The sequence below is a fragment of the Novosphingobium sp. ZW T3_23 genome (assembly GCF_044987305.1).
Lineage (GTDB): Bacteria > Pseudomonadota > Alphaproteobacteria > Sphingomonadales > Sphingomonadaceae > Novosphingobium.
Genome location: NZ_JBJDRF010000041.1, coordinates 1 through 44,515, shown reverse-complemented (window position 1 = coordinate 44,515; position 44,515 = coordinate 1). Strand labels below are relative to the sequence as shown.

Below are 44,515 nucleotides of genomic sequence, written 5' to 3'. Positions count from 1 at the left end.
TCCCGCCCCCCCTCTTCCGCCCCAGGGCCGGATCGCCTGGCGGGCGCTCCGCCAAAGGAATGGACGGACCCCGCGACCGGTTATCGCATCGTCCGTCTCAGTCCCGACGAGGGCGGCGGCAAGCTCTATTTCTACAAGAACAGCTTCACGCCCGAGGGTGACCTGATGGTCATGTCCACGCCTTCGGGCATCGTCGCGGTGGACGTGAGGACGCAGGCGCTCCGCAAGCTCGTGAGCGATCCCAAGGCCGACCTGTTGTTTACCGCGCGGCGCTCTCGCCGGGTTTTCTACAGCGTCAGCGATCCCGGTGAGGAACAGCCGATGGACCGCCCGCGCACGATCTTCTCGGTCGATATCGACAGCGGAAGGAAGCAGCGGATCGGCAGGATTCCCAATGGACAGATCAATGCCGCCAATGCCGACGACACGCTCATGCTCGGCTTCGTTGCCCATGGCGCCAAGCCGCTCCAGCCGGGCGTAGCCGACCCGCGCAACCGGCGTTTCGATCAGGCCGAATATTCCGCCAAGGGGCCGGACGGCAAGCCGCTGAACTTCGCGCGGGCCAAGGGGGTGCGCATGCTCGAACGCTGGGCCGCGCGCTATCCGATGGAGATATTCACGCTGGATCTGCGCAGTGGCGAGCGTCGCACGATCCACAAGACCAACGAATGGATCGGACACACCCAGTTCTCGCCCACCGACCCGCAGCGCCTGATCTTCAGCCACGAGGGCCCGTGGCATCGCGTCGATCGCATGTGGACGATGCGCACCGATGGCAGCGACCTGCGCAAGCTCCATCAGCGCACGATGAACTTCGAGATTTTCGGCCATGAATGGTTCGGCGCGGACGGGCGGGAGGTTTACTACGACCTTCAGACCCCGCGCGGCCAGGTGTTCTGGGTCGCCTCGGTCAATCTCGACACGGGCGCGCGGGTATGGCGGCGGGTGGAGCGCAACGACTGGTCGGTGCATTTCAATCGCTCGCCGGACGGGACGCGGTTCGCCGGTGACGGCGGCGATGCGGAAATGGTCGCCCATGCGCGCGATGGAAAGTGGTTGGTTCTTCTCCAGCCGGAAGAGGTTCCCGATGCCGACCCGCAGAGCGATCAGGCGGAGCTGATCTCCACGCAGGTCATGCGATCGACCCGGCTGGTGAACATGGCCGCGCACGACTATCGCCTGGAACCCAACGTCACCTTCACGCCCGATGGACGATGGATCGTGTTCTGCTCCAACATGCATGGGCGGAACCATGTCTACGCCGTGGATCTCTCGATCGCAAAATGATGTCGTATGAGCGGATGACCGGTTTCGGCTATTCGTGCTGATATCGAGGTAAAATCCTGAAACAATGCTGTTGCCAGGCGGTAAATGTTATCATACATCTTTCTCATTGACACCGGTATCAATGATAATGCCGGGCAAATGGAGAGGAAGACCATGAGAGAGGGCTTCGGTGCAAAGGCTCGGCTGGCGCTGGGAACATCGGCGCTGGCCGCCATGCTGGGCCTGTCCGCTCCGGCGACGGCGCAATCCACCGTTTCCGAGCCGGGACAAGCTTCTCCGGATCAGACATCCCCAGATCAGGCATCCCCGGATCAGGGGTCCTCGGGCGATGCCATAGGCGGCGTTTCGGCACCGGAGATCATCGTCACCGGCTTTCGCACCAGCCTGGACAAGGCCTTGACGATCAAACGCGGTGAAGCGGGCGCGGTCGATACGATCCTGGCCGAAGACATGGCAGACTTTCCGGACCTCAACCTGGCGGAATCGATCCAGCGCCTTCCCGGCGTCACGATCGAACGCGACGGCGGGCAGGGGCGCACGATCAGCGTGCGCGGCCTGAACGCGGATTTCACGCGCGTTCGCATCAACGGGCTGGAGGCGCAGGCGGCCTATGGCAGCAACCGCAGCCGCGGCTTCGATTTCTCGATCTTCGCCTCCGAACTGTTCAATTCGATCACCGTGCGCAAGACCCAGTCTGCCGAGATCGAGGAAGGCTCGCTGGGCGCGACGGTCGATCTTCAGACCGGGCGGGGCCTCGATTTCGGTGCGGGTCTTCATGGCGCCCTTTCTGCCCAGGGCTCGTACAACGACCTGTCGGAGAAGCTCCTGCCCAGGATCGCGGGCCTGCTCAGCTGGGCCAACGCCGACGAGACGTTCGGCGCGCTTGTCTCGGTGGCCTATAGCGAGCGCAAGCCGACCAGCGAAAGCTTCAACACCACCCGCTGGCAGAGCGGCGACCCGTCCCTGGCCTATGGCGCCGGCAACAATTTCGCGGGCTGTGCAACCTGCGCCACCCCCGAACAGCGCAGCGAACTGCTTTCCGCCTACTATCCGCGCATTCCGCGCTACACCATCGGGCAGTTCTCGGAGGATCGGCTGGGCATCACCGCGTCGCTGCAATGGAAGCCTTCGGACGACACGGAGATCACGCTGGACGGCCTGCTTTCGCGGTTCAACCAGGAAGCGGAAAGCCCCAACATCGAGGCGATCAGCTTCAGTCGCGCCGCCGGCGGCGTGCGCGAAACGGTCGTGCGCGACTACGAGATAGACCCAAGCAAGAACACGATCTCCTATGGCGTGTTCGATAACGTGGATGTCCGGTCCGAGAACGGGTTCTCCCGTGACGAAAGCACGTTCACGCAGCTTTCGTTCAACGCCCGTCATGCGTTCACCGATCGGTTCCGGGGCCGCATCAAGCTGGGCACGTCGCATTCGAAGGCGCGGACCCCGCTTTCGGTGTCCTACATGTTCGACGCCACCAACCGGGACGGCTACACTTACGACTTTCGCGGAAACGACCGCCTGCCGCAGATTTCCTATGGTTTCGACGTAACCGATGGGCGCAATTTCACGCTCACCGAATGGCGCCGGAGCACCGGCGGCGCGGACTACCGCCTGAAGACCGCGGCAGGCGCTCTGGAATACGACCTGACCGACCAGATCACCATCAAGGCCGGCGGCGAGTATCGCACTTACGGCTTCGACACTTACGGGTTCCAGCAGGCGGTCTCGGTCCTTTCCGGCAGCGACCGGGCGACCGACGTGACCAATCTGGGCAAGGTGGAAACGATCGGCGGCGGCCTTGCCATACCCGGCGGAACCGACCTCGACTACATCACCCCGGACATCGGGAAGATCAGCGAATTCCTGAGCATCTACGACGACCCGCTGGTCCCGACCTACAACGGCGTGCGCGAAGTGAAGGAACGCGATACCGGCGCTTTCGTGCAGGCCGATTTCGACACCGACATTTCCGGCGTCACCGTGCGGGGCAACGTGGGGCTGCGCTATGCCCATACGGGCACGACCTCTTCGGGTTACCTCAACACCGACTATGTGACCGTGAAGAACGGATACAATGACTGGCTGCCGTCCTTCAACCTTGCGATCGAGCCGGGCGGCGATCTGGTGTTGCGCCTGGGTGCGGCTAAGGTGATGTCGCGTCCGGCCCTGGGCGATCTTACGCCGGGCGGCAGCCTGTCCACGCCGACACGCCGCGTTTCCTACGGAAATCCATTGCTCGATCCCTTCCGCGCGACGAACTACGATGCCTCGGTGGAATGGTACTTTGCCAAGGAATCGCTGCTGGCGGCGGCGGTGTTCTACAAGAAGATCGATTCCTTCATCACGACCGTCACCGATGTAGTGCCCTGGGCCAGCCTGGGTCTTCCCGACAGCCTGCTGATCGGCACGCCGGCCTCTCCGGACGAGGACTTCGAAGTCACCCGCAAGATCAATGGCAAGGGCGGCACCCTCAAGGGGCTGGAAGTGCAGTACCAGCAGCCGTTCTCGTTCCTGCCGGGGCCGCTTCGGAACCTGGGCTTCATCGGCAACGTGACATTCGTGGATTCCAAGGTCGATTACGGCGATTACGGCAAGAACCGCCTGACCGGGCAGTCCAAGTTCATGTACAACGCCACGCTCTACTATGAAACCAAGCGCTTCAGCGCCCGCGTTTCCGCAGCCTATCGCGACAGCTACCTGCTGTCCTTCCCGGGCGGCAACAACAATACCGAGGAAGGCGTCAACAGCACGCTGAACCTGGACGCCTCGATTTCCTATGAGTTGAACGACAATATCAAGCTGTCCGTCGAAGCCGTGAACCTGACCGACGAATACAACGACCGCTATGTCGACGCGACCGATCGTGTGTCCAACTACAGGCACTTCGGCCGCGAATTCCTGTTCGGCGTGCGTGCCACGTTCTGACCGAGCCAGTCCCGATGCCAGTCCCGATGCCAGTCCCGGTGCAAGTCCCGATGCGAATCCCCATGCGAGGAGATAGAGTGTGAAAGTGAGGCGCAGGTACTGGCATCGGGTTGCGGGCGCGCTGTTGCTCTCGGGAGCCTCGATGACGCCGTGGGGTGCGTTCGGCAAGGAGCCCCAGGCGCAAGTGGATGGCGTCGATCCGCAATGGCTGCGCGTGCCGCCGCGCCCCCATCTCGACACCGAGGGCAAGCGCCTGCCGACGCGGGCCGAGGCCCTGGCGGCAGCGGAATACGTCAGCGCCGCCCAGATCGCCGACATGGCGGCCCGGCCCATCCCGCTCTCCACCGGCGGCGCCCTGGATGCGATGGCGCCCAACTGGGTATCGGCGGTCTACTACGTGGGCGCGGCGCGGCTTGCGCGGGTTTCCGAGCGGCCTGACACCTTGCGGTTTCTCACCATGATCGCCGAGCACTATCATTACGCGGTGCGCGGGGCCCGTTCGGGCGTGACGATGCTCAATGCCGACGATATCGCGATGGGTGATCTCTACGAGGAACTCTATAGCAGGCGGCGCCAGGACGGCGTGCTGATGCCCTTGCAGCAGCGGCTCGACTGGCAGGTGCCGCACCTTGCGCGCAAGGAAGACACCAAGGCCCTGGTCTGGTGGTGGTGCGATGCCCTGTTCATGGCCCCCCCGGTGCTTGCGCGCATGTCCGCGATCACCGGCGAGCCCAAGTATCTCCTGGCGGCGGACAAGGAATGGCGGCGCACGGCGCGGCGGCTCTGGGTGCCGAAAGACCGGCTGTTCCTGCGCGACGAGCGGTTCGTGGGGCGCAGCGAGGCGAACGGCCGGCCGATCTATTGGGCAAGAGGCAACGGCTGGGTGCTGGGCGGCCTCGCGCGTTGGCTGGAGGCCATGCCGGCGGACCAGCAGGGGCGCGACTATTACCTCGACTTGTTCCAGACGCTGGCCGGACGCATTGCCGAACTCCAGCGGCCCAGCGGCCTGTGGAGCACAAGCCTGCTCGCGCCCGAAGCCTATCCCGAGCCGGAGACCTCCGGTTCGGCCTTCTTCGTCTACGGACTGGCCTGGGGCATCAACCACGGCCTGCTCGATCGGGCGACCTACCTACCTCATGTTCTCAAGGGCTGGGCGGGCCTGAACCGGCAAGTGCTTCCGGACGGCCAGCTGGGCGCTGCGCAGAAGACCGGCGACCAGCCGGTACATACGGCCGCCCGCGATACCGGGCCCTATGCCAATGGCGCCTATATTCTGGCGGCGCTGGAAATCGCCGATCTCTCTGGGCCGGTGCAGACTCTGCCTCATGCGGAGCCGACCAGGGACAGCCCGGAAGTGATCGCGGCGACCTCGCCGGCGCCCCCCGCGCCGAAGACCGTTCGCGGCCCCGAGGAAATGGCCAGGCGCGCGGCGGAGATGAAGGCCACTGCGGCACTTGCCTACGATCCCGCCATGACGGGCCGTCCCTCCACGGTGGAGCCGCTTCCGCCGCCTTCCCCGGCGGAGCGCGCGCCCCGCGCCGTTGCGCGCTTCGCGCCGGATCGGCTCGACGACCTGCTCTGGGAAAACGATCTGGTGGCGCACCGCATCTACGGCCCGGCCCTGCAGGCCAAGGAGGCGCCCTCGGGATCGGGCATCGATACCTGGGCAAAGCGCGTGCGCTGGCCGTTCATGGATCGCCAGTTGAAGTTCCCGAACTATCACATGGATCGCGGCGAGGGGCTGGACTACTACGATGTCGGCCGTTCCCGTGGCAGTGGCGGGCTTGGCATCTGGTATGACGACAAGCTCTGGACGAGCCGAAATTTCGCGACCTACAAGATCGAGGAGAGCGGCGGGAAGGTCGCGCGGTTCTCCGCCACCTACAAGCCCTGGCCGGTCGATGTCGTGCGAAAGGTCTGGGAAAGCCGGGAGTTTTCGCTGCCGCTGGGCTCGCACTTCACCCGTATGCGCTCGACCTTGCAGTCCGACAGCAAAGAGCCGCTGGTCGTGGGCATCGGCATCGGCAAGAAGAGCAACGCGAACGGCAAGGGTTTCGTCACCCGAGACGTGCGCGCCGGGCGCATGACCTATTGGGAGCCCGAAAGCGCCGAGCACGGCACGCTGGGGATCGCCATTGCGGTCGATCCCGGAATGTTGGTGGGCTTTGCCGAGGACGCGGAGAACTATCTGGTGCTCGTGAAGGTCCGGCCGGGCCAGCCTTTCACCTATTACATGGGATCTGCTTGGGATCGCGGCGGAGACGTGCCCGATCGCGCGGCCTGGGAGAAGCTGGTGTCGGGCGAAAGCTTCGCGTTCTGAAGCGGGCTGCGCCTGCCGTTTCCCCCGGCAATGGTTGTCGTATAACTATCGTTGGGCGCTACTCGCCTGTGGCATCAAGCTCGCTGTCGGAGATGGCATCGCTCAATTCGGAATGGCGCATCAGGCTTTCCTGCATGTGCTGACGGGCAGCGGCGCGCGCGCGTTCGATATCCATGCGCACGATTGCATTGAGCACGGCATCATGCTCGTCATGGACCTTTTCGACATAGTCCTGATGGGCCACGGATGGCCGGTCTCGAAGATAGAGATTGCGCGGCGGAACGAGGCGGACGCCGAGAAAGTCTATGAAGCGGACGAAATACTCGTTCTTCGTCGCGCGTGCGATGGCCATGTGGAACTGGGTATCAGCCAGGGCCGAGGCCGCCGGATCGTCCGCCACTTCGCGCATATGTTTCAGCGCCGTGCGCAGGGCCACGATATCGTCCTGATCGCGCCGTGCCGCGGCGAGGCCGGCCATCTCCGTCTCGATCGCCAGGCGCATTTCCAGCAGCTTTATGATGTCCGAGAGTTCGGACAATTCTTCGCGCGTCACCTGGAATGCGCGGTAGCGGGCGCTTTGGGATATATAGACGCCGGACCCCTGGCGTGCTTCTGCGTAGCCTTGCGCTTCGAGCCGGGCGACGGCCTCCCTCACCACGGTCCGGCTGACTTCCTCGGACTCCGCGATTTCCTTCTGCGACGGCAGTTTCGAGCCGGGTGCCAGTTCGCCGGACATGATGCCGCTCCTGAGCTTCGCATAGAGTTCGTCAGCCAGCGAAACGGCTTTGACCATCGGCTATCTTTCACTTCGATCTTGCGGCGAGAATGTCCGAAGAAAGAACCCTACGGCATCGCCCGAGGATAATACAGAGCCGATTTCGAGCTTGTATGATCAATTTCGGGACGCTGTTTAATCGGCGAAGATCATGCAAGCCGTGTCGCGGCGGCCAGGCGGCCGAGCAGTGGTGGCCAGAACCGGAGCAGGCCCAGTGCGATCGGCAGGACAGGCAGCGCCGCAAGGTGGTGGAGCAGCATCGCCTTGCGCACCTGCCCGGCGATTTCCCGGCGCAGCAGACCGGTATAGGAGGCCGAACTCCGGCCCAGGCGAAGGCAATCGACCGCCAGCGCGGCGCTGCGCAGCGCGATGGCCATGCCGTCTCCGGTGAGCGGGGCGGTCAGTCCAGCCTGATCGCCGAGGCGGAACAGTCCGGGGCGGTCTTCGGCCGGGTGGTGGAGGTAGCCATAGGGCAGGCCGGCGATGGAAGCCGGGCGGTCCAGCATTTCGCGCGCCCCGTCCAGTCTCCGCGCGACATGATCCTGGCGCATGAGTTCCGCCAGCAGATCGGTCCAGGATCCGCCGAAACGCTCGCGCCGGACCAGCACGCAGAGGTTCATGACCCGCTCGGCCACGCGCTGGAGCCCCAGATAGCCGCCGTCGAAAAGCACGAGTTCAACGGCATGGCCGAGTTCCTCGTCCTGCCGGGCGGTAACTTTCCAATGCATCTTGAAGGCGATATGCCGTGACCGTTCGCCTCCATTCGGCCGGTTCATGCCGCGCAAGTCATGCTTGCCGGTGGCCAGAAACAAGGTCTTCGCGGGGAATCGCCCCGCGCTGGTGCGGACGCCGCCGTCTTCGATGGCCGTGACCCTTGTGCCGCGCAGAATCCTGGCGCCTGCTGCGGCGGCGGCATCGAGCAAGGCTTCGTCCAGCACCTCCCGGCTTACCCCCAGCGCCGTGAAGGGAAGGCGGGATTCGGCGATCTTCCGGCCGCTCACGATCCTTACGCGATCGATCGGCACCGCGCCGAGGCGCAGCGGTTCGAAGGCCATGTCGCGCAGGTCGCGCTGGGCTTCGACGGAAAGGAATTCGCCGCAGACCTTGTGATGAGGGCCGGACTGACGCTCGAACAGGTCCACGCCGATCCCCGCGCGGGCGAGCCTGAGCGCGGCCGAAGCCCCGGCGAGGCCGCCGCCCAATACGGTTACCGGCTCTACCACCTCGTCCGCTCCACGCAGTAGCGGAACGGGAAGCGCCAGTTCACGCGCGCTGTGCCGATCAGGCCGGCCTGGCCGAGCAGTACGTTCCAGTCATCGCGGCGAAAGGCGCGGGCGATGGACAAAGGGCCGTCATGTCGCACGAAAGGGTGCCAGCGCATCGCCGCCGACAGCAGCGAAAAGCCATGGTAGGCGAGGCGATGCCGGTGCAGGTCGTTCACCAACCAGCCGAGCGCGGCCTTTCGTTCCATCCATTGCAGGAAATCCAGAATCCCGGCGTCCGGCATGTGGTGCGTGACCAGCGAACTCACCACAAGATCGACCCGCTCGTCCTCGGCCATGGCAAAGGCATTGCCGGTGCGGTAGTCGATTGCCATGGCCGGAGGCGTCAGGCGACGGGCGGCGGGTTCGCTGCGCGGGTTGATATCGAAGCCGATCAGCCGAACCTCGCGCTTTCGCTTGCGCGCGCGCCGGGCGAGCGCCCGCAGCATGTCCCCCGCGCCGAAGCCCACATCGACCACGGTCAGCCTCCGCCCCGGCGGCGTGGCGGCGAAGGCCCGATCCAGGAAGGCCAGCGTCGGCAGCCTTGCCAGCGTGATCGTGTTGACTTTCGCCAGATCACCGAGGCAGGCGGCGAACTCCTCCGGCGCTACGGCATCGCCGTCCATCCATTCGGGCTCGCCGGATCTTCGGCGCAAGTCGATCACGCGGGCAGCAACCTGAACCGGAACGTCTCCGCGGCAAGGCCGGGGCCGAACGCCATCGCGATACCGTTCCCGCCTGCAGTCGCGGCACCTTGCGTCCGGTCCGCCAACATCGCCGCCAGCACGAACATCAGCGTGGCCGAAGACATGTTTCCGAACTGGCGCAGCACCTCCCGCGAGCGATGAAGCGCATCGGCGGGCAGATCCAGCGCGCGGTCCACCGCGTCCAGGATCGTGCGGCCGCCGGCATGGACCGCCCAGAGATCGTAGTCGGCCGGAGACAGCCCGCGAAAGATGCTGCCCCGGTCATTGCGGCCGCGCTCCGCACGCAGGGCATTGGCGATGAAGCTCGGCACCTGCCCGTCCAGATGCATGTCGAAGCCCTGGTCGCCGATCCGCCAGGTGATCGCCGCGCCGGATCCGGGGATGGCGGCGGAGCGAAAGTCGGTGAGGGCGATACCGCGCGGCTCTGCGGTCACCAGCGCCGCGGCGGCGCCGTCTCCGAACAGCAGCATCGACAGCAGCTTTTCCAGATCCTGCGTGCGCTGGAAATGGAGCGTGCAGAGTTCGAGGTTGACCACCAGCACGCGCGCCTCGGGCTCGGAACGGACGATGTGGTGGGCCAGTCGCAGCGCATTCACCGCAGCGTAGCAGCCCATGAAGCCCACCACCGTGCGCTCCACGGCGGGGTCGAGTCCGGCTTGGGCCACCAGCACCTGATCCAGCCCCGGCGCGACGAAGCCGGTGCAGGAAGCCAGCACGAGATGGGTCACTCCCTCGGCGGCGATATCGGCGCTGAGGGCACGCACCGCCTGCAGGGCCAGAACCGGTGCGTCGCGCTCGTAGCGGGCCATGCGCTCGGCGGTCGAGGGCCAGTCTCCGAGGCCGTAGAAGCGGTCGCGATCGGTGATGCGGCCGTCCGGCAGGACTTCGGGTTGGATGAACGAGAAGCGCCGCTCGATCCCCGCGCGCGTCACCATGCGGTCGAACAGGCGGGCATGGGCCGGGTCCGACAAGGAGGCCCGCACGAAACCGACGAAGGCGTCATGGACCTGATGCGGCGGCACCGCCGTGCCGATGGCGTTGATGTGCGCGATTGCGGTCATGATGCCAACCTGCCCACGAGTACGGCGTTGAGCCCGCCGAAGGCAAAGCTGTTGGAAACCAGTACCCGGTGATCGATGGGCCCGGGCCGGAGAGCCAGCGGCAGGTCGCATTCGGGATCGGGGCCGAGATGATTGAGGACCGGTGGCGCCACGCCGCGCGCCAGCGCTTCCATGCCGATGACGAACTCCAGGGCGGCTGTCGCGCCGATCAGGTGGCCATGCGCGGACTTGGTGGCGATCACCGTGTGACCGCGCAGCGCGGAGCCATAGACCGCTTTCAGCGCGGCGGCCTCGACCACGTCGTTGAGGCGGGTGCCGGTGCCGTGGGTGGAGATCAGCGCCGGTTCGCTTGGTGCGATTCCGGCGTCCTCGTGAGCCATGCGGATGGCGGCTTCGATCCCGGGCAAGTCCGGGGCGGTCATTTCGGCGGCATCGCTGCTACTGCCGTAGCCGGCCAGCTCGCCCAGAATTTTCGCGCCGCGCGCAAGGGCGTGTTCCTCGCTTTCCAGCACCACCATGGCCGCGCCTTCGCCCAGGACCATGCCCTTGCGATCTCGCGAGAAGGGGCGGCAGGTATCGTCGGCCATGACGCCGACGGAGTTCCAGGCGACCCAGGATCCCAGGGTGAGGCAGGCCTCGCTGCCGCCGGCAAGGGCCACCTCCACCCGGCCCGAGCGGATCATGTGCATGGCCTCTCCCAGGGCATGGGCGGAGGAGGCGCAGGCGCTGGAGATCACGAATGTCGGGCCGTGGCAGCCGAGCAGCATCGCCAGATGGCTGGCGGGGGCGGAAATCATCGAGGCCGGGATGGTCTGGGGATGGACCCTGGCCAGGTCGCGGGCGTAGAGCCGCTCGAAAGCCTGGTCCACCGTCGCATTGCCGCCGCTGCCGCAGCCGACGAGGATGGCGGTGCGACGCGCCAGCGAAGCGTGACCGCGCAGTCCGGCCGTTTCTACCGCTTCCAGTCCCGCCGCCAGGGCATGGAGAGATAGCGGATCGAGTTGCCCCATCGACCGCAGGTCCGCAGCGCCCAGCGCGGCCCGGCAGGCATCGGCGTCTACCCGGGCGGCGGGCCCGTCGATGCGCCGGTTGGGATGCTCCGGAGGCGGCTCGCGCCGGAGGGGGCGGATAGCGCCCTTGCCTTGCGCCACGCTCCGCCATGTTTCCGCCATTCCGATACCCAGGCCGCTGACGCAGCCGAAGCCGGTCAGGACGACCTTTCGGATCATGAAGGCGCCAGTTGCCGCACGAGGTTCACGAAATCCGCAATCGTGGAGGCCGGGTTCAACTGGTCGGGATCGATCGCCACGCCGAACTTGTCCTCGATGGCGAACAGCGTGCTGGCCACGTCGAGCGAGCCGATGTCGAGCTGTTCGAAAGTGGCATCGGGGCGCAGGGCGGCCGGATCGAGGCCGGATTCTTCCGCTATCACGCCCAGTATCGCATCGGTGGAAACTGTCATGCCGCTCCTTTCCCCGTCAATCTATGGTGTGCCGGGCCGTGGTGCGCCGGGTGCTGCTGCTCCATCGCGCGTGCCGCATGGCAGGCGGGCAGCGGGAAGGCCGAGGCTGGGGCGGGCAATGCCGTCATGACGATCCTCCACCACGGCCGAAGGGATCGACCTGAAGCGAGGATATCATGCCGGATCAGTCCCGTACATGGATTTGCATCGTCCGACCGCAGACCATCGGAAACACCCCCTAGAGCGAGTCGATCGCCGGTTGCCTCAGGGTGGCCAGAAGTTCGCGGGCTTTCACCGCGTCGGGTGTCGCTTCCAGGTCGGCTGCCGTGGCCATGGCGCCCTCAAGCCGGCTCAGCGCCTCCTGCGGCCTGGCCGCGGCGGCAAGTTGCAAGGCGAGCGCGATCGCCGTTCGCAGCGTCCAGGCACCGGCGCCCTGTTGTTGGCTCAGGGCCAGCGCCTGCTCCAGAAAGGCCACCGAAGCCTGCGCGTCCCGGTTGGCGGCCTCGGCGATGCGGGCCTTCATGCCCAGCAATTCCGGCATGGCGAAACCCTCTCCGATGTCGCGGCAGCGCGCGATGGCGGCATCGACGAGATCCGTGGCCTCATGATAACGGCGATCGAGCAGCAGGCCGCGTACCTGGGCGATCGACAAAGTGGTGGTCAGCAGCTCGTAGCGCGCCGCGCGCAGCTGGATGACGCTGCGCGCCACGGCATCGACGGCGCTGCCGCCGTGCCCCCGGCGAATGGCCAAATCGCCGGCGAAACCTTCAGCCGCGATCATGTAGGGCCCCAATGCGTTCACCCTGGCACATTCGGTAAAGGCAGTGAGCGTCTCTTCCGCGCCGTCGAGATCGTCCTGCCAGACTTGCAGCGCGAACTGCCAGATCAGCGCGATGCACAAGGTCACCGGCTGATCCAGCCGGGCGGCAAGGTCCAGCGCCTGACGGGTCATGATCACCGAACGGCGGTACTGGCCGGAAAGCCAGAGACTGCGCGCCAGGGCAATGGTGGAGCGGTTCCGGTGATCGAAGCCGTAGTAAAGCATGCGACTGCGGCCTGCGACCGGACAACAGGCCAGCGATCGTTCCAGATCCTCCACCGCCTGACGCTGGTTCCCGGCCAGATAATGCGAGATTCCCGAAAGCGAGCACGCCACGCCGATCGCCTCGGGATCGTCCAGTATCGCGGCAATGGCGACCGCGCGGCGGGCATGTTCGGCCGCGATGGCGCAATCGCCGATCCGTTCGTGATAGATATGCAGGCGGCCCAGCATGCGCAATTGACACCAGGGATCGTCCAGTGCCGTTGCCACTTCCAGGGCGCGCGAGAGCGCCTCGCCCGCCGCCCTGGTGCTGCCCCGGCTGAACATCGATGCCAGCCCCAGGGCGCCCTGCAACTCCATTTCGAGTGCCGTGCCGCGCTGCGCGTCTTCAAGCATGTCCAGAGCACGGGCGCACCGGCTCTGGCATTCGGCATAATGCGAAAGGCCCACGAAGATCGTGGTGCTGGCAGCGGTGAGGCGCACGCCGATGCGCAGATCGCCGTGCTCGCCGAAACACCAGTCCAGCGCGCTGCGGATATTGCCCAATTGCCGGCGAAGCGGGCGCGAATCCTGTAGTACGTCATCGTCGGAAGCAACGATGGCCTCCAGCTCGGCCAGGAAATAGGCGGCATGGCGGCGGGCGGCGGCGCCTGAAGCCTCGTCGCCGCGTTCATGCAGCTTTTGGCGGGCATAGGCGCGGGTCATCTCCAGCAGGCGATAGCTTCCCGCAGCCTGTGCGCGATCCGGCGCGACGAGCGACTTGGCGACAAGTCCGTCGAACGCCGCGATCACGGCGTCGCTGCCCAGAGCGGCATCGGCCACCACCTCCAGCGCGGCATCGACCGAAAAAGGCCCCACGAACACGCAGAGCCGTTCCAGAACCGATCGCTCCGTGTCGGTCAGCAGATCGTAACTCCAGTCGAGCATGGCATGAAGCGTCTGCTGGCGCGGCTGGGCCGTGCGTCGTCCCGCCCAGGCCAGGCTGAAGCGTGCTTCCAGTTGCCGGGTCGCCGCAGGCAAGCCATGGGAGGCGACCCGCACGGCGGCCAGTTCAAGGGCCAGCGCCATGCCGTCCAGCCGACGGCAGATGACCGCCATCATCCGGGCGGCCTCCTGGTCGATCTCCAGCGTGCTGTCGGCCGCGCAGGCGCGGTCGCGGAGCAGTTGCACCGCAGGGTAGCTCAGGATTTCCGCCGTGGTCAGATCGCGTTCGTGCTCGGGAAAGGCCAGGGCGTCGAGGCGGTGAACATGCTCGCCGCGCACGCGCAGCGGCTCGCGCGAGGTTGCCAGAATGCGCAGGTGCGGCGCCGCATCCGTCAGCTGTTCGACCAGCAGCGCGATCGGTTCGATCAGGTGTTCGCAATTGTCGAGCAGCAGCAGGAAGGGCCGGTCCTGCACGAAGCCCAGAACGGCGGCGAGCGGGTCAGCGCCCTGCACGGCGATGCCCATGCCGCCGGCCAGCATCCCGGGCACCAGCTCCGGATTCTCCAGCATGCTGAAGTCGATGAAGGCAAGCTGGTGCTGGAAGCTTTCGGCCAGGTCATGCCCCATCTCCACCGCGAGCGAGGTCTTGCCGACGCCGCCCGGCCCGACGATAGTGAACAGAGACGTCCGGGCAACGCGCTGGCGCAGCAGGTCGATGTCCCCGTCCCGGCCGATCAGCAGGGGCAGGCGGGGCGGCAGGTTCGACGAAGCGGATGCCGGTTCGCCAGAGACGGAAATGGTGCCGGGAACGGCGGCAGGGGACGGCCGTTGTCCATGCCGCTCCACCTGGGCGACGAAGGCATAGCCCACGCCGACTTGCGTGGCGATGTAGCGTGCGCCGTCCTTGCCGTCGCCCAGCAGCTTGCGCAGCCCCACCATATGGAAACGAAGGCTGCCGTCCTCGACCACCACATCGCTCCATACGCGTTTGAGGAGTTCACGCTTGGACAGTACGCGGCCGGGCTGGTCGGTCAGCGCTATCAGCAGGTCGAGCGAGCGGCCACCGATCTCGACCGGCAGGCCGTCCTTCGTCAGCAACCGTTCGTTCGCGAACAGCGCGAACGGGCCGAAGTATAATCCCTCCCTTGCCGGCGAGATCCCGATATCGGCCATGATCGCGCTTCACTCCCCTGCACCAGTCTGCGCGCGGGGTTTAGCACGAGGGGGGGCTTTTGCCATGGCCCGGACGAAAATGGATAAACGGAAAGGATCAGGGCGCCCAGGCGGTGAAGACCCGATCCGCGCCTTCCTCCAGCTTGCTGTGGCAGGCAGCGCAGGCTTGCATCAGAGCCGAGCCGGGAGTCGCCCCGCCGTTCTCGAACTGGCCATAACCCCACCCGCCGCTGGCAGCATAGCGCCTGCTGTCCTTGACGCTGACCTGCACGTTGATCGGGTCGCCCGCGACGAAGGATTGCGGGGCGGGAAACACCGCGTCGTTGCGCGGCGAGGACTGATAGCGCCATGCCAGACGGACGATCACGGCGCCATCGGGAAAGGGGCGCTTGCCCTCGCGGAATGCTTTGACGGCGATGTCATTGCCGAGGATGGCGCGGATATCGTTGTTCTTGCCGTTCTCCTGCGCGACGCTGATCAGCGTCCAGCTGCGATAGCCTCTGGGCAAGGTCACGCCGTAGACGGGAGAAGCCTTCGCCTCGGCCCCTCCCTCCACCTCCGCTCGCGCGGAAGCGGGTGCGGTGAAAGCATTCAGGGTTCCCGTGGCAGAGGCGGTCGTCACGGCCATGGTCATCGCCGCCAGGCCAAGCGCCAGGGTTCCGGCCCGCATCACGCGGCGCTCCGGCTGACGTCGAGCACGGCCTGGGCGAAGGCCGCCGGTGCTTCCTGAGGCAGGTTATGTCCGATTCCGCCGCTGATGGTGCGATGTTCGTAAGCGGCCGCAAACTTGGCCCGGTAGGCCTCGGGCGCAGGGTGGGGGGCGCCGTTGCGATCGCCTTCCATGGTGATGGTCGGGATGGTGATCGGCGGGGCTGCGGCCAACCGGGCCTCCAGCGCATCGAACCGGCTCTCGCCCTCGGCAAGTCCCAGGCGCCAGCGATAGTTGTGGATCACGATGGCGACGTGATCGGGGTTGGCGAAGGAGGCGGCGGAACGCTCGTAGGTAGCGTCGTCGAAGGCCCAGTCGGGCGACGCCTGATGCCAGATCTGCTTGTTGAAGGCCTTGGTGTTGGCGGCATAGCCCAGCTTGCCGCGTTCGGTGGCGAAGTAGAACTGGTACCACCATTGCAGCTCGGCGGCGGGCGGCAGCGGCTTGGCATTGCCCGCCTGGCTGCCGATCAGGTATCCGCTTACCGAAACCAGCGCGCGGCAGCGCTCGGGCCAGAGCGCGGCCATGATATCGGCGGTGCGCGCGCCCCAGTCGAAGCCCGCGACCACGGCGGTGCGGATGCCCAGCGCGTCCATGAGGGCGATGCCGTCGGCGCCCAGTGCGGCCTGCTGGGCGTTGCGCGGCGTCGCGTCCGAACGGAACAGCGTGGAGCCATGGCCGCGCAGATGGGGCACGATCACCCGGTGTCCCTTGGCCGCCAGCAGCGGAGCGACTTCGGCGAAGGCGTGGACGTCATAGGGCCAGCCATGGAACAGGAGCACCGGCACGCCCGACGCGGGGCCGTATTCGAGATAGCCGATGTTCAACACGCCCGCGTCGATCTGTTTGATTGCGGGCAGAACCGGCGCCGGGGATGGCGCGGCGCGTGCCGGACGGGCTCCGGCAGTCAGGGCCGTGGTGGCAGCGGCAAGACCTGCAAGGCGCAGAATGTCCCGGCGGGGCAGGTTGGCGATTTCAAGAGCGTTGTTCGGCATCGGCTTCCTCGCTTCCGGTGGTTTCCGGTCCATCTCTTGATAGACCTCTCGGAGGAAGATCGCCTGTTAGGCCTTGTTATGTGGTGTGAGGCGGGAGTGCCGGTTTGCCGTCATGATCCGATCAAGCGGCAGGAAGGCGAAGCGGGCGCCCCGCTTCGCCTTCGCTGCCTCATTCGAAGCGGGGTGCCCTGTCGAAATCGCTTTTTCCGAACGGTCGATCGCGGAACATGTAATCGTAGTAGAATGTCCGCAGGCGGCGGTGGTAGTCGCGGATCCGCTCGCGGTAGGCGATCTGCGCCGTCAGGTCGGTCTCCGCCATGCGCGTCAGCAGCGCCTGCACCCCGACCGAGGGCAGCACCCAACCGATGCCGCGCGCCGCACGGTCCCGGCGTTCGAGGCCCTGGCGGTAGCCACGTACCTTGTCCGCGACGCTTTCGTCACCCACCTGGTGGAAGGCGAAGTACCACTTGTAATGGAAATCCGTGCCGAGCGGAGCGGAATCGGCCCAATGGGGGTGATGGGCATAGAAGCGCCGCATCGTCTCCTCGCGCGGGATGTCCCAGGCGTGATTGACGGCCTCGCGCTGGGCGGAGGCGATCTCGGCGCCCTGGCGCAAGGGAATGGCGCGGTTGATGGCGACATGGCCGAGCGTCGGCAATACCAGCACCAGGACCAGCCAGAGCGCGCCGAGGCTTGCGGCGTTGGCGACGCTGCTCCAGCGCAGGCGGCCGATCGCTGCGGACAGCCCCACCCAGAACAGCAGGTAGGCGGCCACCAGCAGCAGGATCACGAGGATGGAGCCTGCGCCAACGCCCGAGATCGCCGCCGCGACCAGGAAAGGCACGCCGATCGCGGTCCAGAGCAGCGCGAGACGCAGCATCGTGCGGCGGCGCCAGAGGGCCGGGCCGCCATGCGGCAGCGCGGCCAGCGTGCGCCAGCGGCCCGCCTCGCGCTCGCTCGACGTCAGGTCGTGGCAGAGGGCAATGACGAAGAGCGGGGCCAGAAACACCAGGACGAAGGCGAAGTCGAAGCGGCCGGGCAGGGCCAGTTCGGGATTGAACGTGTCGCCGTCGTAGATCTGCGCCTCCAGCCCCAGCGCCCGTATGCGCAGGATGTAGGGCGATACGTCGCGCATCCCCAGGGCCGCGAAGGCGAGCGGAGCAGGCGCGTCCCAGGTGGGATGGAAGCTGTAGTAGGCGGCACTTCCCGCATCCTTTTCCTTGTCCACCCAGGAGGCGATGGCGCCGATGTCTTCGGCCTGGGCCGCGGGAATGGCGGCGATGGCGGCGCGCTGGCGGGAAACCTCGGCCATCCCGGCGGCCAGCGCCGCGATCGTCAGCACCGCCAGCAAGGCGATCGCCGTCACGGCCAGACGCTGGCGCAGCAGCAGGCGGGCCTCATGCGTCCACAAATTCATCAGGCACAAGTTCATCGGCGCTCTCCCAGGCGGCGGGTGGCGAAGGCGAGCAGGGCTGCGGCAAGCGCCAGCCAGCCCACCACCACGGCGAGATCGGGCAGGGCGCGTCTGGCAAGCGTCGCGCCGTCGGGCGGGCGATAGGTGAAGTCCGGCATCTTTTCCCAGTTGTCTGCCTCGATCCGCTTGCGGCTGTCTGCGCCGGCATCCTTGGCGGTGTCGTCGGCATAAGTGACGCTATCGGCCTGGAGCCGGTTCAGCCCCTGGACCAGGCTGTAGCGATAGGCCTCCGCCTGTTCGAGGAACCCGCGATGCGCCGCGAAGTCCGTTCCCGCCGCCGCCATCGAAAGCGAACGCAGGGCAATCGTCGGGCTGATCACGCCCACTGCGCTCACGATCGCGTTCTGTCGGCCTTGCGCGGTGTAGCTCTCCATCCCGTAGCGATCGAACAGGCCGGACGTGATCCTTTCGCCCTCCACCGCCAGCAGGCCCTTGTAGTTGACCGGCAAGTCCTCGATCCGGGTGACGCCATAGCGTTTCAGCACCGATTGTTTGAAGGCGGCGAAGTGTGGATCGTCGGGATTATGGGCATCGCCCAGCTTGCGCAGGTCGCGGGCGATGGCGACATCCGTGTGGAGGCGGTTCTCAAGCGGCACCACGGCGCGGGCGATATCCGGCGCCACGCGCGGCAGCAGCACCACGCTCACCGCCCAGATCGCGACGAGTGCAAGCAGCGCGTCACGGCTGCGGCGCACCAGCGCGGAAACCAGAACGATCACCGTGACCCACAAAAGCAGCCAGGCTGTATAGCCGATCACGATCGCCGCCATCGGCAGGATCGCGACGCCGGGCCCTCCGGCCAGCGCGACCAGTCCCAGTCCGGCAGGCAGCGCCACCAGCAAGGCGACCGTGCCCAGTGCGCGCAGCTTGCCGAGCACGATCTCTCCCCGCGTCGCGCCCTGCATCATCAGCATGCGCAAGGTGCCGCGCTCCGTCTCGCGCGCGATCGCGCCATAGCCGAGGAAGATCAGCAGCAGCGGCGCCACCGCCTGCAACACGAAGGCGGGCGTCAACTGGCCGAAACGCACCAGCAGCGAACTCTGGTTGACGTCGCCGAAGTTGGCGGTGTTCTGGCGATGGCCTTCGAGGAACATCGAACTGCCGGTAAAGGCGTCCACGCCGGGGTCGAAGGCGGCGAGGGCACCCGGCGGGCGGAAGATGAAGGTTCCATAGTGGACCATGCGGTGCGGATGCCGGTCGGGTTGGGCATCGAAAGCCTGTTCGGCTTCGTGCTGGTGACGGGCGCGCAAATCCTCGATACCGCGCTGGTGCGCCCAGGAACTGGCCACGGCGACCACGGTGAGCAGCACCAGCAACACGCAGGCGATCACGGCGACGCGGTTGCGGCGCATCAGCCGCAATTCGTCGCGCGCTATGAGCGAGGTCGTGCTCATGCCGCCAGCTTTTCCCTGGCGACCGCGAACCGGGCATGCAGTGCCCGCACGTCGAAGCGCTCCGCACCGGGGCCGGTCGCTTCCGGTGCCTTCACGTCCTCCGCGATGCGTCCGGCTTCGAGGAAGCAGATGCGATCGGCGATCTCGGCGGCGCTGAGCAGGTCGTGGGTCACCATCAGGATCGCCGTGCCGCGTTCGCGCACCGAAAGGACAAGCGCGTTGAAGTCCGCCGTGGCACGGGGATCAAGGCCCGAAGTCGGCTCGTCGAGCAGCAGCACAGGCACTTCGCGCAGCATGGCCACGGCAATGGCCACCTTCTGGCGCATGCCCTTGGAGAAGGCACCGAGGCGCTTGTCCCAGGCCTGCTCTTGCAGGCCTGCCGCTGCGAAGGCGGCCACGATCGCCGCGCGGTCCCTGTTCGCGCCGGACAGCGCCAGCAGGTACTGCGCGTTCTCCACGGCGCTCAGGTGCTCATAGAGGGCGACGTTCTCGGGCAGATAGGCGATCTGGCGCCGGGCCTCGTCGGGCACCGCCGCCGGATCTACTCCGCAGACCGCGACGGTGCCCGCACTCGCCTTCACGAAGCCCAGCAAGGCCGAAAGCGTGGTGGACTTGCCCGCTCCGTTGCCGCCGAGCAGGGCCGTGACGCTGCCTGCCGGCACCGACAGCGAAAGCCCGTCCAGGACGAGGTGGTCTCCGTATGTCACGGATAGACTCTCGATGAGGATCGGCGGCAGCGATTCAGTCATGATGTTTCCCGAGCATTGCTGAAAAAGAGAGGATTCATGCGGCTTTCGTCGCCTCTTGGCGCATCGAATGTTATGATGCAACATAACATTTATCCGATCACGTCGCATGACTGCCCGCGCGGCCCATCGCGCCGCTGGCGATTTTCCCTGTTGAGAGGCGCTGCCTGCGGGTTTTGCGGATATTGCCTGAAGGAATGTCGGCGCTCTATGGGGCGCCCCCTTTTCGGGAGGCCGATTCTGGAAGGTGAATGACGATGAACGCGGACGTGCAATTGCTGCCGATTGCCTCGATGCGTCCGCGCGTCCGCATGCCGTCTGCCAGGACCGGGGAATGGCTGCTGCTGCTCAGCCTGCTGCTTTGCTGGAGTTCCAGCTTCATCGGCATTCGCTTCACCGTCGATTTCGCGCCGATCACGCTGGTGGCGTTCTGGCGCAACCTCATCGCCGGGGTGGTGCTGTTGCCGTTCGCCGTCCTGCTGGGGCCGCGCCTGCGGCTTCGCCAGGTGGCGATACAGGGCCTCTACGGCATTTTCGCCATGGCGGGGCTGATCCTGGGATGCGGGGTGGCGATCGAGCAGGGCGTGCCGACCGGCATCGTCGCCCTGATGTCGGACATGCTGCCGCTGGCGATCGTCCTGCTCTCGATCCCGATGATCGGCCAGGTCGTCGGTCGAGGAGAGTGGATCGGCATCGGACTGGCCGTTTGCGGCGTTCTGGTTGCCTCGGCCGGATCGTTCCACGTGGGCAGTGCGCCCGGATGGGCCTATGCGCTGCCGTTGCTCGGCATGATATCCATTGCCGTCGTCACGCTGTTGCAGAAACGGTTGCCATCGACGATCCTGCCGATCCATCAGAGCCTCTGCATCCAGTCCTTGTCCAGCGCGGGACTGTTCCTGGCGCTGTCCTTCGCGGATGGGCGCGTGCTGCCGCCGACGGAGCCCGCCTTCTGGGCAGGTATCGCCTGGCTTGTGATGTTTGCGACGATCGGCGGCTACGGGCTCTATTACGTGGCGCTGAAGCGCCTCTCATCGACCAGGGTCGGCAACATTCTCTACCTCAGCCCACCGGCAACCATGCTCTGGGGGCGCATCATGTTCGGTGAGCCTTTCTCGATGGGCATGGTCGTCGGTCTCGCGATTACCCTGACCGGCGTCATGATCGCCTCGCGACATGGCGGAGAGCATCCCGTCTGACACGCGCGGAAACAGGTGCGGCGCGAGGCGGGCGGTGGTAAGCTCGCTCCATAATTGGAGAGGAGTATAGAATGCCGCTGATCGAACGCGCCGCTCGTGCCCTTGCAAAGTCCGAACACGGACATGACGACTGGGGCGGTCTGGGTCGGGACCGCCAGGAGGAATTTCGCCAGACCGCGATCGCGGTGATCCAGGCGCTGCGCGTGCCCACGCCGGTCATGTGCGAGGCCGGACACAAGCTGCTCCTGCAGGATCGCGGCCTGTCCGTCGGCAGCAGCGATGCGCACGATGCCTGGCAGGTCATGATAGACGCGGCCGTCGGAACCGCGACGGCTTCTGCCGGGCGGGAGTAGGGCTTAAACATCTAGGGCTGCCGTCCGGTCGGAACCGAACGGCAGCCCCGGTGGCTACTGCATCAACAATGGATCAGAAGCGGAAGCGGACGCTTCCCTGAACCGTGCGTGCCAGGCTGCGGACGCCCAGTGGCAGCAGGTTCTGGCTGCTGTGATAGCGGAACACGTCGCTGCTCAGGATGTTCGACGCTTCGAGCGACAGGGTCATGAACGACACCGGCGTGAAGTTCATGGCAGCGTCAAGGCGATCGGTCGCGCCGTTGTAGGGCGAATACAACGCACGGTCGTCACCCTGGCCGTCCAGCCAGAAGCCCAGGCGATAGGACGAGCGATAGTTGTAGGCCACGCGGGCGCTGAACTTGGGCGTATCGTAGAACAGCGTGGCGTTGGCGGTCCACTTCGAGGTGTTCGGCGAGTCGAATTCGCCGGGGAAGCTTTCCTCGTCGTCATACTCGACGCGCGCCTTCAGGATGTGCGAGGCGTTGAGGCTGACGCCGAAGTTGCTGAGGGCACCCGGCAGGAAGTCGAAGAACGACTGCACCGTGCCTTCGAGGCCGATGAAGGTGCCGTCGCCCGCGTTGCGTTCCTGCTCGATATAGCCGAACGCCGCACCGTAATCGGCGAGGTCGATGCCATAAGCCGCCATTTGCGCGGCTGACGCCTGTTCGCGGCTGTAGAGAAGGAACCCAGTGGCCTTCTTGTAATAGCCGGCGAACGAGATCTGGCCGCCCCGTCCGAAGAAATATTCGGCGCTGACGTCGAAGGCGCGTTCGCGCTGCGCCTTCAGTTCCGGGTTGCCCGCATAGACAACTGGCGGATTGGCCGTCGTGTTGAGCGAGAAGAACGGCCGGAGGGAATAGAAGTTCGGGCGTTGCACGTTGGTGGTGTAGGAAAGGCGCAGCTGCGCCTTCGGCGTGAAATGGATGATGGCCGACGCGCTGGGCAGGATATCTGAGTAATTGCCCGATCCCTCGGCGGCTTCGACGATATCCTGGTTGCCGTTCGCCGGTGTGCCGGGGCGATAGCCGAAGCTGCTCGAAGTGCCCCAGGTGTTGGTATAGCGAACGCCCACCAGGCCGTCGACGGGGATGGTGCCCATGTCGAACCCGTAGTTCAGCTGCGCGTAGGCCGCGAAGTTGTTTTCCTTCGAGCTGAAGGTCTGGCCCTGGTCGCTAGGCGGATATATGCTGGAGAAGCGTGCGGCATTGGCGGGGTCGTATTGCTGGATGAAGGCGCGTACGTCGTCGATCTGGCTCAGCACCACCGATCCGGGGATGCGATACCACTCTGCGGTCGCTCCGCTGATGTTCGGGCCAACCAGCGATGCCGTGTCGTAGCCGGGGAACAGGCTGAGCGGCGCGCGCTGGCCATTGATCCGGGGAAGGCCGTCGCGATAGCCGTAGTACCGGCTGGTGCGGCGCTGGTTGTAACGCCCGCCAACCTGAAGGCCGCGCAGCAGCGAGGTGTCGCTGAGCTGAAGGGTCAGGTCGGTCTGGGCCGCGAATTCCTTGTTCTTGGAACCGCCCCGATTGTCCTGGAAGCGATCCACGAGGTAGCTGGAAAGGTCGTTCACATCGGCACCGTTGAAGGTGATCGAGGGCGCGCCCTTGCTGTAGACGTCCGAGGCAAAGTCCACCGAAGCGGACGTCAGTCCCTGCGGCCTCAGGATGCTTTCGACGAAGTAGTTGCCCTCATTAGACCAGTTATACTGGATGCCGGTTTTGATCTGAAGCTTGTCCGAATGCCAGTTGGCCTCGAAGTTGGTGGTGTAAAGGTTCGTGTGAAGCGTGTTGTACAGCGAATCGATACCGGCATTGATGCCGTTGGGATTGCTGAGCGTCAGCGATCGCACGGTCTTGCCGTCCGGCTGAAGGACGATGTCGCTGTAGCTGCCTGTACCGATGAAGGGCATGTCCTGGACGTAGAGGCGCTCCACCGAGCGCTTCTCGCGCGAACCCATGTAGCCGCCTTCCAGCACGAAATCGAGCTTGTCGCTGGGCTTCCACTGGAGCACCGCATTCAGCGACGGGCGCTTCACGCTGCCCTGCTCAAGGCCGTACTGCGCGCGGTAGGGGATGACGATCGTATCGCCGCCCACCACCGTCTTGATCGGCGATTCGCTGTCGATGAAGTTCTCGCGGTAGTTGGTCTTGGTCCACGATCCGTTCAACAGGAAGCCGATCTCACCGATACCGGTATCGAAGCGGTCGGCGATCAGAAGACTGCCGTAAGGACTGACTTTCTCGGACTGATCGTCATAAGAGCCGCGAAGGCTGCCTGCCACGGTCAGGCCCTTCTTCATGTCGAAGGGGCGGCGCAGTTCGACGTTGACGGTGCCGGCGATGCCGCCTTCCACCTGGTCGGCCGAGCGGGTCTTGTAGACGTCCACCTGCTTCAGCAATTCGGCCGGAATGTCCGAAAGGCTGATGGCGCGGCCATCACCCAGGTTGGTGTTGTTGCCGTTCAGCGTCGTCTGCACCTGGTCCAGGCCGCGGATGGTCACGGCTTGGCCCTGACCGCGCGCGCGGTCGATCTGCACGCCGGTCACGCGCGAAAGCGCTTCGGGGACGTTGTTGTCGGGCAGCTTGCCGACGTCTTCCGCCACGACGGAATCGACGATCTGCTTCGAGTTCTTCTTCTTGGTGGCGGCCGCTTCGACGCTTCCGCGCACGCCGGTCACGACGATGTCGGTCCGGGGGGCTTCGCTCTGGTCGGACAATTCTTCAGCGGTCGCACTGCCCGTCTGCGCCCAGGCGGGCGCGGCGACGCCGAGTACCGCAATTGAAGTCAAGGCAGTCGATAGCTTGAGGACTTTTACCGATGTCATAGAAAACCCCCTGTTTTGATCCCTCGGCACCTTCGTTTCGGCGCCCTTGCTTATATCGTATACGTCCTACGATATCTGAATCGAGTCAAGGCAATTGTGACGATTCGGAAATATTTTGTCTGACTAATCGGTAGCGCGCGACATTTCCACAAAGCTCATGCAAAAAGGAGCGCAAGCCTGGGCTTGCGCTCCCTTGACAAGTGGCCGGAAAGACTGGCGTTTAAGGGCAGGATGCCGGTGCCGGCCCCTCGCTGCGGATCGCGACGGGAGCGGCCTTTGGGGCCAGGACTTCCCATTCCTGTACGGCGAGCGCGGCGTGGGTCTTGCCATCCGTGGAGGCATCCATCACCGCGCGCAGGCAGCGGGTGGTGATCTTGCGGAACGTCACGTTCTGGAAGCTGTCGGTTGTGGTGCCATAGGCACTTGCGCCCGGCACCGGCTTCCAACCGGCTCCGGCCCAGTATTCGAGATGCCAATTCGCCGGAGGCGCCACGCCCATCCCCGAACCGGCCGGCTGGTCGTTCCAGAACTGGATGCGCGATCCGTCGATCGTCACCGGCTTGTCCCAGCGATACTCGATCCACTGGCGGGGGGGATTCTCGGGCGACCAGCTTCCCCACATGTCGGGCGGCAGCGGGGCCTCCTTGACCACGCCGTTGTTGAGCGCCTTGATCCAGAACTGGACCGGGACCGGATCGTTGGACGCGGTGGCCCAGGCGGAACGCGCGATGTTGCGGCTGGGTGGAAGCGGCGGCTGCGGGCGCAAGGTGGGCACGACCGTGCGGATGCGCGCGGGGGTGACGCTGTCGTCCCACTCCATCTTGTCCAGCGCCACGCTGCGACGGAAATGGCCGCCGCCCTTTGCGTCCGCCGTATGATAGGCCAGATACCACTGCCCTTTGAATTCCACGGCGCCCGGATGAGAGGTGGTGGAGGACACCGGCTTCAGCACGATGCCGCGATAGGTCCAGGGCCCCATGGGCGACGGCGCCGTGCCGTAGGCGATACAGGCGTAGTAGACGGCCGGGGTGCAATCCGAGGTCGGCCCTGCCTTGTTGCCGGCATAGAGCATGTAATAAGTGCCCTTGCGCTTCATGGCCCAGGGCGCCTCGAAGAACCCGGTCAGGCCGGTCAGCGTCTGTTCCGGTCCTTTCGGCGTGATCATGTCGCGTGCAAGCTCCATGCCGCGAACCTGCCCGAAGGTGCCCCAGTAGATGTAGACCCGGCCATCGTCATCGATCAGGACGGTGGGGTCGATGTTCTGGATCGTGTTGGGCGTCGGCACTTTCTGCGAGATGATCGGGCCGGAGGGATGGGCATCGCGCCACGGCCCCAGCGGGCTGTCCGCCACCGCCACGCCGATCGCGAAGCGATCCTGCGCGTCGCTGTTCTTCTCCAGCACCGGCGCATAGAGGTAGTAGCGCCTGGCGCCTTCGCGGCTCTCCGGCCCCTCGATGATCTGTCCGGCATAGGCGCGGGCTTCCTCCGCCCAGGCGAAGACGTTCTCCGGCTTGATGGTTGCGGGATAGTGCGTCCATTTGCCCGAGGCCGGGTCGCCGGTCTTGAGCAATTGCCATTCGGGCATGATGAAGTCGTTGACGTCGCTCGCCGCCATGTCGCGCCCGGTCAGGATCCATAGCTCACCCTCCGCCACGAAGGGCGCTGGGTCGGTCGAGTAGTAATCGCCCTCGGCCAGGATCGGATTGCCCGGTACCGAGAGTTCCCGAGGGGCCGGCGCCTGCTCCGCAGAGGCCATGGAGCCCAGCGCCCCCGCGGCCAACAGGCCTGCGAGGATGCTGTATTTGCGCCGACTACTTCCCATCGTTATCACCCCTGACGAATATCGTATACAATACTGAAGGGTGTTGCCGGGGGAAGTCAATCCCTGGCGGATGCTCCGGAAAACCCAGGAATACTGGTGCATTTCCGATAAGCCATCACAGGCGGCATGGTGCGCGGCTCTGGGCGTGGCAAAAACGACACCGGAAAGCGCCGGGTCTCAACAAGCCCGATAGAACTGATCATATATCGTATAATGTTCTTGACGCTTTGAGGTAGCCGCGTCATGACAACATGGCTTTTCCTGAAATAACCGAACGGTCTGCTGTCGTGAGTGCTTCGATCTCCCGTCTGTCGAAATCCCTCAGCCTCGGCGCGCTCGCCTGGGCGAGCCTGGCGGTTGCAGGATCGGTCGAGGCCCGCGAGGTGACCCGTTCGGCGCCGGTTCCAAGCATCGACCTGCGTTACGCCGCAGCGGACAAGTATCTTGGCGCCACCCTGGGCGACCTGATCGACAATGCCGACATCGCGCCGCGTTTCGTGGAAGGCGGCCTGTTCTACCGTACCGGTAATCGACTGGACCAGCGTTACCAGTTCCTCGACCTTGCGACGCGGGAGGTCCGACAGGTTTCCACCACCGCAGCGCTCCTTGCGGCGCTTTCCTCGGCCAGGGGCGCGCCGGTTTCGATCGACGAGGCGCGGATCGCCGATGTGGAATACGATCCGGCCAAACGCACCATCGGCCTGCGGGCCTTCGATGGCGCGCTCTGGAGCGTGGATGCGGCAGGCAAGGCCGTGGAACTGGAAAAGGCGGATCACCGCGATCTGGATCTGCCCTCGCCCGACGGCAAGACCAGGATCGTCGCGCGGGGCTTCAACCTCCATGCCGTGGACATCGCCAGCGGCCGGGAGATCGCGCTCACCACCGATGGCACGCGCGAGCAGCCTTATGGCCGCTCCATCCCCCAACTCGCGGATATCCTGCGCGAAGGCACCGAGGAACCGGCCATGCCGGTATCCGCGCAATGGTCTCCGGATGGGCGCTATCTGCTGACGTGGCGGCTGGACACGCGCGAGGTCCGGAAGCTTTCGATCACCCAGCAGAATCCGCCAGATAGCCTCTATCCGCGCAGCTTCAGCTACGTCTATCCGCTGGCCGGCGCCGAGAAGCTGCCGCAGGCGCAGAGGCTGGTGATCGACGTCCGGGAAGCGCTGAAGAAGGGCAAGGCGCGGATAGTGCCGATCCAGGTGCCGTCCGAATCCATTCTCTATCCCTCGCCGCCCGACATGGGCTGGCTGGACGGCAAGATCCGCATGCTCTGGACCGAGCGCGGGTACAAGCAGCAGGCCGTCTATCTGGCCGATCCGGCCACCGGCGAGGCCCGGATCATCGCCCATGAAGCGGTAAAGCCGGTCGTCACCGTCACCTCCAGCATGATCATGCCCTCGCCGGAACTGGGCGGCGAACTCTCGATCTCCGAACGGACCGGCTGGGCACAGCTTTATCTCGTGATGCCCGACGCCCCCGATGGCGGGAAGCCGCTGACCACCGGCGCGTGGGAAGTGCTGTCGGTGGACAACGTGGCCGAGGACAAGGCCTCGCTGGTTGTTACCGGCGTTGGCCGTGAGGCCGCGCGCAATCCCTATTGGCGGGCGCTCTATCGCGTGCCGACCCAGGGCGGCGAACCCGTCGAACTGACGCCCGAGCCGCTCGATCACGATGCCTCGGTTTCGCCGGACGGCAAGTGGATCGTCGACCAGATGTCCAGCCCCACTTCGCCGACCCGCGCGGTGCTGCGCGACGGCGCGACCGGGCGCATCGTCCAGGAACTGGCGCGCGCGGACGACAGCCGCCTGCTGGCGACCGGCTACACCCCACCCGAACCGTTCCAGGGCGTGGCGGCGGACGGCACTACGCCGATCTACGGCATGATCTATCGCCCGGCGCACTTCGATCCGAAGCGGCGCTATCCGGTGATCGACAATGTCTATACCGGCCCGACGACCACCGACGTTCCCGCCACCTGGAGCGCCGCGCGGCGCGTGCCGGGCAACAGCGTGGCGCAGATCGGCGCCATCGTGGTGATGATCGACGGCACCGGCACCTCGCGCCGGGGGCAGAAGTTCCGCTTGTCCGCCTTCCAGAACCTGGGCGAAGTGGGGCTGGACGATCACATCGCGCTGATCCGCCAGATGGCCGCGAAGTATCCCTACATGGACGCGAACCGCGTGGGCGTGTTCGGTGGCTCCGCAGGCGGCTACGACACCGCGCGGTTCCTCCTGCGGCGGCCGGACTTCTTCAAGGTGGGCGTGGCGTCCTCGGGCAATCACGATCTGCGGCTGGACAAGACCTGGTGGCCGGAAGTCTCGATGGGCTATGCCGACGAGGCGACCTGGGAGCGCAACTCCAACATGTCGGTCGCGCACCAGTTGAAGGGCCATCTGCTGCTCGTTCACGGCGACATCGACGACAACGTGCCGGTCACCGAAAGCTTCCGCCTTGCCAAGGCGCTGATGGATGCCGAGCGCGACGTGGACCTGATCGTCATGCCGAACGCCACGCACAACGTCTATCGCCCCTTCTTCTGGAAGAAACTGCGCGACTACTTCACCCAGTACCTGCTTGGCGAAACACCGCCTGCGCTCGGCCCGGTCAAGGCCGCTGCCACACCCATGCAATCCGGCCAGTAGAATCCGGTCAATGACATCTTGCGAGGACTTGAAATGAAGCGTCTCCTGAAGCCCCTGCCGCTTGTCGCCCTCATGCTCGGCACCGTCCCGGCCATGCTGCCGACGACCATGGCCTATGCCGAGGAAGGAGAGGCGCAGAAGCCGAAGAAGGTCTTCCCGCCGATCCAGCGGACGGAGATGCAGACCCCCGCCTTCGACCTGGCCCTGCGCGCCGATACCCAGACGCTGGCGCACCTTTCCCCCAAGGGCGAGGCCGCGTTCGACTTCGTTCCGGCGGGCCGCGAGGCGGAGCGCGCGGGTGACGGCTATGTCCATATCGGCGACATCCACATCCGCCTGAAGACGGCGGGTTCAGACTGGCAGGACTTCTCCTCGGCCCGTGCGCGCGCGCAGATCGCGCCGCTGGCGGGCGGCTCCGGCGTGCTTGCCGCCGCCGACATCACCGCCTCGATGGGTGCGGGCATGCCGCTCAAGGTCGAGCGCCGCTGGGTGAACGAGGCGGGCGTGCTCGCCATGCGCTTCACGCTGGTCAACACCAGCAGCGCCCCGGTGGAGATCGGGGGCCTCGGCATGCCGATGGTGTTCGACAACATCATCCTCGACCGCGAACTCGATTCCGCCCATGCCGAGGCGAGCTTCGTTGATCCCTACATCGGCCGCGATGCGGGCTATCTTCAGGTCACCCGCCTCAACGGACGCGGCCCGGCGCTGCTGGTCCTCCCCGAAAAGGGCACGCCGCTGGAAGCCTATCGCCCGATCATCGAGGCGCGCGCGGCCAAGAACGGCGATATCTTCACCGACCGCAGCCCGCGCAGCCAGGTATCGGAAGGCTTCTACGACTGGACCGTGGCCAGCAAGGGCTTCGCGGAGAAGGAATGGGCCAAGGCCGGCCAGCAGTGGAACGAGCCTACCAGCCTCACCCTGGCGCCGGGCGAAAGCCGCACCATCGGCCTGCGCTTCGTGACCGCGCCCAGCATCCGCGCGATCGAGGATACGCTGGTTGCCAACAAGCGCCCTGTGGCCGTGGGCATTCCCGGCTACGTGGTGCCCACCGACCAGACCGCCAGCCTCTTCCTCAAGACGCCGAGCAAGGTCGCGAAGATCGAATCCTTCCCCGAAGGCGCGCTGACAGCGACTTCCGAAAAAAGTGGAAAGGGCTGGGCCCGCTACCAGGTCAAGGCTTCGGGCTGGGGGCAGGCGCGTCTCACCGTGACATATACCGATGGCCAGAAGCAGACCGTCAGCTACTACATCACCAAGCCGCTCGATCAGGTCATGGCCGATATCGGCAATTTCACCACCACCAACCAGTGGTTCGAGGGCAAGAACGATCCCTTCCACCGCAGCCCCGCGATCCTGTCCTACGACCGTGAGGACAACAAGATCCTCACGCAGGACGGCCGCGTCTGGGTGGCCGGAATGAGCGACGAGGGCGGCGCGGGATCGTGGGTCGCCGCGATGATGAAGCAGCTCGACAATCCGAAGCCGGAAGAAGTCGCCAAGCTGGAGCGCCTCGTCAACGAGACCGTGCTCGGCACGCTTCAGGTCAAGGACGGCGCGCAGGCGGGTGCGGTGAAGAAGAGCATCTTCTATTACGACCCGGTCGAGTTCCCGAACTACTACGACCCCAAGATCGACTGGAAGAGCTGGACCGCCTGGTCGAAGAAGGACTCAAACGACCTCGGCCGCTCCTACAACTACCCCCACGTCGCCATCGGGCACTGGGTGCTCTACCGCCTTGCGCGCGACAATCAGGGACTGGTCAAGCAGCACGACTGGAAGTTCTACCTCGACTGGGCCTATCGCACGACCGTGGCGATGATGCGGGACGCGCCCTACTACGCGCAGTTCGGCCAGATGGAAGGCGATGTCTTCGTCGATATCCTCAAGGACCTGAAGCGCGAAGGGATGACCGCCGAGGCCACCGAGATGGAGGGCCTGATGAAGGCGCGCGCCGATCACTGGCGCACGCTGAAGTATCCGTTCGGCAGCGAGATGGCGTGGGATTCCACCGGCCAGCCCGAAGTCTATGCCTGGATGCGCTATTTCGACTTCCAGCCGCAGGCGGACGAAACGCGCGAGGTGATCCTGGGTTACGATCCGACCATCCCCAGCTGGGGCTATAACGGCAATGCCCGCCGTTATTGGGATTTCCTTTATGGCGGCAAGGTCTCGCGCATCGAGCGCCAGATCCACCATTATGGCTCGGCGCTCAACGCGGTGCCGTTGTTCGACGCCTATCGCCAGAACCCCACCGACCTGCACCTGCTGCGCGTGGCCTACGGCGGCATGATGGGCGGCGTGACCAATATCGACCAGCAGGGCTTCGGCTCGGCGGCCTTCCACTCCTGGCCCGACATGATGAAGTGGGACGCGATCACCGGGGACTACGGCATGGGCTTCTACGGCCATGCGATCACCGCCGCCAGCTATGTCGTGCAGGATCCGCAGCTGGGCTGGCTGGGCTTCGGCGGCGATCTGACCGCCAAGGGCGCCAAGGTCCATATCGCACCGAAGGACGGCGCCCGCCGCCGCCTGTTCATCGCCCCGGCCGGTCTCTGGATCACGCTGGAAGCAGGCCGCATCCAGAGCGCGGACTATGACGCGAAGACCGGCAAGGTCTTGCTGACGCTCGACCCCGCCTCGGCCACCGCGCCCACCGCGCGCCTGCTGTTCGAAACCACCACGGCGGGCGGCAAGGCTTACGGCGTCGATACCGGCACGGCCGATCGCGGCGGCTATGCGGTTACGCTCGGCAGCGGCACCACCACCGTCACGCTTAGCCCGCGCTGACCATGAAGCACCTTCTGCAAGCATCGGCGCTGGTGCTCTCCGTCCCTGGAGCAGCCATAGCGTCAGCGGCGTTGGCAGCGCCGGTGCTTGCCGCCCCGGCCACCGGCTCCACACCGAGTGCCGCCTGCGTGGCCGGGGATTGGAAGGTCGCCGCAACGGACCCGTCGGATGCGGCCAACCTGGCGCTGCCGCTCCAGATGGAGAGCGCGCATTTCGCACTCCACTGGAAGCCCGGCACGGTCGATGCCGAGGTGGCGAAGGCGGCGGCGGCGCATCTCGAATATGTCTGGAGCTATTTCCTCGGCACCGTGAAGTTCCCCGAACCCCATTGCGGCTCGGGAGAGAAGTTCAAGGTGAATGCCTATGTCGGTGTGGGTTACGGGCTTACGGGCGGTACGGACCAGCTTGGCCACATGGGTATGTGGATCGATCCCGGCGCGCTGAAGGACCGCTTCGGTCTTGCCCACGAACTGACCCATGCCTTGCAGGCGGCGACGGGCCGCCTGATGGATTCGCCCCATACCGGGTGGCTGTTCGAGAGCCATGCCAACTGGATGACCGTGCAACTGCCGGAGTTCCGGCAGAACACCCATTGCTCCGTCCTGCTCAAGCAGTATCCGCACCTTTACTACGGATCCACCCGCACGCGTTATTGCAACTGGCAGTTCCTTGAATACCTCAAGGACAGTCACGGCTTCGAGACGGTCAACGCGATCTGGCGCACTGCGCCGGGCAAGGACGATCCCGCGCGGCTCACCGCCGATCCCTTCAGCGTGCTCCAGCACAACATGGGATGGACGCAGGACCAGTTGAACGACACGTTCGGAGACTGGGCGCTCCACAACGCCAACTGGGACTATACCGACCCCGACGGCAGCGATCAGGGCGCGGTGTTCCGCCGCAACTACGGCACTTACGACCAGACCACCGATGCCGGCATCCTCTCCGCCACGGTGCTCGACCCCGTCGACCTGAAACGCCGCCGCTTCGCCGTGCCGGAAATGTGGGCGCCGCAGCGCTGGGGCTACAACGTGGTCAAGCTGCACCCCGATACCGCGCAGGGCCGCGTAACCGTGACCTTCCGGGGCGTGGTCCAGCAGGCGAGCGCCGTGGCCTCGCTGCCCGGACTTGCCGACGAACCGGAAACGATCCCGCCGCCCGCCTCCGACTGGCGCTGGGGCGTGGTCGCGGTGGGGGCTGACGGCAAGAGCCGCTATACGCCGCTCCAGCGCGGCGCCAAGGGGGCCGCGTCGATCGAGGTGCAACCGGGCGATACCGGGCTCTACCTCGTGGTCATGGCAACGCCCTCGCAGATGCAGAAGATCCGCTGGGACCAGCCGTACTATTCGATCTACCGCTACCCCTGGATGGTGCAGTTCGAAGGCGCGATGCCGGATCGCTGGCAACCCGGCGCGCCCGAGCCGATCGCAGGCGGCCATCGTCATGCGAACGGCGGCGGCTGGGTCGGGCCCAACGCCAGCGTGGCAAAAAGCGCCTGGGTCGGACCTTACGCCCGCGTGATCTCCGGCACCGTTTCGGGCAAGGCGCGGATCGAGGATCACGCCGTGGTCCTGGATCAGGCGCAAGTGCGGGACGAAGCGGTGATCTCCGGCCTGACGGTGCTGCGCGGCGACACCGTGGTCAGGGACAAGGCGCAGGCGGTCACCGCGATGCTGGGCATCGGCGAATATGAGAAGGGCATCGTTCTTTCGGGAACGGCGCGCAACATCGGCGATGTCGAGCAGCGGGGCGGTTCGGCCGCGACCGGGGTGTTCTATGGCTTCGTCGATCCCGGCATCGTCCAGGATACCAAGCACGGCGCCGCGTTGACCGCGCCGGTGCCGGAAGTGACCGCTAAACCGCGCTATCGCTGGATACCCTGAACTTCGCTCCGGCCATCTTTTCGCGCACCGCTTTTGCGAGGAAGCGGCGCACCGGTTCGTCGTAGTACCGCCCGGCGATCCATGCCACCGCCACGGAGAGGGCCAGCCCCGCCACAAGCTCCACCTTGCCGGGGACGTCCAGCCTGGCCGCCAGCTTGGATACGGCGAACAGCAGCGGATAGTGCAGGGCGTAGATGGGGTAGGAGATGAAGGCGCTGAACCGCGCGACGGCGGCGCTTGCGGCACCTTCCCGGAAATCCAGCGATGACAGGATCAGCAGCGGATAGACGATCAGGACCATGACCAGTCCGTAGGCGCCTTTGAACGCGCCGAGCGAATGGGGCAGGAACGTCACCGCCAGGATGATCGCCGCCAGCCAGAACGGGACGTTGATCTTCCAGCCTTCCCGCACGCGGTTGAGCGCCATGCCCATCACGAACGAGGGGAACACGTTTAGCATGCCCCAGCCGATGTCGCCATTGCGGAAACCGACGTTCAGCATGTTGAACTTCACCGCCAGCAGGGTGGACCCCGCCGCGCCGAGAACGGCGAGCGCCAGGATCGCGCGGGTCGGCAACCGGCACAGGATGAGCGCGAAAGCGAGGTTGGCGACGATCTCGTAGAACAACGACCACAGCGGCCGGTCGATCGCGAACATCTCTCCCATCAGCGAAGGCGGCGCGGGCAGGCACAGCATCGAGAAGAGCGTGGCAAGAGCGAGCGAGGGCAGGTCCGGCCGGCCGGTAAGCAGGAATTCTCCCAGCCAATAGGCGAAGCCCAGCAGGCTGCCCAGCACGATCAGCGGATAGAGCCGGATCACGCGGCTCACCACGAACTTGCCCAGCGACATTCCGCCTTGTCTCAGGCGGTCGGCATAGGCGTGGTCGATCACGAAGCCGGAGAGGATGAAGAAGAAATTGACCGCCAGATGGGCCTGGTCGAAGAAATGCCCGCCCGGCCCCAGCCATCGACGATGGAACAGGACGACTGCGACCGCCGCCACGCCGCGCAGTCCGTCGAGACCCAGGTAATGCTTCATCGATGCTCCTGTCGCGGCCTGATCCCAGACGTTGGCCGAGGACGATCATGTCGCGCCCTGTATGGCGTCGCATGGGAGCAAGCGGGCAGGTATTCCGGATGAGGACGGCGGCGAATTCGGCCGATCAACCGCTCTAGTCGATCTTTCCGGCTTTGCCCGAGCCCACGTCGTCGCGCGGCTTGCCCTTGCTGGTGCGCTGGGCCTTGGCGGTCGCGCCCGCCAGTACGGGGCCGCAGGCAGCGGACTTGGCATCGCCTACGTCCACGAAGGCCAGGAGCCCCGCCACCGGCGTCGCCGCAACCGCGATCCCCAGTCCGATACCGGCGCGGCCAAGCAGTTCCGGGCTGACCACCTGAAGCGAGGGCTTGGCGAAGTGCCCGCCGATACCTACCGGTGACTGGCCCGAGAACAGGCTGAACTTCTTGCCGTCGGCGCGGAAGGCCATGTCCACCGCCTCGGTATCGAAGCTGAAGCCGCCCCGGCCGGCGATGACGTTCTTGGACGTGTCGATCAGGATCGGGTCCGCCGCCGCAGTGCCGCCGCGCACCGTGAAGGCCACCAGCCCGCAATTCAGCTCTACCGGCGTCTTCAGCTTGCCTTGGAACATCTTGGAGGCGAACGTGCCCAGGTCCAGTTCGGCCAGCTGCACGTTGCGTGTCCAGACTGCCCCGCGCGGCATCACGAACGCAATGCGGCCGGAGGACGAGGCGAGCGAATCGTGGATCGTGTCGCCCCGTCCCGCCAGTTTGATCCGGCCGTGGATCGTGCCGGTGGTCCCCGATTCCGCGATGCCGTAACCGGCCAGAAGGCGGCCCATCGGCGTGGACTTGAGGCGGATGTCGTAGCTGACGGCGGAAGGCCGCTGCCGGGTGTCGAACACGAGGTCGGAGGCGACGTCGCCGCGCGCCATCGAGAACGTCAGGGGGGAAAGCGCCAGCCGTCCCCGATCCAGCGAGAGCGTGAGCGCGATGTCCTGTACCGGCACGTTGCGCGAACGGATCACGCCGATCTTCCAGTCGAGCCCCGCATCGAAGCGCTGCATCGTCTCCACCGGAAGCGCCGCGTCGGGCAGGACGCGCTGCGCGCCCGCGCCGGTTGCGGCTGCGGCAGCCACCGCGCCTTTCGAGGCGACGATGTCCGGATTATAGCCGATGAACGGCGCCGCATCGATGATGTCCAGCCGCCGGGTGACCAGCGCCGCGTCCAGCCGCAGGCGTTCGGCATTCTTCACCGTGAGCGTGCCCGAAAGGTCCGACTGGCCGAACGTGCCGGTCATGCCGGTGAAACGATAGCTCTCGTCATCCTTCACGAGCTGCGCGCGCAGGGCGTAGCGGCGGGTCTGCGGAATGGCGACATCGATGATGCCGAGCAGTTCGGACAAGTCCCGCCCGCGCGCGCGAACCTTGAGCGGTACGTCCTCGAAATCGGCGATAGAGGGCAGGGTGCCGGAAACATCGACCTGGTTGTTGGCGGCCCAGGCCGTGAGTTCCAGCGCGTTCTGGCCGCGATTGACGGTCGCGTCGGGCGAAAGCAGCCGGGCGCTGACGCGGAACGGGGTCTTGCGCAGCACGCCCTCGCCGCGAACCGATACGGCCTTGCCGATCCGCGTGTCCGTGGCCGTCACCGGGTCCACCACGAGGTCGGCCAGCAGCGGCATTTGCGGATCGACGTAGCGGACGCGGGTGTCGGTGATCGTCGCCTGGTCTATGCGCGGCAGTTCGAAGGGCTTGCCACCTTCGCCGCTGCCGAAGGTCCAGGTGTTGCGCTTGTGCGCCTTGTCCCACTCCAGGTCTACCCGGCCGCCCTGAAGGTCTAGGCTATAGGCCCGCTTCCGCCCGAACAGCAGCGATAGCGGCGCAATGCGGGCTTCGATCCGCTTCGCCGCGAACATCTGCGGCCGCCCGGCCCAGTCGGGATTACCCACGTTCAGCCCCTCGGCCAGGAACTTGATGCGCAGGGGCGCGAAATAGAGCTGGAAATCGCCGCCGACGCTGACCGGCCGCCCCGCCGCCGAGCTCGCCACCCGCTCGAACGGGTGCTTGAGAAAGCGGCCCTTGGTGATGAACAGCACCAGCCAGACGGTGAAGACGACAAGCACGATCGCGATCAGGACATTGCGGAGGATGCGGAGCAGGCGTGCGCGGCGGGCCGGCTCCGGCGCCTTCGGCCTCCCAATGTCCTGCCCGTCGATCTGCGTCGCTGCATCCATGTCGCTTGTAAAGTCCGGCAGGCGAAATGGTTTCCCGGAGAGGCGCAGCCGCGCCACGCATGGTCGCAACAGGGTCACATTGGGGATCGTTTCCATGCGGATCGGCAGCAAATAACGCAGGTTTGTTGCAAAATATCAAAAAGCGCCGGAAATCGGCCGCTGCCGCACGAGATCTTTCTATAAACCATTGCAGCCGCGTCCGGCCCGGAAAGATCAGCTCCGGGTCGTGCTTCGCGGCAGCATTCTCTCGTCTCCCCCCAACAGAGAACCACCATGACTGCCATTCGTGCATTTCTGAAACGCCAGCATCTTTCCACCAAGGTCACGCTCATGACGGTGGGGGCGCTTGTCCTGCTTTCCGCCGTGTTCTTCATCGGCACCCGCTTCCTGCTGGTGCAGGACGCCCGCGCCCAGGGCGAGGAGCGCCTCGATACGAACATGCGCGTGGCCTGGTCCGTGCTCCAGTTCAGCGGGGTGAACTACTCCCTGCGCGACGGCACGCTCTACGCCGGAGAGACGGCGCTGAACGAGAACAATGCGGCAGTGGATCGCATGAAGGAACTGGTCGGCGGCACGGCCACGATCTTCATGGAAGACCAGCGCGTCGCCACCAACGTCCAGAATCCCGACGGTACCCGTGCGCTGGGCACGCGGCTTGCGGCCGGCCCCGTCAAGGACGCCGTGCTGGGCCGGGGCGAGCCCTATCGCGGCGAGACCGAGATCCTGGGAACGCGCTATTTCGCAGCCTACGATCCGATCAAGGATTCCGGTGGCAAAGTGATCGGCGTCCTTTTCGTCGGCGTTTCGGCTGAGGATTTCTACCGCAACGTCGACAATCTCGGCTGGCACGTCCTGCTGCTGGCGGTGGTGGTGACGGCAATTGCGGCGGCGCTCTGCATGCGCGGCGCGCGGCAGCTTTTCGCACCGCTCGAAGCCGCCAGCGCGACGATGATGCGCCTCGCCAAGGGCGACAACCAGGTGGAGATCGCCGAGACGGAGCGGCAGGACGAGATCGGCGGCATCGCGCGCGCCCTGCTGGTGTTTCGAGAGGCGGCGGTGGCGAAGGAAGCCGCCGACCGCGAGCAGCGCCAGGTGGTGGAGCGACTGGCCGACAGCCTTGCGGACTTGTCCGCCGGCGATCTCACCGCCGAGATCGCGCAGGCCTTCCCCGTGAGCTACGAGGCGCTTCGCACCAACTACAATTCGGCGCTGTCCAGCCTGCGCGGGTTGATCGGTTCGGCGGGCGAGAGCACGTCGGCGATCCGGGGCAGCTCGTTCGAGATTGCCCAGGCGTCCGAAGATCTGGCCCGTCGCACCGAGGCCAGCGCTGCCAGCCTGGAGCAGAGTTCCGCCGCGCTCCAGGAAATCGACGATGGCCTGAAGGCTGGTGCCCAGGCGGCGACGGACACGGTCAACCGCGCCGATGAAGCCATCGCCACCGTCAGCGGCGGCCGCGCCGTGGCGGCGGAGGCGGTCGACGCCATGCGCCGCGTCTCCGACAGCGCGACCAATATCGACGGCGTGATCGAGGGCCTCGACAAGATCGCCTTCCAGACCCGCGTGCTCGCCATGAACGCCGCCGTGGAGGCCGGGCGCGCCGGAGAGGCCGGGCGGGGCTTCGCAGTCGTGGCCGATCTCGTTTCGGCCCTGGCCAAGCGTTCGGAAGAGGAGGCCCGCAGCGCCCGCGAGCAGCTTTCGGTCACCCAATCGGAAATCGTCGCGGCGCTCGGCGCGGTGGAGCGGGTGGACGGTGCCTTCGAAGGCATCGCCGGAGACGTGGCGCAAGTCCACGTCCTGCTGGGCGGCATGGCGCATCGCAACCGGGCTTCGGCCACTTCGGTCAGCGAAATCACCTCCGCCATCGGCGCGATGAACGTGGCGACGCAGCAGAACGCCGCCATGGTGGAACAGGCCTCCGCCGCCGCGCGGGGCCTTACCGAGGAAGTGGACCGGCTGGCGGCACAGGCCGCGCAGTTCCGCGTCGCCTAGAGCGGTTGATCCGGTTGCACCGGATCAACCGCTCTAAGTTTTTGGTTTGCCGCATTTTCCGAGTCATCAGGTGATTCCACCTGATTAGAAAATGCTCTAAGGCCAATCGACATTCAGCCCATGCGTGCCTGCGAAGCGGTTTTCCCTTCGCAGGCAACAGTTCGGCCCTTCGCGGCGTTGGGTATTTTCGATCTGTCGCCAAGACGACAATCGGTTATAGCGTCGCCATACAGACGGGGGCGTAGATGAAAGACGGTTGCAGAAGAGGTGCTTGCACGATGATCCGGGAATGCCTGCCTTTCGGTTCGGCGCTGTTGCTGGCGTCGCTGGCACCGATCAGCGCAGCCTGGGCACAAGCCGCGCCGACCCCGCAAGTCACGCCCGAGCAATTCCCGATGCAGTCGCCGGTCGGCGCGCCCTCGGCGCCCGCTACGCCGGACCGCATGCCCAGCCCCATGGCCTGCTCGTCCGACCCGGTCGATCTGCCGCCCGAGCTTTCGGCCTGGAACAAGCGCCAGCCGCTGTTGGCCGCCCGCGATACGCGCTCTCTGACGGGCGCGACGCTCACGATCGGCAAGGCGATCGAAGGTGGCCTGCGTCCCGCTGCCGAGATGCGCTATGCCCAGAAACCTGAAAAGCCGGGCGGTTCGGCCAGCTTCGGCGGGCTCTATACCTTTGCCGTGGCCGAAAAGGGCAGCTACCGGGTCGCGCTCGGCTCGGCGGCGTGGGTGGACGTGGTCAGGGCCGGCGCGAAGAAGGGCGACGGCACCGTCATGAAATCCACTGGCCACGGGCATGGACCGGACTGCTCGGGCATTCGCAAGATGGTGGATTTCACGCTTCAGCCCGGCACCTATCTGGTCCAGCTATCCGGCAGCGCGGCGGCGCGCTTGCCCCTGCTGGTCGCCCGGCTGCCCTGAGAGTTCGAATTCAGCGGTTCTTCGCGTCTAGGGGCGCCGGGCGGAGGGCTTCTTCCAAGGCGGCATAGTCGTCCGAACCATGGAGCGCGGCCATCTGCGCCTCAAGGCCGCGAAACTGCGCCAGAACCCTGTGCCCCGCTTCGGTCACGCGCGCGCCCCGCTCGTGGCCGCCTCCGGCCACGGCCTCGACAAGGGGCGTTTTCCAGCAGCGGTTCATGGCATCGACCAGCAGCCAGGCGCGCCGGTAGCTCATGCCCATGGCCCGGCCGGCAGCCGATATCGAGCCTTCACGGTCGATGGCTTCCAGCAGGTCGGCCTTGCCCGGACCCATGGCGATCTCGTCCCCGCAGTACAGGCGGGCTTGCAGTTTCAGGCGGGGTCTGGCGGTCATGCTCGGTCGGTCGTCAGGCGATAGGGTGGGGGCAGCCTAGCCGATGCGGGGCGAAGGTGCGATAGCGAACTGGTCGCCTCGCTCTGAACGCTATTGTGCAGGTGCGAGAAGAATCGCTCGCGGCGGGGCTTTGCAGCGGCTGATCCTTTCGCCGGATGCCCCCGGAAAGTGGGAATATTCCGTGCTTAAAGCGGTGCTCGACACCGCCTTCGCAACTGCATAAACGGCGCGCGAATCGTTCCTCCAACCGGGTTTTCGCCATGACCACCATCCGTCACGGACGCATCGAGGACATCTATGCCATCGCGGTGGGCAGCCTGTTGATCGGGCTGGGCCTCACGATCCTCCATTCGGCGGGACTGGTGACCGGCGGCATGGCCGGGCTGGCGCTGCTGGTGGGCCATTTCCTGCCGCTGCCGCCGGGCCTGCTGTTCGCCGCGCTCAACGTGCCGTTCCTGTTCCTGGCGCTGCGGGCAATGGGCGCGCTGTTCACTTTGCGCACGATCGCGGCCAGCGGCGGCATCGCATTGGCATCGGTGCTGGCCGAACATGCGCTGACGATCGAGGTGAAGGATCCCTTCGCCGCCGCCGTCGGCGCGGGGACGCTGCTGGGAATGGGCACGCTGGCGGTGGTGCGCCACGGCGCCGGGGTCGGCGGAGTGGGGATCGTCACGGTCTGGCTCCAGCAGAAGCGCGGCTGGAACATCGGACGCAGCCAGATGCTGATCGATTTCGCGATCCTGGCCGCCTCTTCCGCGTTCCTGCCGCTGGACAAGCTGGCCTGGTCGGCGACGAGCGCGATCGGCATGGGCGTGGTGACCGCGCTCTGGCTGCGACCGGGCCGTTACGCGGGGTTCTCTCCTCTGCGCGCGGCGCGGCGAGCGGAAGCGGTTACTCGCTACCGGTGAGGCGATAGCCCACGCCCGGCTCGTTGCGGAGCATGACTGGCCGTGCGGGGTCGTCCTCCAGCTTGCGCCGCACCCCGCGCGCGGCGACGCGCAAGTATTCGACATCGCTTTCATGCCCCGGCCCCCAAACCGAGCGCAGCAACTGGGCGTGGGTGATGACTCGCCCCGGATTGCAGGCTAGTTCGGACAGGAGCCCGTATTCCTTGGGGGTCAGGTGGACTTCGCTCCCGTCCTTGCGCACCACGCGGGCGACGAGGTCGATCTCCACCTTGCCGAACCGGACGGGCCGCTGTGCCGTCTGGCTGGGAAGACGGTGGCGAAGGGCGGTGCGGATGCGGGCCAGCACTTCCTCGCTGTCGAAGGGCTTGGAGACATAGTCGTCGGCGCCCAAGTCCAGAGCGGCGACTTTCTGGTCGGTGGCGTCGCGGGCGGACACCACGATGACCGAAGCCTGTTCCTTCAGCGCGGGAATCAGTTCCAGCCCATCACGGTCGGGCAGGCCCAGGTCCAGCAGCACCACTTCGGGCTTGTCGATCGCCAGCGCGTTCAGCGCTTCACGCGCGGTGCCGGCCTCCACCACGTCATAGCCCGCGCGCGCCAGTCCCGAACGCAAGAGACGACGAATGGCGGGCTCGTCGTCCACGACGAGGATCTTGACGCTGGGTCTCATGCGGAAGGGCCGATCGAGGATAAGAGGCTGCGCTCTTGCACGGGAATGCCATGGCCTGTCGAGAGCGGACGGTACGAGGTTTATGACTGGGTAAGGAATTGCGCCGATGGCATAAAGAAAGCATAAAGATCGTGGCGCCTCCGCGCGCGTGGGACTAGGCGCCGATCCATGAGCGAGAACTCCGGGCATCATGCCCCCAATGAAAGCCTCACGGCGCTGTCGATCGGCGCCATCGGGGTCGTTTTCGGCGATATCGGCACGTCGCCGCTCTATGCGCTCAAGGAAAGCTTCGTCGGCCATCACCCGCTGGTGGTGGACCGGCTGCACATGTTCGGCGTGATTTCGCTGATGTTCTGGACGATGATGCTGATCGTCACGATCAAGTACGTCCTCATCATCCTGCGCGCCGACAACAACGGAGAGGGCGGAAGCCTGGCGCTGCTGGCGCTGATCGGCCGGACCATCGGCAAGAACCGCTGGAGCCCGCTGGTCGCCATGCTGGGCGTGATGGCGACGGCCCTGTTCTATGGCGACGCGATCATTACGCCTGCGATGTCGGTGCTGTCGGCGGTGGAAGGGCTGACGGTGGTGAACCCCGGATTCGGCCGCTTCGTGCTGCCGATCGCGGTGGTGATCCTGCTCGGCCTGTTCTCGGTGCAGTCCCATGGCACGGCGACGATGGGCAAGTTCTTCGGGCCGATCATGATCGTCTATTTCGCAGTGCTGGCGCTGCTGGGCATCCATTCCATCGTGCAGGCGCCCGAGGTGATATCGGCGCTCAGCCCGCACCATGCGTTCGAGTTCTTCATGGCGAACCCCAGACTGGCCTTCCTGGCGCTGGGCTCGGTCGTGCTGGCGGTGACGGGGGCAGAGGCACTCTACGCCGACATGGGGCACTTCGGCCGCAAGGCGATCTCGATATCGTGGCTCTACGTGGCCTTCCCCTGCCTCCTGCTCAACTACCTGGGCCAGGCCTCGCTCGTGCTGCGCAACCCGGATGCGATCAGCAACCCGTTCTTCTTCATGGCGCCGGACTGGGCCCGCCTGCCGCTGGTGGCGCTGGCGACGATGGCCACCGTCATTGCCAGCCAGGCCGTGATATCGGGCGCCTTTTCGGTCTCGCACCAGGCGGTGCAGCTGGGCTTCCTGCCGCGCCTGAAGATCATGCACACGAGCGCCAAGGCGGCGGGGCAGATCTACGTGCCGCTGGTGAACTGGGGCCTGCTGGCCATGGTGATCCTGCTGGTGTTCGGCTTCCGCAGTTCGGGCAACCTGGCCGCCGCCTATGGCATCGCGGTGACCGGAACCATGGTGATCACCGCCTGCCTGCTGGGCGTGCTGACCTTCACGGTGTGGAAATGGCACCCGGTGCTGGCGGGCGCGGTGACGCTGGCTTTCCTGACCATAGACGGGGTCTATTTCGCCTCCACCGCGACCAAGATCCCCGACGGGGGCTGGTTCCCGCTGCTGGTGGCAGCCGTGGTCTTCACCCTGCTGACCACCTGGGCGACGGGCAGGCGGCTGGTCCGCGCGAGGCTGGCGGAGGATTCGATACCCTTCGCCACTTTCATCAAGTCCGTTGGGGAACGCGTCCGCCGCGTGCCCGGAACCTCGGTGTTCCTGGCTTCCACCAACGAGGGCGTGCCGCCGGGGCTGCTGCACAACCTCAAGCACAACCACATCCTGCATGACCGCGTGGTGATCCTGACCGTGGCCAACCGCGGCGTGCCGCATGTCGCACAGGCCGACCGTTGCGAGGTGGAGGATCTGGGGCAGGGCTTCTACCGCATGGTGCTGCGCTACGGCTTCATGGACGAGGCGGACATTCCCGAGGCCCTCGCGCAGGAAGATCGCGCCGGAGGACCGTTCAAGGCGATGGAGACGAGCTACTTCCTCTCGCGCCAGACCCTGATTCCGTCGAGCCGGCCGGGAATGGCGCTATGGCGGGAAAAGCTTTTCGCGGTGATGGTCCGCAATGCGCAGAGCGCGATGGAATTCTTCAAGCTGCCGACCAACCGCGTGATCGAACTGGGCAGCCAGCTGGAAATCTGAAAATGTGCCGGGGCTGGCTGGGAGCCCCGGCACGTTCAGGTCAGGGCGCCACGACTTCCAGCGTGGTGACGTAGGTCATGCGCCGGTCCTGCGCGCGGCGCTCGGCGGGCTTCGCGTCGCTGGCCGTGGCGCTGAGCCAGTAGATGCCCGCGATCGGCCATTTCACCGTCAGCACGCCTTGCGCGTCGGTCACGAGTTCCTGCGCCTGCTCGGCTTCGCGGAACTTCTTGGCGCCGGGCACCACGCTCACTTTCACCCCGGCCGCGGGCTTGCCGTCGATCAGGAAGCGGAAACGCGCTTCCTCGTCGGAGACGAGCGCGGTGGGGTGGGTGATCGGATCGAGTTCCAGGCCCTTGCCGGTGGTGAAGACCGTTCGGGTGGGCGCGTCGGCCGTGACGAATACGGCGTTGGTGGAGAGCATTTCGGTGAGCTTCACCTCGGTGGCACCGGCGGGGATGTCGGCCAGGCCGGCAACGCGGCGGACCGGCGGCGCGGTGGTGCCGGGCGCGGCGGGGCGGGGGGGCCTACCGCCCACGCGCCCTTCCTCGCCGTTCAG

At 65.9% G+C, this 44,515-nt stretch carries 31 protein-coding genes; 12 read left to right on the top strand and 19 right to left on the bottom strand.

The window, feature by feature from the left end:
• From ACI3K3_RS18470 to ACI3K3_RS18460, 3 genes are all read left to right on the top strand, one after another.
• A partial coding sequence (locus ACI3K3_RS18470; protein WP_404916290.1) for an oligogalacturonate lyase family protein occupies positions 1-1,287 on the top strand: 1,287 nt, incomplete at its 5' end.
• 153 nt (positions 1,288-1,440) lie between these two features.
• A complete protein-coding gene (locus ACI3K3_RS18465) occupies positions 1,441-4,215 on the top strand; it encodes a TonB-dependent receptor (RefSeq protein ID WP_404916288.1) in 2,775 nt (924 codons plus the stop codon).
• 79 nt (positions 4,216-4,294) lie between these two features.
• Complete coding sequence (locus ACI3K3_RS18460; RefSeq protein ID WP_404916286.1) at positions 4,295-6,535, top strand: glycoside hydrolase family 88 protein; 2,241 nt, start codon at positions 4,295-4,297, stop codon at positions 6,533-6,535.
• A gap of 58 nt (positions 6,536-6,593) precedes the next feature.
• Here ACI3K3_RS18460 and ACI3K3_RS18455 read toward each other — a convergent pair whose 3' ends face one another.
• The 12 genes from ACI3K3_RS18455 to ACI3K3_RS18400 all read right to left on the bottom strand — a co-directional run bounded on the left by ACI3K3_RS18455 (position 6,594) and on the right by ACI3K3_RS18400 (position 20,262).
• Complete coding sequence (locus ACI3K3_RS18455; protein WP_404916284.1) at positions 6,594-7,328, bottom strand: FadR/GntR family transcriptional regulator; 735 nt, start codon at positions 7,326-7,328, stop codon at positions 6,594-6,596.
• A gap of 131 nt (positions 7,329-7,459) precedes the next feature.
• Positions 7,460-8,533, bottom strand: a complete 1,074-nt coding sequence (locus ACI3K3_RS18450; protein ID WP_404916282.1) for an NAD(P)/FAD-dependent oxidoreductase — start codon at positions 8,531-8,533, stop codon at positions 7,460-7,462.
• Positions 8,527-9,237 carry a methyltransferase domain-containing protein gene (locus tag ACI3K3_RS18445; RefSeq protein ID WP_404916280.1) on the bottom strand — a complete coding sequence of 237 codons (711 nt, stop codon included), beginning with the start codon at positions 9,235-9,237 and terminating at the stop codon, positions 8,527-8,529. Before ACI3K3_RS18445 ends, ACI3K3_RS18450 begins: the two co-directional genes overlap by 7 nt.
• Positions 9,234-10,340: a type III polyketide synthase gene (locus tag ACI3K3_RS18440; protein WP_404916278.1), complete on the bottom strand. Its 1,107-nt coding sequence runs from the start codon at positions 10,338-10,340 to the stop codon at positions 9,234-9,236. Before ACI3K3_RS18440 ends, ACI3K3_RS18445 begins: the two co-directional genes overlap by 4 nt.
• Positions 10,337-11,569, bottom strand: coding sequence for a beta-ketoacyl-[acyl-carrier-protein] synthase family protein (locus ACI3K3_RS18435; RefSeq protein ID WP_404916276.1), 1,233 nt, complete (start codon positions 11,567-11,569; stop codon positions 10,337-10,339). Before ACI3K3_RS18435 ends, ACI3K3_RS18440 begins: the two co-directional genes overlap by 4 nt.
• Positions 11,566-11,802, bottom strand: a complete 237-nt coding sequence (locus ACI3K3_RS18430) for an acyl carrier protein (protein ID WP_404916274.1) — start codon at positions 11,800-11,802, stop codon at positions 11,566-11,568. The genes ACI3K3_RS18435 and ACI3K3_RS18430 overlap by 4 nt, the downstream gene beginning before the upstream one ends.
• A gap of 238 nt (positions 11,803-12,040) precedes the next feature.
• Positions 12,041-14,941: an ATP-binding protein gene (locus ACI3K3_RS18425; protein ID WP_404916272.1), complete on the bottom strand. Its 2,901-nt coding sequence runs from the start codon at positions 14,939-14,941 to the stop codon at positions 12,041-12,043.
• Positions 14,942-15,038: 97 nt separating this feature from the next.
• Entirely contained in the window at positions 15,039-15,611 is a 573-nt protein-coding gene (locus ACI3K3_RS18420; RefSeq protein ID WP_404916270.1) for a cytochrome P460 family protein, read from the bottom strand.
• Positions 15,611-16,645 (bottom strand): alpha/beta fold hydrolase, encoded by a 1,035-nt coding sequence (locus tag ACI3K3_RS18415; RefSeq protein WP_404916268.1) that lies wholly within the window; start codon positions 16,643-16,645, stop codon positions 15,611-15,613. The genes ACI3K3_RS18420 and ACI3K3_RS18415 overlap by 1 nt, the downstream gene beginning before the upstream one ends.
• 169 nt (positions 16,646-16,814) lie before the next feature.
• The gene (locus tag ACI3K3_RS18410) at positions 16,815-18,062 is read right to left on the bottom strand and encodes a DUF3526 domain-containing protein (RefSeq protein WP_404916294.1); all 1,248 of its coding nucleotides are present in this window, start codon (positions 18,060-18,062) and stop codon (positions 16,815-16,817) included.
• Between the two features lie 11 nt (positions 18,063-18,073).
• A complete protein-coding gene (locus ACI3K3_RS18405) occupies positions 18,074-19,513 on the bottom strand; it encodes an ABC transporter permease (protein ID WP_404916266.1) in 1,440 nt (479 codons plus the stop codon).
• Positions 19,510-20,262, bottom strand: coding sequence for an ABC transporter ATP-binding protein (locus ACI3K3_RS18400; protein WP_404916264.1), 753 nt, complete (start codon positions 20,260-20,262; stop codon positions 19,510-19,512). The genes ACI3K3_RS18405 and ACI3K3_RS18400 overlap by 4 nt, the downstream gene beginning before the upstream one ends.
• Before the next feature lie 248 nt (positions 20,263-20,510).
• Here ACI3K3_RS18400 and ACI3K3_RS18395 point away from each other — a divergent pair, with 248 nt between their 5' ends.
• Entirely contained in the window at positions 20,511-21,455 is a 945-nt protein-coding gene (locus ACI3K3_RS18395; RefSeq protein WP_404916262.1) for a DMT family transporter, read from the top strand.
• Positions 21,456-21,526: 71 nt separating this feature from the next.
• Entirely contained in the window at positions 21,527-21,808 is a 282-nt protein-coding gene (locus tag ACI3K3_RS18390; protein ID WP_404916260.1) for a hypothetical protein, read from the top strand.
• A 73-nt stretch (positions 21,809-21,881) separates the two neighbouring features.
• On the opposite strand, the gene ACI3K3_RS18385 is transcribed toward ACI3K3_RS18390, so the two are convergent.
• A complete protein-coding gene (locus ACI3K3_RS18385) occupies positions 21,882-24,599 on the bottom strand; it encodes a TonB-dependent receptor (RefSeq protein WP_404916258.1) in 2,718 nt (905 codons plus the stop codon).
• A 256-nt stretch (positions 24,600-24,855) separates the two neighbouring features.
• Positions 24,856-26,457, bottom strand: a complete 1,602-nt coding sequence (locus ACI3K3_RS18380; protein WP_404916256.1) for a family 43 glycosylhydrolase — start codon at positions 26,455-26,457, stop codon at positions 24,856-24,858.
• 287 nt (positions 26,458-26,744) lie between these two features.
• On the opposite strand from ACI3K3_RS18380, the gene ACI3K3_RS18375 reads away from it, so the two are divergent.
• The 3 genes from ACI3K3_RS18375 to ACI3K3_RS18365 are packed head-to-tail and all read left to right on the top strand — an operon-like array spanning position 26,745 to position 33,781.
• Positions 26,745-29,105 carry a prolyl oligopeptidase family serine peptidase gene (locus ACI3K3_RS18375; RefSeq protein ID WP_404916254.1) on the top strand — a complete coding sequence of 787 codons (2,361 nt, stop codon included), beginning with the start codon at positions 26,745-26,747 and terminating at the stop codon, positions 29,103-29,105.
• Between the two features lie 33 nt (positions 29,106-29,138).
• Complete coding sequence (locus ACI3K3_RS18370) at positions 29,139-31,898, top strand: DUF5695 domain-containing protein (RefSeq protein ID WP_404916252.1); 2,760 nt, start codon at positions 29,139-29,141, stop codon at positions 31,896-31,898.
• A 2-nt stretch (positions 31,899-31,900) separates the two neighbouring features.
• On the top strand, positions 31,901-33,781 hold the full coding sequence (locus tag ACI3K3_RS18365; protein ID WP_404916250.1) for an Svx/AvrXca family virulence/avirulence protein: 1,881 nt from the start codon (positions 31,901-31,903) through the stop codon (positions 33,779-33,781).
• On the opposite strand, the gene ACI3K3_RS18360 is transcribed toward ACI3K3_RS18365, so the two are convergent.
• On the bottom strand, positions 33,753-34,820 hold the full coding sequence (locus ACI3K3_RS18360; protein ID WP_404916248.1) for an acyltransferase family protein: 1,068 nt from the start codon (positions 34,818-34,820) through the stop codon (positions 33,753-33,755). The genes ACI3K3_RS18365 and ACI3K3_RS18360 overlap by 29 nt on opposite strands.
• A 133-nt stretch (positions 34,821-34,953) precedes the next feature.
• Positions 34,954-37,029: an AsmA family protein gene (locus ACI3K3_RS18355; RefSeq protein WP_404916292.1), complete on the bottom strand. Its 2,076-nt coding sequence runs from the start codon at positions 37,027-37,029 to the stop codon at positions 34,954-34,956.
• Positions 37,030-37,302: 273 nt separating this feature from the next.
• On the opposite strand from ACI3K3_RS18355, the gene ACI3K3_RS18350 reads away from it, so the two are divergent.
• On the top strand, positions 37,303-39,018 hold the full coding sequence (locus tag ACI3K3_RS18350; protein WP_404916246.1) for a methyl-accepting chemotaxis protein: 1,716 nt from the start codon (positions 37,303-37,305) through the stop codon (positions 39,016-39,018).
• Between the two features lie 278 nt (positions 39,019-39,296).
• Positions 39,297-39,938 (top strand): homogentisate 1,2-dioxygenase, encoded by a 642-nt coding sequence (locus tag ACI3K3_RS18345; protein WP_404916244.1) that lies wholly within the window; start codon positions 39,297-39,299, stop codon positions 39,936-39,938.
• Positions 39,939-39,948: 10 nt separating this feature from the next.
• Here ACI3K3_RS18345 and ACI3K3_RS18340 read toward each other — a convergent pair whose 3' ends face one another.
• Positions 39,949-40,329, bottom strand: coding sequence for a winged helix-turn-helix domain-containing protein (locus tag ACI3K3_RS18340; RefSeq protein ID WP_404916242.1), 381 nt, complete (start codon positions 40,327-40,329; stop codon positions 39,949-39,951).
• Positions 40,330-40,589: 260 nt separating this feature from the next.
• Here ACI3K3_RS18340 and ACI3K3_RS18335 point away from each other — a divergent pair, with 260 nt between their 5' ends.
• Positions 40,590-41,237, top strand: coding sequence for a YitT family protein (locus ACI3K3_RS18335; RefSeq protein WP_404916240.1), 648 nt, complete (start codon positions 40,590-40,592; stop codon positions 41,235-41,237).
• On the opposite strand, the gene ACI3K3_RS18330 is transcribed toward ACI3K3_RS18335, so the two are convergent.
• Positions 41,221-41,907, bottom strand: coding sequence for a response regulator (locus ACI3K3_RS18330; RefSeq protein WP_404916238.1), 687 nt, complete (start codon positions 41,905-41,907; stop codon positions 41,221-41,223). The genes ACI3K3_RS18335 and ACI3K3_RS18330 overlap by 17 nt on opposite strands.
• A gap of 168 nt (positions 41,908-42,075) precedes the next feature.
• Between ACI3K3_RS18330 and ACI3K3_RS18325 the strand changes: the two genes are divergently transcribed.
• The gene (locus tag ACI3K3_RS18325) at positions 42,076-43,959 is read left to right on the top strand and encodes a potassium transporter Kup (protein WP_404916236.1); all 1,884 of its coding nucleotides are present in this window, start codon (positions 42,076-42,078) and stop codon (positions 43,957-43,959) included.
• A gap of 40 nt (positions 43,960-43,999) precedes the next feature.
• Here ACI3K3_RS18325 and ACI3K3_RS18320 read toward each other — a convergent pair.
• Positions 44,000-44,515, bottom strand: a 516-nt coding sequence (locus ACI3K3_RS18320; RefSeq protein ID WP_404916234.1) for a DUF4198 domain-containing protein, incomplete at its 5' end; no start/stop codon positions are given.

Excerpts from the sequence above, each read along its gene's own strand:
- ACI3K3_RS18465 (WP_404916288.1), top strand. The coding sequence starts at position 1,441 with ATGAGAGAGGGCTTCGGTGCAAAGGCTCGGCTGGCGCTGGGAACATCG.
- ACI3K3_RS18455 (WP_404916284.1), bottom strand. The coding sequence starts at position 7,328 with ATGGTCAAAGCCGTTTCGCTGGCTGACGAACTCTATGCGAAGCTCAGG.
- ACI3K3_RS18440 (WP_404916278.1), bottom strand. The coding sequence starts at position 10,340 with ATGACCGCAATCGCGCACATCAACGCCATCGGCACGGCGGTGCCGCCG.
- ACI3K3_RS18435 (WP_404916276.1), bottom strand. The coding sequence starts at position 11,569 with ATGATCCGAAAGGTCGTCCTGACCGGCTTCGGCTGCGTCAGCGGCCTG.
- ACI3K3_RS18430 (WP_404916274.1), bottom strand. The coding sequence starts at position 11,802 with ATGACAGTTTCCACCGATGCGATACTGGGCGTGATAGCGGAAGAATCC.
- ACI3K3_RS18425 (WP_404916272.1), bottom strand. The coding sequence starts at position 14,941 with ATGGCCGATATCGGGATCTCGCCGGCAAGGGAGGGATTATACTTCGGC.
- ACI3K3_RS18420 (WP_404916270.1), bottom strand. The coding sequence starts at position 15,611 with ATGCGGGCCGGAACCCTGGCGCTTGGCCTGGCGGCGATGACCATGGCC.
- ACI3K3_RS18415 (WP_404916268.1), bottom strand. The coding sequence starts at position 16,645 with ATGCCGAACAACGCTCTTGAAATCGCCAACCTGCCCCGCCGGGACATT.
- ACI3K3_RS18410 (WP_404916294.1), bottom strand. The coding sequence starts at position 18,062 with ATGAATTTGTGGACGCATGAGGCCCGCCTGCTGCTGCGCCAGCGTCTG.
- ACI3K3_RS18405 (WP_404916266.1), bottom strand. The coding sequence starts at position 19,513 with ATGAGCACGACCTCGCTCATAGCGCGCGACGAATTGCGGCTGATGCGC.
- ACI3K3_RS18400 (WP_404916264.1), bottom strand. The coding sequence starts at position 20,262 with ATGACTGAATCGCTGCCGCCGATCCTCATCGAGAGTCTATCCGTGACA.
- ACI3K3_RS18395 (WP_404916262.1), top strand. The coding sequence starts at position 20,511 with ATGACGATGAACGCGGACGTGCAATTGCTGCCGATTGCCTCGATGCGT.
- ACI3K3_RS18390 (WP_404916260.1), top strand. The coding sequence starts at position 21,527 with ATGCCGCTGATCGAACGCGCCGCTCGTGCCCTTGCAAAGTCCGAACAC.
- ACI3K3_RS18380 (WP_404916256.1), bottom strand. The coding sequence starts at position 26,457 with ATGGGAAGTAGTCGGCGCAAATACAGCATCCTCGCAGGCCTGTTGGCC.
- ACI3K3_RS18370 (WP_404916252.1), top strand. The coding sequence starts at position 29,139 with ATGAAGCGTCTCCTGAAGCCCCTGCCGCTTGTCGCCCTCATGCTCGGC.
- ACI3K3_RS18365 (WP_404916250.1), top strand. The coding sequence starts at position 31,901 with ATGAAGCACCTTCTGCAAGCATCGGCGCTGGTGCTCTCCGTCCCTGGA.
- ACI3K3_RS18360 (WP_404916248.1), bottom strand. The coding sequence starts at position 34,820 with ATGAAGCATTACCTGGGTCTCGACGGACTGCGCGGCGTGGCGGCGGTC.
- ACI3K3_RS18355 (WP_404916292.1), bottom strand. The coding sequence starts at position 37,029 with ATGGATGCAGCGACGCAGATCGACGGGCAGGACATTGGGAGGCCGAAG.
- ACI3K3_RS18350 (WP_404916246.1), top strand. The coding sequence starts at position 37,303 with ATGACTGCCATTCGTGCATTTCTGAAACGCCAGCATCTTTCCACCAAG.
- ACI3K3_RS18345 (WP_404916244.1), top strand. The coding sequence starts at position 39,297 with ATGATCCGGGAATGCCTGCCTTTCGGTTCGGCGCTGTTGCTGGCGTCG.
- ACI3K3_RS18340 (WP_404916242.1), bottom strand. The coding sequence starts at position 40,329 with ATGACCGCCAGACCCCGCCTGAAACTGCAAGCCCGCCTGTACTGCGGG.
- ACI3K3_RS18335 (WP_404916240.1), top strand. The coding sequence starts at position 40,590 with ATGACCACCATCCGTCACGGACGCATCGAGGACATCTATGCCATCGCG.
- ACI3K3_RS18330 (WP_404916238.1), bottom strand. The coding sequence starts at position 41,907 with ATGAGACCCAGCGTCAAGATCCTCGTCGTGGACGACGAGCCCGCCATT.
- ACI3K3_RS18325 (WP_404916236.1), top strand. The coding sequence starts at position 42,076 with ATGAGCGAGAACTCCGGGCATCATGCCCCCAATGAAAGCCTCACGGCG.